We start from the raw sequence: 44,618 nt of genomic DNA on the forward strand, positions 1-44,618 counted from the left end.
GCCGTGAAGCAGGTGGCCAACCAGCCGTGGGACCCGAGTGTCCAGTCGTTGGTCGCCTTCCCCGCCGTATTGGCCACGCTTGACCAGGACCCGGCCTGGGTACAGCGCGTCGGCGATGCCTTCCTGGCCCAGCCCGACGCCGTGATGGACTCCATCCAGCGCCTGCGCCGCCAGGCCCAGGCCGCCGGCAACCTGACGTCGAACGAGCAGCAGACCGTCACCGTCCAACCGGCAGCGCCGCAAGCTCCGGCGCAGGCGGCCTCCGACGGCGGCACCGTGGTGGTGCAGCAACCGGCGCCCTCCCAGACGATCGTCATCGAGCCCACCAACCCGCAGGTCGTCTACGTCCCCAGCTACAACCCCAACCAGGTCTACGGCACCTGGGCCTACCCATCCAGTCCGCCGACCTACTACCCCCCACCCCCCGAATACCCTGTCGCTACCGCGCTGGCCACCGGCCTGGCATTCGGCGCGGGGGTCGCCATCGTGAACTCGCTCTGGGGCGACTGCGACTGGGACGACCATGACCTCGACGTCGATGTGAACCGCTACAACAACATCAACGTCAACCGACAGATCAACGCCAACCGGAATACCTGGCGGCATGATCCCCTCTATCGCAACGGCGTGCCCTACCGCGACTCCGTCAGCCGCGAGCAGTACAGCCGGCGGCTGGCCGGCGGCGAACAGCGCGAGGCCCTGCGCGGCTTCGACTCCGCCCGCGCCCAGGAGCGCTCGCGCGCGCGCGAAAGCCTTGCCCAGCGCGGCATTACGCCGCCGGCGGTGAACAATGCCCAGGCTCGCGAACGCGCCCAGGCCGCCACCCGGGAGCTGCGCGACAATCCGCAAGCCCTTCAGCGCGCCCAGCAGGCCAACCGCGAGTTGCGTGACAACCCGCAGGCCCGCGAGCGTGCGCAGGCCGCCACGCGCGAATTGCGCGACAACCCCGACGCCCGCCAGCGCGCCCAGAGCGTGGCACAGAACCGCAGCGTACAGCCCCGACAACGACCACGGGCGCAGAACAACGCGCAGATTCGCGAACAGGCACGCCAGCAGCACGCCAGGCTCCAGGCCCCGCGCAACAACGCCTTCGCCGGGGCCAGCAACCCGACGCAATCCCGAGCGCTCACCCACCGCGGGCAAGCCAGCCGCGCCGTTGCCAGCCGGCCCCAGGCCGTGCGCACTGGTCACACCGTGCAACGCCCTGCTCGCGCCCCGTCCGGCGGCGGCCTGCGGCGGCACAGATAGGAGCCTGGTCATGCATGTCGTATCGCGCATACTCGCGCTTGCCCTCCTGGGTGCGCTGCCCTGCAGCCTGCTGGCGCAGGAAACCTTCCCCACGCCGGAAGCCGCCGCCGACGCCTTCATCGCCGCGCTCGGCACGCAAAAGGCAGACCCTGACCGCCTGGCCGCCCTGCTCGGCAAGGACTGGCACAACTACATCCCGACCAAAGGCATCGATCGGCAGGAGGTGAACGCCTTCCTCGCGCACTATCGGGACAAGCACCAGATCGAGAAGGACACCCCCGAGCGCGCCCACCTGGTGGTCGGCAACGATCCCTGGACACTGCCCCTGCCGATCCTGCACGAAAAGAACGGATGGGCATTCAACGCCAAGGCTGGCGGCGAGGAAATCCGCATCCGGCGCATCGGCCGCAACGAAGAGGCGGCGGTGAGCGCGGTGCAGGCCTACCACGACGCGCAGATGGATTTCGCCGAGGAGGACCGCAACGGCGACGGCATTCTGGAATACGCACAGAAGTTCGTCAGCAGCGACGGCCACCACGACGGCCTGTACTGGCCGGAAGAGGACGGCGGCGAGGAAAGCCCCCTCGGCCCCTTGTTCGGCGACGATCTCCCGGGGGATGGCTGGCACGGCTATCACTACCGGATCCTCACGGCCCAGGGCCCCTCGGCTCCCGGTGGCGCCTACGACTACCTGATCGGCGGCAAGATGACTCGCGGTTTCGCCCTGGTCGCCTGGCCGGTCCGTTATGGCGACAGCGGTGTGATGAGCTTCATGATCAGCCATGACGGCGAAATCTTCTCCAAGAACCTGGGGCCCGACGGCGGGAAAGTCGCGATGAAAATGAGCCGCTTCGACCCCGATAGCAGCTGGAGCGAAGTCAGCGTACCGGAAACGCCCTGAACCCTCGCGCAATCCGGCTGCCGGGCGGCGACCGTGGAAGGAAAAGCCTCTGCGGCCGGCTCGCGCAAGGCACGCTTGGAACAAATACCCTGCCAAGGCGCCAACCGACTGTCGCCACGCAAAAGCCACATGATAGAATTTGGCGCGTTATTGCCTGGCGTCCCTGGGCCCGCCGAGTGGTAACCCGGCCACGGCCGAATGGGGGTGACGACCGGGACACTTACTTTTCCAAGGCTTTGCGGCCACCCACTCATCAAGACCTATGAGACTCAAGCCCACTGCCCTGCTGCTTCTCCTGAGCGCCGTCCTGCTTTCCGGCACCACTGCCGCCGCCGGCAAGACGGTCTACGGCCTGAACGAATACGCCCGCATCGACGACCTGAGCCTGGAGCTGGCCGCCAAACTCGACACCGGCGCCAAGACCGCCTCGCTCAGCGCCCGCGACATCAAGCGCTTCAAGCGCGACGGCGAAACCTGGGTGCGTTTCTACCTCGCCACCGACACCGCCGACAGCCAGCCGATCGAGAAACCGCTGGCGCGCATCAGCAAGATCAAGCGCCGCCACGGCGACTACGACCCCGATGGAGGCAAGGCCTATACCGCGCGCCCGGTGATCGAACTGGACGTCTGCATGGGCAAGATCAGACGCACCATCGAAGTGAACCTTACCGACCGTAGCGCCTTCCAATACCCGCTTCTGATCGGCTCCGACGCGCTCAAGCGCTTCGGCGCCCTGGTCGACCCGAGCCTGAAATACGCCGCCGGCAAGCCCGGCTGCCAACCCGTAGCGAAACCTGCCGAGTAATCCCATGCGCTCTCTTACCCTGCATCTGAAGGTCCTGATCGCCATCCTGCTGACGTTGGGCGTCGCGATCACCGCCTACCAGATCTTCATCCTCGGTATCCCGATGACCGAGGCCGAGACCGACGACTTGTGGAACATCGACGCCAAGGTCGAGTTCATCGCCACGCCGAAGACACCGGTGAAGGTACAGATGTTCGTGCCGCCGCTGAGCCAGGATTACGTCAGCCTCAACGAGAGCTTCGTCTCCAACAACTATGGCGTGGGCATCAACCGCGCCGACGGCAACCGCAAGGTGACCTGGTCCTCGCGCCGCGCCAACGGCCAGCAGACCCTCTACTACCGCCTGGTGCTGACCAAGCGCTACGCTGGCGCCGGCGAAAAGGCCAAGGAAAAGGGCCCGATCTTCCGCGACAGCCTGCCCCTGGAAGGCCCGGAGAAGATTGCCGCCGAAGCCTTGATCGCGCCCATCCGCCAGCATTCGGCGGACGTCGAGACCTTCGTCAGCGAAGCCATCAAGCGCGCCAACAACCTCAGCGACGACAACGTCAAGCTGCTGCTGGCCGGCGATACCAGCCTGGACAAGCGCTCCCACGTGGTCGAGACCCTGCTGGCCGTGGCCCACGTACCGCTGGAGCGCGTGCACACCATTCGCCTGGTCGCCAACCAGCCGCAACAGCCGGAACTTTGGCTGCGCAGCTTCAACGGCAAGGAATGGCTGTACTTCAACCCGGAGAACGGCGAACGCGGCCTGCCCGCCGACCGCCTGATCTGGTGGCTGGGTGACGAGAGCCTGCTGTCCATCGAGGGTGGCAAGAAGGCCCAGGTTAGCTTCAGCCTCAACAGCAGCGAGATGAACGCTATCCGCCTGGCCAAGCTGTCGGACGAGAACACCGACGCGGCCTTCCTCGAGTACTCGCTGTACGGCCTGCCGCTGTCCACCCAGCAGACCTTCCAGATCATGATCATGATCCCGTTCGGCGTGCTGGTGATCCTGGTGCTGCGCAACCTGATCGGCATCCAGACCCTGGGTACCTTCACCCCGGTGCTGATCGCCCTCGCCTTCCGCGAAACCGGCCTGCAGTGGGGTATCGGCCTGTTCACCGTGATCACCGCGCTGGGCCTGTCGCTACGCTCCTACCTGGAACACCTGAAGTTGCAGATGCTGCCGCGCCTGTCGGTGGTGCTGACCTTCGTGGTGGTGATGATCGCCGCCATCAGCCTGCTCAGCCACAAGCTCGGCTTCGAGAGCGGTCTGTCGGTGGCGCTGTTCCCGATGGTGATCCTGACCATGAGCATCGAGCGCCTGTCGATCACCTGGGAAGAGCGCGGCGCGGCCCACGCCATGAAGGCCGCCATCGGCACTCTGTTCGCCGCCGCCCTGGCGCACATCCTGATGCGCGTACCGGAACTGGTGTACTTCGTGTTCACCTTCCCGGCCGTATTGCTGATCCTGGTGTCGTTCATGCTGGCGATGGGTCGCTACCGCGGTTACCGCCTGACCGAACTGTTCCGCTTCAAAGCCTTCCTCAAGGACTAAGCCATGTTCGGCCTGATCAAGCGATGGAAAGCCCTGAGCGCCCTCGGCATCATGGGCATCAACCGGCGCAACGCGGACTACGTGCTCAAGTACAACCAGCGGCACCTGTACCCGATCGTCGATGACAAGATCATCACCAAGCAGCGCGCCATCGAGGCGGGGATCCACGTACCGGAAATGTACGGGATCATCTCCACCGAGAAGGAGATCGAACGCCTGCCGGAGATCATCGGCGAGCGTAGCGACTTCGTGATCAAGCCGGCGCAGGGCGCCGGCGGCGACGGCATCCTGGTGATCGCCGACCGCTTCGAGGGGCGCTACAAGACGGTGTCCGGGCGGATCATCAGCCACGGGGAAATCGAGCACCAGTTGTCGAGCATCCTCACCGGCCTGTATTCCCTGGGCGGCCACCGCGACCGCGCACTGATCGAGTACCGGGTGACCCCGGACCAGATCTTCAAGAGCATCAGCTACGAAGGCGTGCCGGACATCCGCATCATCGTGCTGATGGGCTACCCGGTGATGGCGATGCTGCGCCTGCCGACCCGCCAGTCCAACGGCAAGGCCAACCTGCACCAGGGCGCCATCGGCGTGGGTGTGGACCTGGCCACCGGCCTGACCCTGCGCGGCACCTGGCTGAACAACAAGATCAGCAAGCACCCGGACACCACCAATGCGGTGGACGGCGTGCAGTTGCCCAACTGGGACGGCTTCATGAAGCTCGCCGCCGGCTGCTACGAGCTGTGCGGTCTGGGCTATATCGGCGTGGACATGGTGCTGGACCAGGACAAGGGCCCGCTGATCCTCGAACTCAACGCCCGTCCCGGCCTGAACATCCAGATCGCCAACGACTGCGGCCTGACCCTGCGCACCCATGCGGTCGAGGCGCATCTCGCCGAGTTGGAAGCCAAGGGCGTGAAGGAAACCGTGGAAGAGCGCGTGCGCTTCTCCCAGGAACTGTTCGGGCACGTGCATCCGAAGGAAGTCTGAGGCGCCCTGGCCCATGAAAAAGCCCGGCACTCGCCGTTTTTTTCATGGGGACTTTCTGTAGGAGCGAGCTTGCTCGCGAACGGATTTACCGGCCACACAGGTGTCGGACGATTTCGCGAGCAAGCTCGCTCCTACAAAAAACCGGCGCGACGGGATCAGCGCACCACTGCCAGTTCGAACCCGCCCTGGTCACTGTGCTCGCGTACCTTCATCCCCGCCTCGTTCACCGCCAGGCTTTCCAGCGGCCGCTTGTAGGGCTTGTTGTCGAGGGTTTGCAGACTGCGGTCTTCATCCGTGGTCAGCAGCAGCACGTAGCGCTCGCCCTGGTTGGCGCGCACCGGCACCGTGCCCTCGATGAAGGCATAGCGGTACCAGGTTTCCGGGTTGAGCTTGTACACCGCGTCGCTCACCAGACGGGTCGGGCGCTTGCGCTCGTCAAGGAACAGCAACGACGGATACACCACCTGGTGGTTGGCGAAACTGCGTACGCGCAGGCCGTAGACCCGCTGCGAACTGGGCAACTTCATCGCCACGAAATAACTCTTGCCCATCGGGAAATCGAAGCTCGGGGAGAACTTGTTCAGTTCTTCGTAGCGCGGTTCTTCCGCACTCAGCTCGGTGAAGTCGCCGTCGGCCATCTGCTCGCAGCAGCGGCGCTGCAGGTCCTGGTAGAGATCGTCGAGGGTCTTGCCGCTGCCCTTGAGCAAGGCCTTCATGGCATCGGTCTGCTCGCCGCTGCCATCCAGGCCGGGCAACGCCGCCGGGCGCGACTTGAATTCGATCTGCCGACCCTCGGTGTAGGCGATCCGGCTGCCACCCTGCTCGCCCCGGCGGAACGCCTCGGCGCGCTGCTCGGCGCTGATCGGCGAGTTGTGCATGCGGCCCTGCTCGTCGACCCAGGTGTAGTACGGGTTGCCGTTTTCGCTGCGGACGAAGCCCTTGTCCTCGTAGGCTTCGGCGTCGATGTACTCGGCGGAGTGATCGCCGTTGGGCAGCACGTAGTCGGTACGGCCCGGCGGCACCTGGCCGGCGGCGTAGAAGCTGTTCTGCAGGTTGCCCTGGGCATCGACCCAGGTGAAGTAGCGGCGCTTGCTCTCCCCGCCCGGCTGGGTGCCCGGCCATTGGGTCGCGGAGGCATCGAGCAGGCGCGCCCGGTCACTCTGGTCGATGCGTTTGTCAGCCTGGCGCTGCTGCTGGCTGAAGCTGGCGTCGACGAAGGTGTTGTGCACCTGGCCGTTGTCGTCCACCCAGGACAGGTATCGCCCACTGGCGGCCTGCGCCGCCGGGACGGCAATCCCGCCGGCGATCAGGCAGCTCATCAGGAGGGTCAGCTTGCGCATGTCCGGTGCCCTCAGAAAGTCGTCCGGTAGGTCATGGCGAAGATATAGGCCTTCACCGTGGTATCGACGTCAAGCCCCGCATAGGGGTTGTAGACCAGGTTGTCGATGCCGGTGCAGTTCAGGTTGCAGCTGGTGCCGGCCTTGATGTGCTGCTTGGAGACGAAGTAGTTGAAGCCCAGGTCGATCACCGTGTCCTTGTCCCACTGGTAGCCCAGGCCGAGGCCGTAGAGGTCGGCATCGCCGATCGGCACCAGGGCATCGGCCTTATCCTTGGGGATCGCCGATGGACGGTACTCGTAGCCGGCGCGCAGTTGCAGGCGGTCGTTGACGTCGTACTGCATACCCATCGCGTAGCTCCAGGTGTCCTGGTAGCCGCGGTCGAGGATGATGCTGTGGTCGGTGGCGCCGTTGGGCGCGAAGTTCTTGGCGATGCGCAGCAGGTCGAGCTCCTTGTCGAACTCGATCTCCAGCTTGTTCCAGTCGCTGTAGTCGGTCCACTTCAGGTCGAAGTTGAACTGCCACTTGTCGAATGGGCGCAGCTTGATGCCGGTGGAGAAGCTGTCCGGGTTGACCATGTTCAGCGTCGCCACGCCGTGTTCCTCGTCGGTGTTGCCGTAGGGGAACAGCGGGCTCAGGAAGGCGCCGAAGATCGAGCCTTGCAGGCCCGACCAGAAGCCCTGCCAGTCCTCGGTGTAGTCGACCCGGTACTTGCCCTTCAGATGCATGCGCGACTCGCTCTGGTAGGTCGCGCCCCAGGCGAACCAGTCGCGGGGTTCCCAGAGGATGCCGAGGTTGAAGCTCGGCGAGAGACTCTGCTGCATGTCCAGCTTGAGGTTGGCCAGCGAGTCGTAGGGGCCGATGCGGCCGCCGCAGACGTTGAACACCAGTTCGACGATTTCCTGCGCGCCCGGCACGCAGGTGGTGTCGTGCAGGGTCTGCAGCAGGCCGGTGAGCAGGCCGGGGTTGCGGAAGTCGGTGTCCAGCGCCATCGCCTGGTGCGAGAAACCCACGGACAATCCCACCGAAAGATCGTCGTTGACCTGGTAGCCCAGCGAAGGCGAGAAGTAGGTGATGCGCTGCAGCGATACGCGGCGCCCTTCGAAGCGCGCCGGGTCGCTGTCGGAATCGCGCGAGTAGCCCAGCGCCTGCGGTGCGTAGACGTTGGTGGCGAAGGTGAACTTCGATCCCGGCGGGTTGATCGACAGCCCGGCCAGCGGCGCCACCAGCAGCGGCATGTCGGTCATCCCGCCCAGGCCCGGCAGGTACATGGTCGGCGTCAGGGTACGGCTGCCGCTGTTGGCGACCGGATCGTCATCGATACCGAACGCGGAGTCGCCATAGTTGGGCGGCGCGTTGAAATCAGCGCGGATGTCCATCACCCCGGTGACCAGCTTGATCGCGGTCTGCCGCCCCTTGAGCTTGGTCAGGGCCGCGGGGTTGTAGTGCACCGCGTCGATGCCGGTGGAGTCGGCGGTGACGGCGTTGGCCATCGCCATAGCCTTGGGGTTGCCGATGGTCAGGTCGTTGGCCAGTTGGGCGCCCGCCAGTGACGACCAGCCAAGGCTCACCCCTGCCATCGCCAACGCGAGTGGCGAAATGCGCATAGTCATGTGGAGTTCGCTCGTCGGTTACTGGGCTTTGAGGCCTTGGATATCCAGGGGAAGGGAGAGCCCCAGCAGTACATCCGGCGAGTCTTCGGTCAGACCGAAACCGGCGTTCACGTTGACGATGTAATCGGGTGACGTTCGAAGGCCCAGCGAGAAGTTCATGATCGCGCTGGTCTGCTCCGGCGCCTCCACCGTCCGGTCGTTGAAGTAGTACTTGTTCTTCAGCGAGTAGGCCATCTGGTAGGAGGTGGCGAGCGAAACGTCGTAGGACAGCGCGTAGGCCATGCCCATCGCGAAGTTGATGGTATCGCCCGGCACCACCTTCTCCAGCTCTTCGCCGTACTGGGTCTGGTGGATGTTGTCGACCTGCATGTTGTAGGTGTAACCGAGCGAGCCGTAGAGCACGACCGGATCGATCACGTAGGACGAGTTGGCACCCACGCCCAGGCTGTAGTAGCCATTGCCGGTGGAGACGTCCTTCTCCACGTTCATGTCGTAGGGGCTGTCGCCGGTGGGCAGGCCGAGGGTGGCGTAGAGGGTGGTGACCGGGCGCCCGCGGCGCGACGGCCAGGGCTGCCAGCGCAGGGTCGCGGAGATGTCGCCCAGGCTGTAGGCATGGATATCGCGCTCGGTGTCGTACTTGGCCACGAACGGCAGGCGCATGCTGAAGGTGAGGTTGTCCCAGATGCCGTAGTCGAAGGTGAACGAGTTGGTGAACGTGTGCTGCGCCTCGCTCTGCGCCAGCACGCTGTAGACGTTCTCACCGCTGCGCACCGCCTGCAGGCGGGTGTCGCGCATCATCGAATAGTCGAAACCGTAGGTGAGCTGGCGCTCGCCCTTCTTGAGCAGGGTGTAGCTCTTCTCGGCGGCCTGGAACACCTCTTCGAGCGCCTTGGCGCTGTCGGCATCGCTGTCCTTCTTGGCCAGCGCATCGCGTGCATCTTCGGATGACGTCTCGTCCGCCGCAACGGCGGTACTGACCAGCAAGGCCAGAGCGGCAACGCACGCAAACCCCTTCAAATTCATGTTGCTATCCCCTGGTCTTGTTCTTATTCGTACGGGCCGATCAGGCAATCATTTGCGGCGGATGTACTGGACATCCCCACCGGAGGCGGCCTCCCCGATCTGGTTCTGGGTGAACTTGCTCATTTCCGGGAACTCCCGGAAGGCCAGCAGGCTGACGGTACGGTCGTCCACCAGGCGCAGGTCGGCTTCCCTCAGCTCCAGGGCGTTCCTGGGCTCCTGGCCGCTGGGGTAGATGACGAACAGTACGTTCTGGTCCCAGATATCCTCGAAACGGGCGCGGGTGAAACTGATGTTGCCCAAGGCAGGATCGGCAACGAAGACGTGGTCGTTGTAGACATCGCGGACCACGACGAAATGCTTGAAGCCGGCATAGTGGATCGGCACCAGCGCCGGGTGTTCGAGCGAGTCCAGGTCGGAGAACTCGGCACGGAAGCCGCCACTCTTGTAGCCGAGCGCGGCGGCGTAGCGCTTCATGTCCAGAAGCGAAAATCCACGGCGCTGGACGATCTTGTCGGCCTCGCCGTACTTGATCAGGCCTTCCATGACCTGACGTTCTTCCAGGTTGCGCCCCAGGTAATAGTCCAGCAGCGTGGTGAGCGCCGCCGAGCCGCAGCTGTAGTCGTAGGCCTGGCGAATCACATTGCGGAACTGTACCTGGCTCATCGGTTCGAGCTGCACCGATTCGCGGAACGGTCCATTGGGCGTGAGCGGTTGCGAGATGTTCACTGTGCCCTGCTGTTGCGGCTTGGTATCCACGGCCTGGGTAAAACCGAACAGCCCCAGCAGGCTTCCCAGCAGTATCTCGAACATCCACCCCTCCTCGATCGGGAAAAGCCTTGCCGGCTGAACGCCGGCAAGGCCCGTTTGCTGCTACGCGGAACCGATCAGTGACCCCAGATGCGAACCTGGGAACCGGCCAGGTTCAGGTTGGAAACGGTCAGAGAGCCGATGCTGGCGCCAGTGTCGCCCACCTTGACGGCATCGACGGTGACGTTGCCGGTGATGCTGGGCAGGCCCAGTTGCAGTTGCTGGGTCGCAACAGCGGTGCCGCCGCCGCTCGGAGTGATGCTGGTGGTCACCACGTCGACGGTCAGCGGGGCGTTGTCGGCGATGGTCACGCTCGGCAGGTGGATGCCTTCGAGCACCAGGGAGCCGCCGTCGGTATCGGTGTCCTGGTAAGTCACCGCACCGATCTGAGCATTGAAGGTACCGGCGATGCTGATGCCATCCTGGCCGGTCACACCGGACAGTGCCGCGTCATCCATGGATTGCATGTCGGCATGTGCCAGGAACGGAGTAGCCAGAACTGCACTTGCAAGAATCAGTTGCTTGATTTTTTTCATTGTTATTTCTCTCCAGTGTTCAGGTGGGTTGCCCCAGGCACTGCAAGGGGCGTCCTAGCCCGCTGCAGGTCGACCGGCTATGCCGGTCCTCCAGACCCGCGACTGCTTCCCTAGGCGCCGCGGGCATGGATTCGTGAAGCACCAGGCTTCGCGTCCTGATCTCCAAGCTACTGACCCGACTTCCACCTGCCAGCCCATCCAAGGGATGGCGCAAAACCCACCCTCCGACTCAGGCTTCGCTGAGCAATCCCAGGCTCTTGCCCTTGAGTACCGCCTGGGTCCGACTGCGCACACCCAGCTTGGCAAACAGGTTGTGCAAGTGCCACTTGATGGTGGCCTCCGACAGATGCACCGCCTGGGCGATGTCGCGGTTCGACAAGCCCGCCGCCACGAGCCGCAGGATCTCCCGCTCTCGATGGCTAACATCTTGATTTTCATCGAAACTTTCTGGATCGACAGAGAGCCTGCGGCACTGTTCGCGGAGCATTTCCGCCACGCCCTGCCAGGCGGCGGCGCGCTTGGGCTCGGCGCCCTTCCAGGCTTCCCACAGCGGCAGCAGCCACAGCGCGTCGTCCTGGAACAGCCGGCGGTAACCCAGGTTCCAGGCCTCTTCCAGCGTCGGCGCAAACAAAGCGAAGGCTTTTTCGCTGTTACCTTTCTGCCAAAACGCCACAGAAAGTAACAACGACAGGCGCAACCGCCGGTCGCGTTGATAGGGCGAGGTATAGCCCGCCAGGCAAGCCTCCAGGCGCTGCTGCGCGCGCTCGGCATGGCGCTCCGACAGTGCCAGCCGTGCCTCGGCCATTACCAGCGCAGCCTGGGCGTCGGCATAGCGCTCGGCGGAGAGCCCGGAGAGATGCCGCGCCAGTTGCAGGCACACCCGCTCCGCCTCGTTCGGCCGGCGCATCCACAACAGCAGTTGCACCTTGCAGCTCATGGCCAACGCATGGACCCGCTCATAGCCCGGCGTCTGCAGGCCAACCAGCCATTCGTCGAGCTGAGCCAGTCCCTGTTCCGCCTCGCCGGCGAAGAAACGCGCCTTGGCCATCACCAACTGGCCACGACTGAGCAGCTCCACCGGCGTGGCAACATCGCGCCAGGTGGTCGCCAGGGGCAGTTCGGCGAGGATCGCGGCATGCCGATCCTGCTCGTAGAGAATGTCCGCATACGCCAGCGACAGCGGGCCGCCGACCCGGCTGCGGCGGCCGAACACCCGATCCACCCGGCTGCGCGCGCTCTCGGCGATGGTGCGGCCGCGCTCCAGCTCGCCGCGCTCCTTGCAGATCAGCGCCTCGATCATGCTCACCACGACCTGCAGGTATTCGCTGTCGGCTATGCGCAGGCACTCCTGAGCGATGCCAATGGCCCTGGCCGCTTCGGCGTAATCCCCCAGCAACGCGTAGGCCGCCGCCTGGATGCAGGACAGGCTGGCGCGGAACACCGGCTGGTTGGCCGGCACCAGGGCCAGCCACTGGCGGGCCACCTTCAGGCAGCCCTCCAGCTTGTCCTGGTAGAGCAGCACCAGTGCCTTGAGCACCTGGGCCACCGCCAGCAACTCGGCCAGGCCGAAGTTGCGCACCGTGCCCTGCCCCTGCAACAAGCGGACGCTGAGCTCCTCGATCAGCGCCTCGGCCTCGGCGAATTTCTGCTCGAAGGCCAACTGCCAGGCGTAGAAAATCTGGAACACCGGATGCTCGCGAATCACCTCGGCGGGAATGCTGCCGAGCATGCCGAGGATCCCGTAGACGCGATTGCCGGCGATCAGCTTGGCGCCCTGGCGCTCCAGCAGGTCGGCGGCGAAAGCATAGTCGCGCGCGCGCAGCGCGTACTTGATCGCCCGGTCGGCCATGTCCCGGCTCTCGCACCAGCGTGCCGCGGCGTGCAGCAATGGCGTCGGGTCCGTGTGCCGGGCCAGGCGGCCCTGGAGAAACTCGGCGAACAGGTGGTGGTAACGGAACCACTCGCGCTGATCGTCCAACGGGATGATGAACAACTGCTCGTTCTGCAGCCGCATCAGCATGTCCAGGCCGTCGCGGCGACCGGTCAGGGCATTGCACAGCTCCGCGCAGAACTCATCCAGCACCGAGGTCTGGTCGAGGAACTGCTGCAACGATTCGGGCAGGCTGCGCAGCACGTCCTCGGCCAGGTAATCGGCAAGGTCGCGCTCGGAGCCGGACAGCCCCTTGAGGAACGCCGTGCGATCCGGATGCCGCGCCAGCGCCAGCGCCGCCAGGTGCAGCGCGGTGATCCAGCCCTCGGTGCGCTTGTGCAGCAGATTGAGCTCGGCATCGCTGAGCGACAGCCCCTTGAGCTCGATGAGGTAGGTGTCGGTCTCTTCACGGGTGAGGCGCAGGTCATCGCCGCTCAGGCAGAAGGTCAGCGGCGCGAGTGCCGGTTCGTCGACCAGGAAGCGCGGGCGATACCGCGTGCTGGTGACCAGCCGCACATTGTCCGGCAGGTGCTCGATCAGGTAGCGCGCGCCGTGGGCCAGCGCCGGATGGCGAATCTGGTGGAAGTCATCGAGGAACAGGTACAGCGGGCCGTCCAGCCGTCGCAGGTCGGAGAGGAAGGCATCGATGATGCCCTCCAGCGGCAGGGTCATGTCCGACTGCAGCAGGTTCGAGGTGTTGGCGCCGAAGCCCTCCTCGACGCTGCTGATACTCGCCACCAGGTACTGCACCAGGCGCTGCGGTTCGCTGTCGCCCTCGTCGCAGGACAGCCAGGCCACCCGCGCCCCGCTCTGTTGCAGGCGCTGGCGGAACAGGCTGAGCGCGGTGCTCTTGCCGAACCCCGCCGGCGCACTGAGCACCAGCACCCGCTGCTGGCGGGCGGCGAACAGGCGGTCGATCAGCGCGCGGCGCGGCAGCAGCACGGTGCTGTCGGTGCGCGGCGGGAACAGTTTGGTGCGCAGTAGCGGCATCGGCGGCTGCGCCAGGGAGGTCACGGTCGTCATTCAGAGCAGACTCAGCTCGCGGGCACGGCGGATCGCCTGGGTACGATTGCGCACCTTGAGCTTCTCGTAGATGTTGTGCAGGTGCCATTTGACGGTGCCAAGCGCCAGCGACAGTTGTCGGCCGATCTCCTCGTTGGAGAGGCCCTGCGCGGCCAGACACACCACCTCGCGCTCGCGGTCGGTCAGACCTTCCTCGAGCGCCTCGGGCGACCTGCGTGCTTCCTGCCCCGGCCAGACGGTCAGCATTCCTCGAATGAACGCCTGCAAGGCCGGTTGTCGCTCAGTGGATTCGAGCTGCTGCAGCAACTGGCGAATCCCCTCGCCTTCTTCGATGAAAATGCTCCTCACCCCTTCCCGCTCGGCGCCAACCAGGCATTGCCCGAGCAGGCTGTGGGAGCGCTCCTGATACCCCAGGCGCTGGTAGCTCAGCGCCGCCAGCAGGTCCAGGCGCAGGCGTTGCAGGCCATGCCAGCCGGGTTGCAGCATGCCGCGCAGCTGGGTGATCTCGTGCAGCGCCTCGCTGAAATGCCCGCGCGCCTGCAACAGGCGTACGCGACTGATGCCCTGTACCCAGAGCACCGGGTTGAATGGCATCTGCTTGTAATGGCTGGCGAGCTTCTGCCAGTCGATGGCCTTCAGGCGCTGCTCGGCGCGCTTGCAGCGGTCGGCGGCCGGCTCCTGGAGGATCAGATTGATTTCCTCACCCACCGCCAGGGCGAAGAAGCGCCAGGAGTGGTTGCGCGAGGCCAGGGTCTGCATCAGGCCGAGCGTGCTCAACGCTTCCTTGCCGCGCCCCTGCAGGCGCTGGACACGCGCCAGGCACTGCATGCCCTGGGCATAGAGGTCGATCGGGTTGACCACGTCGACCCGTCCCAGCGCCCAGCGCAGGCGCTCTTCGAGGCCGTCGATGTCGGTGCGGTAATAGGCGGTCAGCGCTTCGGCGATGGTCGGCAGCGCCAGGGCCTGGGAGCGTTTGTCGAACAGCGGCATCGCCTGCTGGCGGAGACGTTCGATGAGCAGTTGCGCCTGCTTGACCTGGCCCTGCTCCAGCGCCAGCACCACCTCGATGGTGGAGAGCTGCATGTGCAGGTAGCGGCCATCGAGGAAATGATTGCGCTGCTGCGCCAATCCCATCAGCCGTCGGGCCTGATCGGCCTGGCCGCGGACGACCTGGGCGAACGCGGCGATCAGCAGGACCGCCCCCTCGAGGAAGGCGGAGTTCTGCCCCAGTTGGCTTTCCACCCGGCGTGCCAGGGTGATGCACTGCTCCAGATCGTCCTTCTGCAACGCCAGCACGGCTTTCACCGCCAGCGCGGAAAGGTACTGGTCGCCCATCGGGCCGCTGCCCTTGTGGTCGCCCCAGCGCGCCAGCAGCTCGTCGATCATGCGGTTGGCTTCGGGCAGGCTGAGTTCCGAGGCGCGGGTCCAGACATCGCTGAGCACCAAGATCGGATAGCGCCCGGCAATCTCGTTCGGCACATGGCGACGCCAGCGCGAGATCAGGTACAGCTGGCCACGGTTGATCAGCTCCAGGCCGCAGCCATCCACCAGCGCGGCGAGCATCTCCGGGTCCTCGGCCAGGCAGGCGTGCTCGATGGCCAGGGTCGGCATGTGGTGGTTGGTGAACCACAGGCTTGCGTTGAAGTGCAGTTGCTTGAAGCGCTCCGGATCGCACTCGTGCAGGCGCGCCCGGAGGAAATCGGCGAACAGTTGGTGGAAACGGTACCACTGGCGGTCGCGGTCCAGCGGCAGGAGGAACAGCTGCATGCTGTCCAGATGCTCCAGCAACGCCTGGCCATCCTGGCGACCGGTCAGGGTATTGGCCAGGTCGCCGCTCAGCCGATTGGCAATGCTCAGCGCCAGCAGCGCATCCTGGATATCGCCCGGCAGGCGCTCGAACACGGCCCGCAGCAGGTAATCCCCCACGGCAGCCTTGTCGCTGCTGAGCGAAGTGAGATCTTCCGGCACCCCCGGTTGCTGGCGTAGCCACAGGCTGACCAGGTGTACGCCGGCCACCCAGCCTTCGGTCTGGCTGTGCAGGTTGTGCAGGCAGGCGTCTTCCAACTGCACGCCGTCACGGGCGAGGTATTCGCGGGTTTCGTCCTCGCTCAGGCGCAGCTCGTCCTGGCCGATCTCCAGCAACAGGCCCTTGGCACGCCAGGTGGCGAGGTTCAGCGGGGGTTGCGACCGGCTGCCGATAGCCAGGGTGAGCCCGGGCGGTGCGTACTGCACCAGGCGGTTGAGGCCGGCAAACACGTCGGCATGACTGATCGCATGGAGATCGTCCAGCACCAGCAGGACCTTGCGCTCATCGCGCGACAGGTCGATCAGCAGGCTTTCCATCACCGCCACCACCGGCACGCGCATGGTGTTCTGCAAGTAACCCAAGGCATCTTCGCCGGAGCCCGGCAAGGCACCGGCCAGCGCCTGGATCAGCTTCAGGCAGAAGCGGCCAGGGTCGTCGTCCTGCTCTTCGAGCGAAATCCAGGCGACGGCATTGCCGTCCAGTTCACGGGCTCTGGCCAGCGCAGCAAGGGCGGTAGTCTTGCCAAAACCGACCGGAGCGGCGAAGGACAAGACCGAGGCGTAAGGATGACGATCCAGAGCATTCTGGATCCTGGGACGAATCAAATAGTCAGCAGGCACCTGGGGGGGTGTTAATCTGGAGCGCAGAAGGCTGCCGGCTGCGGGTTCGAGTACTACATCCACGGCCTGTATCCCTGTGTCATTATCGTTGTGGTACGGAGCATAGTCTCCGCGGGATAATCCAATTCTTAACAGAATGCGTTTCCTACGTAAACTGAAGAAATGGCTCTAGGATCAATGATTCAGACGAGTTAGAAACCTCTCATTCGCCTTGCACGCTTTCACTCATGTCTCACTGCTTCATACACCCTCTTCCCTATCGGGAAGATCCTGGTGACCGCTTCGCCCTGATCCATCGTGCACCCGGCGCCGTCCTGCTGGATGCCGGCCGACCTTTTGCCACCCGTGGACGCTATGACCTTCTGAGCGCCTGGCCATTGGCAGAACTGGCACCGACCGCCGACGAATCGGCCAAAGGCTTTTTCGCCAGGGTACGAAGCGCGTTGCAGAGCCTCGGCGAAGTCCAGACGCCGGACAATCGGAACCTGCCATTCGTCGGCGGAATGATCGGCTACCTGAGCTACGACTTCGGCCGCCGCATCGAACGCCTGGCCGCGCCCGCACGCGACGACCTCGACCTGCCCGATGCCCGCCTCGGGCTCTATGCCTGGGCGCAGGTGACCGATCACCAGGAACGCACCAGCCAACTGGTGTTCCACCCGGCCCTGCCGCCGAACGAGCGCGAGCGGCTGGTGGCGCTGTTCGAGGGCGCTGCGCAGACCGGGCCGCTGCCGCCCTTCCGCCTCGGCGCCCCGTTCCGCCCGGATCTCGAGCGCGGGCAGTACCGCGACGCCCTGGAGCGGGTGCACCGCTACATCCTCGACGGCGACTGCTACCAGGTGAACTACACCCAGCGCTTCCGCGCACCGTACAGCGGCTCGCCGTGGCTGGCCTACCAGGCGCTGCGCGAAGCCTGTCCGACGCCCTTCGCCGGCTACCTGGAATTGCCGGACGGCGCGGTGCTGAGCCTGTCGCCGGAGCGTTTCATCCAGCTCCACGGCCGCCAGGTGGAAACCCGCCCGATCAAGGGCACCCGTCCGCGCGGCGCAACGCCCGAGGCGGACCAGGCCAACGCCGAGGCGCTGCTGGCCAGCGAGAAGGACCGCGCCGAGAACCTGATGATCGTCGACCTGCTGCGCAACGACCTGGGCCGCAGTTGCCGCCCCGGCAGCGTGCGGGTACCAGAACTGTTCGCACTGGAGACCTACCCCAACGTCCACCACCTGGTCAGCAGCGTCACCGGAGAGCTGGCGGACGGCAAGGATGCCCTGGACCTGCTCGAAGGCAGCTTCCCCGGCGGCTCCATCACCGGCGCGCCGAAGGTCCGCGCCATGCAGATCATCGACGAACTGGAGCCGACCCGGCGCAGCATCTACTGCGGCAGCCTGCTCTACCTCGACGTACGCGGCGAGATGGACAGTTCCATCGCCATCCGCACCGTGCTGCTGAAGGATGGCCAGGCCAGTTGCTGGGGGGGCGGCGGCATCGTCGCCGACTCGGACTGGCAGGAAGAGTACGAGGAGTCGCTGACCAAGGTCGACGTTCTCCTGCGCACCCTGGAAAGCCTCTGAGCCGGGGTGTTCCCTGTAGGAGCGAGCTTGCTCGCGAACAGATTCCCGGCCACATCGGAGTTGGGCGGTTCGCGAGCAAGCTCGCTCCTACAAAAAGCCGGAAAGAAAAAGCCCCGCATTCGCGGGGCTTTTTCGTCACAGCCAGTGTTACAGGCTGAGCGGGCGGTTGGACGCCTTGAGGAATTCCTTCTTCAGGTCCTCATAGGTGTGCACCGCCGGGAACTGCGGGAACTCGCGGATCACGTTGTCCGGCGCGTGGAACAGGATGCCGGCGTGGGCTTCGGAGAGCATGGTGGTGTCGTTGTAGGAATCGCCTGCGGCGATCACACGGTAGTACAGGCTCTTGAAGGCGATGACCGACTGACGCTTCGGATCCTTCTGGCGCAGCTGGTAACCCACCACGCGATCGGTCTCGTCGGTGATCAGCTTGTGGCACAGCAGGGTCGGGAAACCGAGCTGGCGCATCAGCGGCTGGGAGAACTCATAGAAGGTGTCGGAAAGGATCACCACCTGGAAGCGCTCGCGCAGCCAGTCGACGAACTCCACCGCGCCCTCCAGGGGCTTCAGGGTGGCGATCACCTCCTGGATGTCGGACAGCTTCAGGCCGTGCTCGTCGAGGATGCGCAGACGCTGCTTCATCAGCACGTCGTAGTCCGGAATATCGCGAGTCGTCGCCTTGAGCGCTTCGATACCGGTTTTTTCAGCGAAGGCGATCCAGATTTCCGGAACCAGAACCCCTTCCAGGTCGAGACAGGCGATTTCCACGAACGATTTCCCCGCAGGTTTGACTTGAGAGGCGGCACTCTAGCCGCTCGCTGGAAGCGGTGCAACGCGGCACTTATACCCAAACACCACAGTGCACCTTTCCGAAGGTTATTTAGGGGCATATTCGCCTCTTTGCTACCATCCCGGCAAAGAGCGCCCCGCGCCACCAAAACTAGGAATACCGCCTGATGAGCCATCCGTTCGACATCGCGGAAATCGCCGCGAGCTATGCCAGCAAATCCCCCCAGGACGTCCTGAAGTTCGCCTTCGAGCACTTCGGCGACGACCTGTGGATCTCCTTCAGCGGCGCCGAGGACGTGGTGCTGGTGGACATGGCCTGGAAGCTCAACAAGAACGTCAAGGTGTTCAGCCTGGATACCGGCCGCCTGCACCCCGAGACCTACCGCTTCATCGAGCAGGTGCGCGAGCACTACGGCATCGCCATCGAAGTGATGTCGCCCGATCCGCGCCTGCTGGAAGCCTTCGTCAAGGAAAAGGGCCTGTTCAGCTTCTACAAGGACGGCCACGGCGAGTGCTGCGGCATCCGCAAGATCGAGCCGCTCAAGCGCAAGCTGTCCACCGTCACCGCCTGGGCCACCGGTCAGCGCAAGGATCAGAGCCCCGGCACCCGCAGCCAGGTCGCGGTGGTGGAACTCGACAGCGCCTTCTCCACCCCGGACAAGCCGCTGTACAAGTTCAATCCGCTGGCCAACATGAGCAGCGAGGACGTGTGGGCCTACATCCGCATGCTGGAAATCCCCTACAACAGCCTGCACGAGCGCGGCTTCATCAGCATCGGCTGCGAGCCCTGCACCCGCCCCGTGCTGCCCAACCAGCACGAACGCGAAGGCCGCTGGTGGTGGGAAGAAGCCACGCAGAAAGAGTGTGGCCTGCACGCTGGCAATTTGATCAGCAAGGCCTGAGGCCTTACCCTCGGCTGACGGAAATTTCCTTGTCAGCCCGCAGCCCAGGATCGGACGCCTGCATGCCTGCGGCGGAGCCGATCCCATGCGCATCACCCTGGTGAAGAAGGTCCTGGCCGATGGCCAGGACTGCCGCAAGTGCCGCGAAGTCCATGAACGCCTGGTCAAGGGCGGCTATCTGGAGCGCATCGACCGCACCCTGGTCGCCGACGAGCGCAACCCGTCCAGCGCCGGCTGGATGGTCGCCGCGCAGTACGGGGTGGACACCGCGCCCTTCTTCGTCGTCCGCCACGATGATGGCCGCGAGGTCGTCTACACCGTGTTCATGAGCTTCCTCCATGAAGTGCTGGAGGGCCGTGGCGAGTTGCCGCTGGATTCCCGCGAGGCGCTGGCGGAGCTGGCCAGCCGCGACGATCTCGACCGCCTCTGAAGGGGCCGGCTTGACGCTTTCTTGATCCCCCGTCGCCGATACTGACCGCCCCCGCATCACACAAGGACGTCGGCCATGCCCGATGGCTCGGAACGCTCCCGCCCCCGTATCCCCGGCACCGTCTGGGCGCTGGGTTTCGTCAGCCTGTTCATGGACGTCTCGTCCGAACTGCTGCACAGCCTGCTGCCGCTGTTCCTGGTCGGCAGCCTGGGGCTGAGCATGCTCGCGGTCGGCCTGATCGAGGGCATCGCCGAAGCCAGCGCGCTGATCGTCAAGGTGTTCTCCGGCGCCATCAGCGACTTCCTCGGCCGGCGCAAGGGTTTGTTGCTGCTCGGCTACGGGCTGGCGGCGCTGTCCAAGCCGTTGTTCCCGCTGGCCACTTCCGGGGAAACCATCTTCGCCGCGCGCCTGCTCGATCGCATCGGCAAGGGCATTCGCGGCGCGCCGCGCGACGCCCTGATCGCCGATGTGGCGCCAGCCGCGATCCGCGGCGCGTGCTTCGGACTGCGCCAGTCGATGGATACCGTCGGCGCCTTCGCAGGCCCCTTGCTGGCGATTGCCCTGATGCTCTGGCTGGGCAACGACCTGCCGCTGGTGTTCTGGTTCGCCTGCATCCCGGCAGGCCTCGCGGTACTGGCGATCGTCTTCTTCGTCAAGGAACCGGAACACGCCGCCGGCCCCCACCGCTTCCGCTCGCCGATCCACCGCGACGCGCTGCGCAGCTTCCCGGCGCGCTACTGGTGGGTGGTCGGGATCGGCGCGGTGTTCACCCTCGCGCGCTTCAGCGAAGCCTTCCTGGTGCTGCGCGCCCAGGGCCTGGGCCTGCCGATGGCCTGGACACCGGTGGTGATGGTGGTGATGGCGCTGCTGTTCATGCTCTCGGCCTACCCGGTGGGCTGGTGGTCGGACCGCACCGACCGCATCGGCCTGCTGGGCATCGGCATGCTCCTGCTGGTGACCGCGGACCTGCTGCTGGCCTGGGCCGATTCCACGCCCTTGATGCTGGTCGGCGTGGCGCTCTGGGGTTTGCACATGGGCTTCACCCAGGGCCTGCTGGCCACCCTGATCGCCGACACCACGCCGCCCGACCTCAAGGGCACCGCCTTCGGCGTGTTCAACCTCGCCAGCGGCCTCGCCATGCTGCTGGCCAGTGTGTTGGCCGGGTGGTTGTGGCAGAGCTTCGGCGCCAGCGCCACCTTCCTCGCCGGCGCGGGGTTGGCCTTTGTCGCGTTGCTGCTGTTGCGTTGGCGTATTCGCTGAAGCCCAGCATTTTTTTGCAGGAGCGAGCAGTCGTACCGAATCAACAAGCAAACAAAAACGCCGCGCCCCTGTCGGGATCGCGGCGTTCTTCCGTGGGCCCGCGCCGAAGAATCAGGCGCGGAATGCGATCAGTAGACCGGCAGCTCGATGCCTTCGAACAACTCGTCCAGCTCGGTCTTGTTGTGGCACTGCACAGCCTTGGCCAGCAGGTCGCGAGTCAGGTGCGGGGCGAACTTCTCGATGAAGTCGCACATGAAGCCACGCAGGAAGGTACCGCGACGGAAACCGATCTTGGTCACGCTGGATTCGAACAGGTGGCTGGCGTCGAGCATCACCAGGTCGCTGTCGAGCTTCGGATCGACCGCCATGTGGGCGACGATACCCACCCCCAGCCCCAGGCGCACATAGGTCTTGATCACGTCGGCGTCGGCGGCGGTGAACACCACCTTCGGTACCAGGCCACGCTGGTTGAAGGCTTCGTCGAGCTTGGAGCGGCCGGTGAAACCGAACACGTAGGTGACGATGGGTTGCTCGGCCAGCAGTTCCAGGGTCAGCTTCGGCACCTTGGTCAGCGGGTGGCCCTGGGGGACGATCACGCAACGGTTCCAGCGGTAGCACGGCATCATGATCAGGTCGCCGAACAGCTCCAGCGCTTCGGTGGCGATGGCGAAATCGACGGTGCCGTCGGCGGCCATTTCGGCGATCTGCATCGGCGTGCCCTGATGCATGTGCAGGGAAACGTCCGGGTACTGCTTGATGAAGCCGCTGATCACGCCCGGCAGCGCGTAGCGCGCCTGGGTGTGGGTGGTGGCGATGGACAGCGTGCCCTTCTTCTCGTTGGAGAACTCCTGGGCGATCTGCTTGATGCTCTCGACCTTGCGCAGGATCTCGCCGGCGGTATTGATGATGCGCTCGCCGGCCGGGGTGACGCGGGTCAGGTGCTTGCCGCTGCGGGCGAAGACTTCGACGCCCAGCTCGTCCTCGAGCAGGCGGATCTGCTTGCTGATGCCGGGCTGGGACGTATACAGGCTTTGCGCGGTGGCCGAAACGTTCAGATCGTGGTGCGCGACTTCCCAGATATAGCGCAATTGCTGGAGCTTCATGGAATTCCCTCGGAAAGAATGTCGCGACCCGCGATCAGGGGCTTATGTTTTATAACCATATTAATGGTTTAAGGAATAAAACTAGACGTTTTTTTTCGATCTGCATGCCATTCGTCTAAAGCCATACGGAAATTCAGGCTTTGCCCGACGCACTGTCACAATGGCTCAGCGATGCTGGAGCATCGGCACCAGGTACAGCGGAACCTCCGCCAGTTGCACCAGACGCCCCGCGGTGCGCCCCAGCGGCGTGTTCAGCCCTTCCCCGTGGCTGTGGCTGCCGGCCACGATCAGATCCACCCCGAGACGTCGCGCCTCATCGAGAATCACCATCGGCGGGTCCCCCTGAATGACCCGCACGGAATGAATCAGCTCCGCGTCCTGGCGCGGCTCCCCCAGTTCGTCGCGAAAACCTTCCATCACGCGCTGCTCGATGCTGCCCATGACGTTGTCCAGGCCGTTGGCGCGCATTTCCTTGAGCGTGTTTTCGTCCAGATAGGTCTGCAGCACCGACTCGGCGAACAGGCCCAGCGGCTCCACGGCATGCACCACATACAACTGGACCCCATAGGCGCGGGCCAGCGAGAGGGCATGCTGGAGGACATACGGCGCATAGAGGCCAAGGTCGGTGGCGTAAAGAATCGATCGGATCATGCGGCCTCCTACTGCCTACGCGGCGGGCCTATCAGCAGCGTAGCAGCAGAACGCCCGACGCTCCGCAGGGACCCTACGTCGCGCCCGGACGGCTATCCGGCAGCCTGTTTCTCGTTGCTGACGCCATGCGGCACATGCCCGGTGGCGACCACTTCGCAGGCCTTTTCGCAGTGCCCCGCCTGGTCGTCGAAGAACACGTCGGCGGCGAAGGCTTCGAGGAACGCGGCCTTGTCCAGGCCACCGAGGAACAGCGACTCGTCGAGGCGGATGTCCCATTCGCGCAGCGTACGGATCACCCGCTCGTGGGCCGGCGCCGAACGGGCGGTGACCAGCGCCGTGCGGATCGGGCAGGACTCCTGCGGGAATGCCTGCTGCACCCGGTTGAGCGCCGCGAGGAAGGGTTTGAACGGACCACCACCCAGCGGCTGGCGGGCGGACTCGCGCTCATGGGTCTGGAACGCTTCCAGCCCGCCCTGCTGGTAGACGCGCTCGGAGTCGTCGGAGAACAGCACCGCATCGCCGTCGAAGGCGAAGCGCAGCTCTCCATTGTTCTCCCGCCGGGTGCCTCCGGAAAGAATGGTGGCAGCGGCGAAACCGGCGTCCAACGCACTGCGAACATCGTCGATGTGGGTGGAGAGGAACAGGTGGCAGTTGAATGCCTTCAGGTAGGGATAGGGGCTGCGGCCACCGACGAAGGCGGCGCGGGAAATGCCCAGATCGTAGTGCTGGATCGAGTTGAACACCCGCAGGCCGGTATCGGCGCTGTTGCGCGAGACCAGAATGACCTCCACCGGCGCGCTGTCCGAGTCGCCGTTGAGCGCCAGCAGCTTCTGCACCAGCGCAAAGGCATCGCCGGGCGGTAGTACTTCGTCCTCTCGAGCGATCTGGTACTGGCGATAGGCTTCGACACCCTCGCGCTCATACACCTGATGGCTCTCGCGCAGGTCGAACAGCGCCCGCGAGGAGATCGCCACCACCAGTTTGTCGCCCAGCCCCTTCGCCATATCGCCCTCCGGTGTCGCGGCTCAACGAGCCTGGTTGCGCGCATCGATGAAGCGCAGGGCGCGGTACAGCGCCTCGATCCTCGGCAGCTCGCGCCCTGCCTTGCGCGCGGCCTCCAGCGGCGCGGCGTAGATCGCGCCCAGTTCCAGCGGACGGCACTGCGCGAAATCGTGGTACATGCTCGGCAGGTAGTCCGGCATGGCGTCGGTCGAGGCCAGCATCGCGCCGACGATGTTCGACGGCAGCGCATGACCACAGGCCGCTGCGCCCGCCACGACCTCCTCCATCAGCTCGGCGACCAGCGCACGGCTGTCGGGGTTGTCCATGATCGCCCGGGTACCGCTGTCGAGCAGCACCGAGAGACCGTTGTAGGGAATGTTCCAGACCAGCTTCTGCCAGCGTGCGAGCTCCAGACTGGGCATGGCATTGGAATCCAGTTCGGCGTTGCGGAACAGCCCGACGCCTTCTTCGACGATCGCCTGGCGCGCCGGCTCATCCGCCGCCTGGCCGGAGTGATACCCGATGTTCACCGCGCCGAAGGCCTGGTGCTCGACGACACCCGGCGCGGCGCGGTGCACGCAGATGAAGCAGAGGCCGCCCAGCAGATGCAGGTGATCCGGCAGCAGCGCGCGCAACTCGTCCTCGACGGCCAGGCCGTTCTGCAGCAGCAGGACCTTGGCCCCCTGGGCGGCCGCCTGGGCGATCAGGGGCGCCAGGCTGGCATTGCTGGTGGTCTTGGCGCCAACCAGCAGCCAGTCGCAAGGGGGCATCCGGGACACATCCTCGTAGGCATTCACCGGCGCCAGGCTCAGTTCGCCGTGCACCAGGCTGTTCAGGCGCAGTCCATTCTCCATCACGGCCGGGTACTCGCTGCGCAGCAGGAAATGCACGTCATAGCCGGCACGGGCCAGCATCAGGCCATAGAAACCGCCGATGGCGCCGGTTCCAATGATGCCGATTCGCAGATTCATCAAGGCAACTCCTCAGCCGGGCGCGACAGGCCGGCGCACAAGGCTTCGATCAGGGATTCGGGACGCAGGGCCGCGTGGACCGGGCCGAGAAAATGGCCGTCACGCACCAGGAACAAGGCCGGCAGGTGAAACACGCCGTAGCGCGCCACCATCCCGCCACTGTGGCCGGCATCGATCCAGCACAGACGATCCACCGGGAGCCCGAACGTCGGCAGCGTCGCCCGCGCCCAGCGACAGGACGAACAGCCCTCGCTGGTGAACACCAGCAGCGACACGCCAGTCAGGGAAAGCAGCCGGCGGTCGGCGTCCAGGTCGGTCAGCTCCAGGGCCGGCACTATACTCAAATGGCCAAGACTAGAAAGATTGCAGTCGGAGCATTCCGTCATGCGTCAGTTCCTGCGTCACCCTTGTGACCTTCCGGTTGAGCTGGTCATCCGCAAGCAGACCTTCCTGCCGCGCCAGCGCCTGCACAATATCAGCCTCGGCGGCGTGGCGTGCAACTCGCCGCGGGGCTTTCGCCGCGGCACGTCCATCGAGTTGCGCATCCCCCTGCTGGGCGATGCCGCCCGCTATCCGGGCGTCGTGGCCTGGAGCCGCAAGCAGAACAGCGAGTACGTCGTGGGCATCGCCTTCATCGACGAAGACACCCTGTTCCGTGCCCGCATGGTCGAGCAGGTGTGCCAGATAGAACGCTACCGGCGGCGGCGCGAGCAGGAGTCGGGCGTCGCCCAACCCATCGAAGAGCTCGCCCTGGAATGGATCGCGCACAACGCCCAGGACTTCCCATTGTTTTGCGCGGTCTGATCGCCACCCCGCAGAAAGTCGCGCAAATGCCCGTGTTGCGGGCATTTTCCTGCATCGGGCCATTGTCGAGGCTACGCCTGAACGGTTAAGGTTCGGGTTCCCCTTAGCGACACATTTGCCTGCGCCCCATCGCACGGGGATTCCTGGCGGCCGGCACCCGTGACCTGATTGAGTACCACGATGGCTGATTTACAGATCGACGACCTTAACGTTGCCTCCAACGAGACACTGATCACGCCGGAGCAGCTCAAGCGCGAAATCCCCCTGACCGACGCCGCCCTGCGCACTGTCGCCAACGGCCGCCAGGTCGTCCGCGACATCCTCGACGGCAAGGACCATCGCCTGTTCGTGGTGATCGGCCCCTGCTCGATCCACGACATCAAGGCCGCCCACGAATATGCCGAGCGCCTGAAGGTGCTGGCCGCGGAAGTCTCCGACACGCTGTTCCTGGTGATGCGCGTGTACTTCGAGAAGCCGCGCACCACCGTCGGCTGGAAGGGCCTGATCAACGACCCCTACCTGGACGACTCCTTCAAGATCCAGGACGGCCTGCACATCGGCCGCCAACTGCTGCGCGACCTCGCCGAGATGGGCCTGCCCACCGCCACCGAGGCGCTCGACCCGATCTCCCCGCAGTACCTGCAGGACCTGATCAGCTGGTCGGCCATCGGCGCGCGCACCACCGAATCCCAGACCCACCGCGAGATGGCTTCCGGCCTGTCCTCGGCGGTCGGCTTCAAGAACGGCACCGACGGCAGCCTGACCGTGGCGATCAACGCCCTGCAGTCGGTTTCCAGCCCGCACCGTTTCCTCGGTATCAACCAGGAAGGCGGCGTGTCCATCGTCACCACCAAGGGCAACGCTTACGGCCACGTGGTGTTGCGCGGTGGCAACGGCAAGCCGAACTATGACTCGGTCAGCGTCGCCCTGTGCGAACAGGAACTGACCAAGGCGAAGATTCCGCTGAACGTGATGGTCGACTGCAGCCACGCCAACTCCAACAAGGATCCGGCCCTGCAGCCGCTGGTGATGGACAACGTCGCCAACCAGATCGCCGAGGGCAACAACTCCATCGTTGGCCTGATGGTGGAAAGCCACCTGGGCTGGGGCAGCCAGCCAATCCCCAAGGACCTGTGCCAGCTACAGTACGGCGTGTCGATCACCGATGCCTGCATCGACTGGGACGCCACCGAAAAGGCCGTGCGCAGTATGCACGCCAAGCTCAAGGACGTCCTGCCCAAGCGTCAGCGCGGTTGAGGCTAGGCTCAAGGCACGAACGAAAAGCCGGGCGATTGCCCGGCTTTTTCATGCGCCCACCATTGCCGAGGATCCTACAAAAAGACCAATAAAAAACCGGGCATGAGCCCGGCTTTTTTGCCAGTGATCCGAGGATCAGAGCGCGGTATCGGTATGGCGCTGGCGGCGCTCCAGGTAGCGCTCCACGTAGGAGCACGACGGGATCACGCTGTAGCCCTTGCGCTCGGCGTACTGCAGGGCGTGCTCGGTAAGGGCGGCGGCGATGCCGCGGCCGCGCAGGCTGTCCGGGACGAAGGTGCGGTAGATGTCGAGCGTCTGCTTGCCCAGATCCATGTAGGCCAGGTAGGCACGATGGCCGTCCACCGTCGTGACGAACTGGTGGCTGGTTTCATCATGATGGATGGACAACGAGTCACTCACTTGCTCTCTCCTTCTGGGGTCTCACAACATGACCCGCACCTGATTGATCTTGTTCAGGCGGAGGAACATTTCTGCAGAGCCCGTCCCAAGCAGGACGGTGATATAGGCTCGGCCGTTCTCCACCTTGTGCAGCACACCCTGGTAATAGGCACCATCAAACGTGATGAACTGCAGGCGCTTGCCGGTGTACTGGGCAAGGCTGTCAACGCTAACGAACTCATATTGCTGCGTTCTAGCCTTCGACTCAACCGTTTCTTCAGCCGAAACCCTCTGAAGGTCGTTTTCCGGAGTGATTTTGCGCTTCAGCGGATCAACCCAGGCGAAACCCAATTGGGACACCGCTTCCTGATTGACCAGGATGCTGGGGCGCAACATGGCGATCACATCCTTGGGCTCGAAGAACTGTAGACCATCCCACGTCATCCCCTCGGTCGGGGTCAGCTCGATACGCAGCGAACGAGGGTCGCCCAGGTAGCGGCCATAGGCATCGAGCAGCGGCTTGTCCAGGGCGATACGCTGCTGACGCAGGGCCTTGTCGAATTTCTCCAGCGCCAGTGCCAGGTAGGCCGGCTGGTCGAGACCGAGCTTGCCACGACAGAACTCGGTGACCCGCCGCTGGTACTGGTTGTCGTCCATCTCCACGGTGACCTGCGAGATCCGTGGCGGGTTCAGGCGCATGTCGCCCGGACGCTCGGACACATTGGCCAGCGACATGCTCACGCGCGCATCGAGCATGTCGCGAGCATCGCTGCGCAAATTGAAAGTGAGCTTCTGCGCACCCGGCTCGAAGCGGTAGGAGAACTCGATATCCGACTGCAGGGTGCGATAGCCCATCTGCAACAGCTCATCCACGCCGATATTGCGGACATTGCCGCAGGCCACTTCGCTCATCGCGGTGAAGGCGCTCTTCTCGGCCGGCACGCTATACAGCTGCTGCACGAACGGGCCATGCACCTGCAACTCCACGCCTTGCAGCTCCAGCGCCAGCTGTTCCGGCAACTTCCGCTCGGCCAGACGCTCCTTGAAGCTCAGCAGCTCCTTCAGGCTATCGAACTTCAACTGGGCGTGGGCCACCTTGAGACTGTCGTGGGCCAGGGGCACGTTGATCACGACATTCTTGAGCCCGACCCGACCGTCGAAGGATGAGGAGATGCCGCCATAGCGGATCTCCATCATCGGCGACAACGCCGCAACCGCGTCATTGACGATGCTGCGCACGGACAGCCACAACGATGCCTTGATGATCAAGGCAATGGCGACCACAGCGATGAATATCCATTTGACGAGTTTCGACATGAAGCGGCGGTCCTTGCGAGAGCTGGGTGTCACAACAGGAGTAGTGGCAGCTTAACAGCACCCTCGAACTCCCTCCACGACAGCTTCCAGGAAATGCGTACGACTCCCCACACGGCCCGGATCATGGGTGACTCACCGGTCAGCCAAAGTGCTTTACGCCCGCCCCCCTCGCCAGTATGTTCTGGCCCACTTCCAACCAAGGACTAGCGCCATGAGTGAGCTGATCACCTACCAACTCGAAGACGGCATCGCCACCCTGACCCTGAGCAACGGCAAGGTGAACGCGATCTCCCCCGCCGTCATCGAGGCCTTCAACCAGGCACTGGATCGGGCGGAACAGGATCGGGCCGTGGTCATCGTGACCGGCCAACCCGGCATCCTCTCCGGTGGCTACGACCTGAAAGTGATGACCTCCGGGCCGGAAAACGCCGTCAACCTGGTGGCTGCCGGCTCCAGCCTGGCGCGCCGCATGCTCGCCCATCCCTACCCGATCATCATGGCCTGCACCGGCCATGCGGTGGCCAAGGGTGCCTTCCTGCTGCTCTCGGCGGACTACCGCATCGGCATTGAGGGCCCGTTCCAGATAGGCCTCAACGAAGTCGCCATCGGCATGACCATGCACCACGTCGGTATCGAACTGGCCCGCGACCGCCTGCGCCGCTCGGCCTTCACCCGCTCGGTGATCAACGCCGAGATGTTCAACCCGCGCGATGCCGTGGACGCGGGCTTCCTCGACAAGGTGGTGCCGGCCGAGCAACTGCAGGAAGCCGCCCTGGAAGCCGCGCGCCATCTGAAAAAGCTCAACATGACCGCCCACCGCAACACCAAGCTGAAAGTGCGCAAGCAGTTGCTGGAAACCCTCGACCGCTCCATCGAGCTGGACAAGAAACACCTCGGCTGACGCAGGCCGCAAGCGAAGCCCGGCCCCGTGCCGGGCTTTTTTCCGCCCATACGCCGGATAACGAACATTTACTATTGCTCTTTTAGCAACACTGATTAATCCGAATCGCTATTTTTCAAAAATTATTGCGGATTAACCTATAGATGAACCCAGAGAAAACCCCATCGGAGGTGTTCATCATGAAACTCAACGTTATCGCCGCAACCATCCTTGCCGCTGCCACCACGTTCGCCGCCCAGGCCAGCTTCGCCGAAGAATCCCCGCTGATGCAGGACCGCATGGTCAAGCTGACCCACAGCGTGCAGCAACAGCCGACCGAGCAGGCCGCCAGCCATCCGGTGAACGTGGAAGCCGCCGCCAAACAGGGGTAACGCCGGTCTCACCCACAGCAGGTGACATCATGCCATCGAACCCGATACGAAAAGCCCGGCTTGCGGCCGGGCCTTTCAAGGGTATCGAGGCGCCGTCACTCAGCGGCGGCCACGCCCTTGCGGTAGACCTCGTAGACCACCACGGTGGTGTCCTGGCCGGCCAGGTAACGCTCCACCAGAGGCTTCACATCCTTCCAGTCGAGCCCGCCGACACCGGTTGCCAGGCAGGGCAGCGCCACGCTGGCGACCCTTTCGCTCTGCAGATACCGGGCGAGCTCCTTCAGGCAATGCCCGACGTTCTCCAGTGTCGCCTTCGCCGGCCGCGCGGCACGCCCCGCGCCCTGCATGTCCTGAGTCAGCAGATTGACAATGCAGCGGGTGCCACCTTCGGCATCGACACCCGACCAGACCCAGATCGAGCCGGACTGCGGCGCATCCGAATGGGCGGCGTGACGGTAGTCGCGCACCATCGACGGCCAGCGCTCGCGCAGGGCCAGGGCCAGGCCGGAATCGAAATGGTCCTGCGGTGCGATGCCGTGCGCGATGACCTGGGCCTTGCTGAGCAGAATGTCGCCTTCAACGTATCGGATCATGGGAAGTTCCTTGCGTTCGGAATGTCCGAGGCAGCGTCGCGCTACCCCCTGACTTTCACGTTACGCCCGGCAACCAGCCCATGTTTGATGCGGGTCAAACGCCCATGAACCCTGTCCAGCTCTCGGAAACTTCCGAGCACTCCAGCCGCGCCCTGCGACGCCCAAGGCTCCGGGCGACCATCAATTCCCCTGATATTCGAAAGCAACCGGCTTCGTTATTCACCGCGCGGGGCGACAGCGACACTGAGCCATCGCAACCCATCGCCCGAGTCGCCACCATGAATCGCCAGGCCCATCGCTACGCTCGCAACGGCGCCCTCGCCGTCCTGGGGCTCTATACCATCGTGATCCTGGTGGTCATGGCACTGGCTGCCGGCTACGACAGCGTCCGCCGCGCGCCCGTGGACAACATCGACAGAACCGGGCTCTTCACCCGTATCAACCAGGCGTTGCCGGTCGCCCTGCAAGGCCTGCAGGACGCCCTGCGCCCACGCTCCTGATGCCTTCCGGCTGGCGCGGCCGGCCACCATGTCCAACACTGTCCGCGTGAGAGTCCGCGTCGTGGGCCGAGCGATCCCGCGCACCAGCCGCCGTTGGGGGAGTCATCATGGGCCGAGTCATCGCATCCGCCGTGTACAGCAAGGGCCACAAGGTCGCCGACATTCCCCTGGAAGCCGGCTATCGCTGGGCCTGCCAGCCCGACCACTTCGTCTGGACCGGCCTGCAGGAGCCGACACCGGAGGAAATGTACGACCTGCAGCGACAGTTCAACCTGCACGAACTGGCCGTCTCCGATGCCCTGGAGAAGCACAGCAGGCCCAAGCTGGAGACATTCGGCGATGCGCTGTTCATCGTCATTTACTCGCCGATCCGTGCCGATAACAGGCTGATGTTCGTGGAAACCCACCTGTTCGCCGGCATCGGCTATATCATCAGCGCACGTCACGGTTTCTCCCAGTCCTACTCGCAGGTCCGCCAGCGCTGCGAAGCGCGGCCACTGCTGCTGGCCCACGGCACCGACTTCGTGCTCTACGCCCTGCTCGACTTCGTGGTGGGCAACTACGAGCCGGTGGTGGAGGCCATTCGCGAGGAAATAGAAGAACTGGAGCAGCAGGTACTACGCAAGCCGCTGACCCAGGAGCAGATCGAGAAGATCTACGGCCTGCGCCGCGAAGTGCTCAAGCTCAAGCACTATGCCGCGCCGATGGTGGAGATCTGCCAGGAACTGCAGCGGCTCGACTTCCCCTTCATCGACAAGCAGATGCGCCCCTATTTCCGCGACGTGGCGATCCACGTCAACCGCCTGCTGGAAGACCTCACCACCCTGCGCGACGTAGCCAGCCAGACCATCGAGGTCGGCCTGCTGCTGGAGTCCTCGCGGCAGAGCGTGGTGCAGCGCAAGTTCGCCGCCTGGGCGGCGATCCTCGCCTTTCCCACGGCGGTGGCCGGCATCTACGGGATGAACTTCGAATACATCCCGGAGCTGCGCTGGCACTATGGCTACTTCCTGATCATGGGATTGCTGGCGCTGGGCTGCGTAGGGCTGTACATCAGTTTCAAGCAGGCGGATTGGCTGTGATTGTGTAAACCGAAAAGCAATCGCGGACAAAGTCCTCCTACGCCCGCCGGAACCTTCCGTAGGAGCGGACTCCGTCCGCGATCGACCCGGATTCGCACCAATCTCACCCGTAACACCACCCCAAGGCACAAACAAAAACGCCGCTCGAATGAGCGGCGTTTTCAGTCAGCGCGGCAGGCGTCAGGCTACGCTCTTCTTCTCGTCACGACCTTGCTGGACAAAGCGCATCATCCATTCGCCGACGGTCGTGCCCTGGTGCGGACGCGAGAGGCTGTCGATGCCGGACTGGAACACCGGCTCGCTGAAGACGTGCTTGCGCAGCTCGAGGATGGCCTGGGAGTAGTCGCTCTGGAACTCAGGATGGCCCTGGAAGCACAGCACCTGATCACCGATGGCGTAGGCCGCGTTCGGGCAGAAGTCGCTGGAGGCGATGCGACGCGCGCCGTGGGGCAGCTCGGTGACCTGGTCCTGGTGGCTGACCAGCAGGGTCAGGCCATCGCCCGACGCCGGGCTCATCCACTCCGGCTGCTCCTCGATGCGATAGTCGTGGATGCCCACGCCCCAGCCCTGGCTAGCACGCTCGGTCTTGCCGCCGAGCACCAGCGCCAGCAACTGGTGGCCGAAGCACACGCCCAGCAGCTTGTCACCGCGCTCGTAGAGCTTGAGCACGTAGTCCTTGAGGGTCTGGATCCAGGGATCAGTGCCGAAGGAGTCCGCCTTGCTGCCGGTCACCAGGTACGCATCGAACTTCTCATCGTCGGGCGGGTAATGCCCTTCCACCACGTTGTAGACCTTGAACTCGGCCGGAACGGGTTGCTTGGCGAACAGTTGCTGGAACATCCAGCCATAGCCCTTGTACTGGTCGATCAGTTCGGGACGGAGGATGTCGGTTTCCAGAATGCAGATATGCAACGACATGCAGAGGTGATTCCTGGGGGGTTAGCGGCTGATAACGGTGGTTTTCCTGACACTATGAAACGCGCGTGAAAATTACGCCCTATTTTTTCACCACACAAGATGGCAGCGCCGATTCTTGTGCAGGAATTTCAGGGGAAATACCGGAAAAGCCGCCGCCCTTCAATTGCATGGACGCACAGGGGTGACGGCCGGTCGGCAAGGATTCAGCCCAAGGACAGCGTTCGCAGGATCGAGTTCGTCTCCAGTACCTGTGCATATGCGCCTTGCAGGTTGCCCAGGGACATGGCGTGGACCTCTTCCGCGCGGCGCAGCACACCGTTGAAATCACGCTTGTCGAAGGCGAAGCGGGCGTCCGCCACTACCTGCGTGGCAAAGCCCAAGTTGCCCGCCGTACGCGCCGTGGCCTCCACCGAATTAATGGGAAGGCGTCGTCCTACGGTTTGCGCAGGCAAGAAAAAACCGGTCACGGGACCGGTTGCTTCTTTAAATAGCGACTAACTGCACGCCGAAAACCCTATGCGAGTCCCCAGACCTTGCAGGTGCGGGCCTGCTCGCGAACAGCCCCGCTGCGAGGCTGGGTTCGCGAGCAAGCTCGCTCCTACAGGTACGTTCAGAAATTCTCGCCGCGGGCGGCCTTCTCCAGCAGCAGCGCCGGCGGCAGGAAGCGCTCGCCGTACTGCTCGGCCAGGTACTGGGCGCGGGCGATGAAGTCCTTCAGACCGTACTGGTTGATGAACTGCAACGCACCACCGCTCCAGGCCGCGAAGCCGATGCCGAAGATCGAGCCGATGTTGGCGTCGGCGGTGGAGGTCAGCACGCCCTCCTCCACGCAGCGCACCGTCTCGATGGCCTGCACGAAGAGAATGCGGTCGCGTACGTCCTCGGCGGATATCTGCGCGTCGGCCTTCTCGAAGCGCTGCTTCAGTTCCGGCCACAGGCGCTTCCTGCCATTGGCGGGGTAGTCGTAGAAACCGGCGCCAGCGGCTTTGCCCGGGCGCTTGTATTCGTTGACCATCAGGTCCACCACGGCGAAGGCCGGGTGCTGCGGCATCACCTTGCCTTCGGCCTCCAGATCCTTGCGGGTCTGCTCGCGGATGTGGCTCATCAGGCTCATGGACACTTCGTCGCTGATCGCCAGCGGGCCCACCGGCATGCCGGCCTGGCGCGCCTGGTTCTCGATCATCGCCGCCGACACGCCCTCGCCGAGCATGGCCACGCCTTCGTTGGTGAAGGTGCCGAACACGCGGGAAGTGAAGAAGCCGCGGCTGTCGTGGACGACGATCGGAGTCTTCTTGATCTGCAGGACGTAGTCGAAGGCGCGGGCCAGGGTGGCGTCGTCGGTCTTCTCGCCACGGATGATCTCCACTAGCGGCATCTTGTCCACCGGGCTGAAGAAGTGCAGGCCGATGAATTTCTGCGGCCGCGCCACGGCTTCGGCCAGGCCGGTGATCGGCAGGGTCGAGGTGTTGGAGGCGATCACCGCGTCCGGCAGCGCGGAGGACTCGGCAGCAGCGCTGACCCTGGCCTTCAGGCCACGGTCTTCGAACACGGCTTCGATGATCAGGTCGCAGCCTTCGAAGTCGGCGTCGCTGGCGGTCGGCTTGATCCGCGCGAGGAAGGCGTCGCGTTTCTCGGCGCTCATCTGGCCCTTGCCGACCTTCTTGTCCAGCAGGCCGGCGGAGTAGGCCTTACCCTTCTCAGCCGATTCGATGGAGACGTCCTTGAGCACCACCTCGATGCCGGCGGCGGCCGAGACGTAGGCGATGCCCGCGCCCATCATGCCGGCGCCGATCACCCCGACCTTCTTCGTCTGCTGCGGCGCGATGCCCTGCGGGCGCGACTTGCCGGCGTTGATCTCGTTGAGCTGGAACCAGAAGGTGCCGATCATGTTCTTCGCCACCTGGCCGGTGGTCAGCTCGGTGAAGTAGCGCGCCTCGATCAGTTGCGCGGTGTCGAAGTCCACCTGCGCACCTTCCACGGCGGCGCACATGATCTTCTCCGGCGCCGGGAAGCAGCCCTTGGTCTTGTCGCGCAGCACGGACGGGGCGATGGCCAGCATCTGCGCCACAGCCGGGCTTGCCGGCGTGCCTCCGGGGATCTTGTAGCCGGCGCTGTCCCACGGCTGCTTGGCGGCCGGGTTGGCGGCGATCCACTCGCGGGCCTTGGCCAGCATGTCTTCGCGGCTGGACGCCAGTTGGTGAATGAGGCCGGCCTTGAGCGCCTGGTCCGGACGTACCTTCTTGCCCTCGGCCAGGTACGGCAGGGCTTTCTCCAGGCCGAGCAGGCGCACCATGCGCACCACGCCGCCGCCACCGGGCAGCAGGCCCAGGGTGACTTCCGGCAGGCCGAGCTGGACGTGGCTTTCGTCCAGGGCGATACGGTGGTGGCAGGCCAGGCAGATTTCCCAGCCGCCGCCCAGGGCCGCGCCATTGATGGCGGCGACCACGGGCTTGCCGAGGGTTTCCAGGCGGCGCAGCTGGCCCTTGATGACCAGGATGCCTTCGTAGAAGGCTTGCGCTTCTGCCCGGGTGACCTTGATCAGTTCATTGAGGTCGCCGCCGGCGAAGAAGGTCTTCTTCGCCGAGGTGAGCACCACGCCGGCGATCGAATCCTTCTCGGCTTCCAGGCGCGCGACGATGCCGGTCATGGCCTCGCGGTACGCACCGTTCATGATGTTGGCGCTCTGGCCGGGCATGTCCATAGTCAGGACGACGATGTTGTCCTGGCCTTTCTCGTAACGGATGGCGTCGGTCATTTTTGTTCTCTTCCCGTGGTGGGGACCTGTAGGAGCGAGGGGGGCGCCCAGTCCTTGCTCGCGAAGCTCTGGGCGGTTCGCGAGCAAGTCCGCTCCTACCAAAAGTCAGATTCGTTCGATGATGGTGGCGATACCCATGCCGCCGCCCACGCAGAGGGTGGCCAGGCCGTAGCGCAGGTTGCGCCGCTCCAGCTCGTCCAGCAGGGTGCCGAGGATCATGCAGCCGGTGGCGCCCAGCGGGTGGCCCATCGCGATGGACCCGCCGTTGACGTTGACCTTGCTCTCCGGCACGCCCATGTCCTTCATGAACTTCATCACCACCGAGGCGAAGGCTTCGTTCACCTCGTAGAGGTCGATGTCCTCGGCCTTGAGACCCGCCTTGGCCAGTGCCTTGCGGGTGGCCGGCGCGGGGCCGGTGAGCATGATGGTCGGGTCGCTGCTGGTCACCGCGGTGGCGACGATGCGCCCGCGCGCCTTCAGGCCCAGCTCGCGGCCCTTGGCTTCGGAGCCGATGAGCATGGCGGCGGCGCCGTCGACGATGCCGGAGCTGTTGCCCGGCGTGTGCACGTGCTCGATGCGCTCCACATGGCTGTACTTGCGCAGCGCGGTGGCGTCGAAGCCCATCTGCCCCATCATCTCGAAGCTGGGCTTGAGCGCGCCGAGGCCTTCGAGGGTGGAATCGGCGCGGATGAACTCGTCATGGTCGAGCAGGACGATGCCGTTCTGGTCGGTCACCGGCACCAGGGATTTGCCGAACAGCCCTTCGGCGCGGGCCTTGGCGGCCTTCTGCTGGGAACGCAGGGCGAAAGCGTCGACGTCGGTGCGGCTGAAGCCTTCCAGGGTGGCGATCAGGTCGGCGCCAATGCCCTGGGGGACGAAGCTGGTGTGCAGGTTGGTTTCCGGGTCCATCGCCCAGGCGCCGCCGTCGGAGCCCATCGGCACGCGGGACATCGACTCTACGCCGCCGACCACCACCAGGTCCTCGAAGCCCGAACGTACCTTCATGGCGCCCAGGTTGACCGCCTCCAGGCCCGAGGCGCAGAAGCGGTTGATCTGCATGCCGGCAACCGTTTCGTCCCAGTCGGCCACCAGCGCGGCGGTCTTGGCGATGTCTGCGCCCTGGTCGCCCACCGGAGTCACGCAGCCCAGCACGAGGTCATCGACCTGGGTGGTGTCCAGCCGGTTGCGCTGCTGCAGCGCGCGCAGGACGCCGGCCATCAGGTTGACCGGCTTGACGCTGTGCAGCGCGCCGTCCTTCTTGCCTTTGCCGCGGGGAGTGCGCACCGCGTCGTAAATGAATGCTTCGGTCATGGCGTTCTCTCTTAGAGTTGTCGTCACGCAGGCGTGGCGTGTCGGCCTACCTTAGCGGCGTGACGGCCATCGACAATGACCGCAGCGCTCAGGCGCATTGACCGCCACGCTCAACCTCCGACCGGCGGGCAGAAGGCCGGAGGCTCTATGCAAGGCCTGCGACGGAAGCCGGACAAACGGTCGCTACGCGGGCCAGAGCTGTCACGCCATCGTCATATAGATGGAATATGCCTGAACCTGCAGGACTTGCTGCCAGATGGTCTAAGCCCGCGTCGCTCCAGGCTTAGACTCCATCTTGCAACTTCAATTCGTAGAAAATGCCAAGAGTGCCGCCGCCGGGTTTTGCCGGGGTGGCAACGGAACCAGAAGCCAAGGCGCTGGCTCCACTGCCGACAGGCCGTGAGTGCGGATCGGAACCAGGCCAACAACAAGAAAGGCGGAAGGCCATGATGGATCGACAATCAAGAAAATGGCGTCAGGCTAGCCTGATCGTCTTTGCCACCACAGTGGTGCTGATCATCCCCAACCTGAGTCGTCTGGTCAGCTAGGGACAATACACCGGCGACCCCGTTGCTGCGTACCACGTGCCGCCATCCGCGAGCCACGGTCAACGCAGCGCGGGCGTCACCTCCGCAGCTCCCCGCCTTCTGCTATGGTTCGGCCGCCCTCCCCGCTCACGGAACCGACCATGCGCCCACTGCTGCTGTCCTTGCTGCTGCTTTGCCCAACGGCGTTCGCCGCCACCCTGACCCTCGACCTGCCCGACGGCCAGCATCGCCTGACCACCGAACAGCTGCTGGCCAATCCGCAGGCGCGCGACGTCGAAATCGCCAATGACGTGTCCTACAACCGCACCATGCATTACCGCGCCGTACCCCTGGCCGCGCTGCTGGGCGGCGTGAAGTCCGGCGACCACCTGCAAGCCGTGGCGCTGGATGGTTTCGCCGCCGAACTGCCGGCCGCGCCGCTGCTGGCCAGCCAAGGCTCGCGCGCCTGGCTGGCCATCGAAGAACCGAACCAGCCCTGGCCGGCGCTGGGTGCCGGCAAGCCCTCGGCCGGCCCGTTCTACCTGGTCTGGACCGATCCCAAGGTCGCCGGCATCGGCTCGGAACAATGGCCCTTCCAGGTCGCCAGCATCCGCTACCTTGCGCCGCTGGCCGAGCGTTTCCCCGCCCTGCTACCGGCCAAGGACGCGCCGAAGGCCGTCCAGGCAGGCTTCGCCCAGTTCCAGAAGAACTGCCTGGCCTGCCACCGCCTCAATGGCGCCGGCGACTCCCAGTTCGGCCCGGACCTGAACCTGCCGCACAACCCGACCGAGTACTTCGCCGCCGGTTATCTCAAGCAGTACATCCGCGATCCGCAGAGCCTGCGGCACTGGCCGGAAGCACGGATGAAAGGCTTCGCCCCGGACGCGATCAGCGACGCGGAGCTGGATCAGTTGCTGGCCTACCTGCAGCACATGGCGGGGCGCAAGGCGAAGAACGCCATCCACTGACACCCAGCGCGGGGCTGGCGACCACATTCTTGTCAGCCCCAGGGCCCAGAACTACGCTGCAAGAGCGTGCCCTCCCGCGATGGGTACGTTGCCGTCAACGCAGGTGCCAACTTTCGGCGCAGTTCGGCCGCAGAGGCTCCCAGAACCAAGAACAACAGGAGTCGACTCATGTCATCAGTGCAATTGTCTTCAGGGAAAGTCGCGGCGCTGGCCTTCGCCGGCGTCAGCCTGCTCGGCAGCGCCTCCCTCCAGGCCGCCGATGCGCTCAAGCAACTGGGCCAGCCCGAAGGCGCCCTCGACATCATTGCCTGGCCCGGCTACATCGAGCGCGGCGAGAGCGACAAGAACTACGACTGGGTCACTCAGTTCGAAAAGGACACCGGCTGCAAGGTCAACGTGAAGACCGCCGCCACCTCCGACGAAATGGTCAGCCTGATGGCCAAGGGCGGCTACGACCTGGTCACCGCCTCCGGCGATGCCTCTCTGCGGCTGGTCTATGGCAAGCGCGTGCAGCCGATCAACATCGACCTGATCCCCAATTGGAAGAATGTCGACCCGCGCCTGCAGAACGCGCCGTGGCACACGGTGGACGGCAAGCACTACGGCACGCCCTACCAGTGGGGCCCGAACGTGCTGATGTACAACACCAAGGTCTTCCCCAAGGCGCCGCTGAGCTGGAGCGTGGTGTTCAGCGAGCAGAAGCTGCCCGACGGCAAGAGCAACAAGGGCCGCGTGCAGGCCTACGACGGACCGATCTACATTGCCGACGCCGCCCTGTACCTGAAGACCACCAACCCCGCGCTGGGCATCCAGGACCCCTACGAACTCAACGAGGAGCAGTACGCCGCCACCCTCAAGCTGCTGCGCGAGCAGCAGAAGCTGATCCACCGCTACTGGCATGACGCAACGGTACAGATGAGCGACTTCAAGAACGAGGGGGTCGCCGCCTCCGGTTCCTGGCCGTACCAGGTCAACGCACTGGTGGGCGAGAAGCAGCCGATCGAATCGACCATTCCGGTCGAAGGGGTGACCGGCTGGGCCGACACCACCATGCTGCACGTCGACGCCAAGCACCCGACCTGCGCCTACAAGTGGCTGAACTGGTCGCTTGAGCCCAAGGTGCAGGGCGACGTGGCCGCCTGGTTCGGCTCGGTCCCCGCGTCCCCCGCCGGCTGCACCGGCAGCCAGTTGCTCGGACCTCAGGGCTGCGCCACCAACGGCTAGGACCAGTTCGACCGCATCGCCTTCTGGAAGACCCCGCAAGCCACGTGCGGCCAGGGGCAATGCGTGCCGTACAGCCGCTGGACGCAGGACTACATCGCGATCATGGGCGGGAGGTGACGCGGCCCCGCTTCACTGCTGACCTGCAGGAGCGAGGGGGACGCCAAGCTCCTGCTCGCGAATGGTCCCGCTGCGGGGCTGGTTCGCGAGCAGGCTCGCTCCTACGAAGAGCCGCCCTCCCGGACGCCCTCGCCCCCATGCGCTACCTTTTCTGAAGCAGCCCCGCCACTCAGGTAGCCAGCAGCATGACCACAGCCGTCCAGTTCACCGAGGTGAGCCGTCATTACGGCGATGTGCGCGCCGTCGACCGGGTGTCCATCGAGATTCGTGACGGCGAGTTCTTCTCCATGCTCGGCCCGTCCGGCTCGGGCAAGACCACCTGCCTGCGGCTGATCGCCGGCTTCGAGCAGCCCACCTCGGGCTCCATCCGCATCCACGGCCAGGAAGCCGCCGGGCTGCCGCCCTATGAGCGCGACGTCAACACCGTCTTCCAGGACTACGCGCTGTTCCCGCACATGAGCGTGCTGGAGAACGTCGCCTACGGCCTGAAGGTGAAGGGCGTGGCCAAGGCCGAGCGCTTGAAGCGCGCCGAAGAGGCCCTCGGCATGGTCGCCCTGGCTGGCTACGGCGGCCGCAAGCCGGCGCAACTCTCCGGTGGCCAGCGCCAGCGCGTGGCGCTCGCCCGCGCCCTGGTGAATCGCCCGCGCGTGCTGCTGCTGGACGAACCTCTGGGCGCGCTGGACCTCAAGCTGCGCGAACAGATGCAGGTGGAACTGAAGAAACTGCAGCGCCAGTTGGGCATCACCTTCATCTTCGTCACCCACGACCAGGGCGAGGCGCTGTCCATGTCCGACCGCGTGGCGGTGTTCAACAAGGGCCGCATCGAACAGGTCGATACCCCGCGCAACCTCTACATGAAACCGGCCACGCGCTTCGTCGCCGAGTTCGTCGGCACCGCCAACGTGCTGCGCGGGGAGCTGGCGCAGCGCCTGCTCGGCGAACCCCGTCCGCACTCGCTGCGCCCCGAGCACGTGCGCTTCGGCCGGGCTGGCGATGGCGAGCTGGAAGTCAGCGGCACCCTGTTCGACGTGCAGTACATGGGCGCCAGCAGCCGCTACGAGATCGAACTGGACAACGGTGCGCGCCTGATCGCCGCCCTGCCCAACGGCGAGCGCGAGGAGCGCCGGCCGCAGCCCGGCGAGCCGGTCACCGCCTGCTGGGCACGCAGCGCGCTGGTGCCGCTGCTGGAGGAACCGGCGCCATGAACCCCATGCGCGGCCTCTCCAGCTTCCTCTACCGGCGCAGCACGCTGTACCTGCTGATGCTGCTGATTCCGCCGCTGCTGTGGTTCGGGGTGATCTACATCGGCTCGCTGTTCGCCCTGCTCTGGCAGAGCTTCTACACCTTCGACGACTTCACCATGACGGTGACGCCGGAGCTGACCCTGGCCAACTACAAGACGCTGGCCAACCCGGCCAACTACGACATCGTGCTGCGCACCCTGGGCATGGCCATCAGCGTCTCCATCGCCAGCGCCATCCTCGCCTTCCCCATCGCCTACTACATGGCGCGCTACGCCGGGCCCAAGGAAAAGGCCTTCTTCTACATCGCGGTGATGCTGCCGATGTGGGCCAGCTACATCGTCAAGGCCTATGCCTGGACGGTGATCCTGGCCAAGGGCGGCATCCTCTACTGGGTGATCGAGCACCTGCACCTGCTGGGCCTGCTCGACCTGCTGCTGAACGTGCCGGGCGTGGGCGGCAACACCCTGTCCACCTCGCACATCGGGCGCTTCTGGGTGTTCACCTACATCTGGCTGCCGTTCATGATCCTGCCGATCCAGGCCTCGCTGGAGCGCCTGCCGCCGTCGCTGCTGCAAGCCTCGGCGGACCTCGGCGCGCGCCCGCCGCAGACCTTCTTCCAGGTCGTCCTGCCCCTGGCCTTCCCCGGCGTGGTGGCCGGCTCGATCTTCACCTTCAGCCTGACCCTGGGCGACTTCATCATCCCCCAACTGGTCGGCCCCAGCGGACTGTTCATCGGTACGATGGTCTACGTGCAGCAGGGCGCGATCGGCAACATGCCGCTGGCGGCGGCCTTCACCCTGGTGCCCATCGTGCTGATCGCCGTCTACCTCTCCATCGCCAAGCGGCTGGGGGCCTTCGATGCGCTCTGACGACAACCGCCCCTCCTGGTTCCTGCGCCTGGCCGCCTGGGGCGGCCTGGTGTTCCTGCATTTTCCCATCCTGATGATCCTGCTCTACGCCTTCAACACCGAGGAGTCGGCCTACAGCTTCCCGCTGCAGGGCTTCACCCTGAAGTGGTTCAGCATCGCCTTCGCCCGTGGCGATGTGCTCGACGCCATCTGGCTGTCGGTGAAGATCGCCTGCGTGGCCACGCTGATCGCCATGCTCCTCGGCACCCTGGCCGCCGGCGCGCTGTACCGCCGCGACTTCTTCGGCAAGGAAAGCATCTCGCTGATGCTGATCCTGCCCATCGCCCTGCCCGGCATCATCACCGGTATCGCCCTGCTCTCGGCGTTCAAGACCCTCGGCATCGACCCCGGCTTCCTGACCATCGTCATCGGCCACGCAACCTTCTGCGTGGTGATCGTCTACAACAACGTGATCGCCCGCTTCCGTCGCACCTCGTTCAGCCTGATCGAAGCGAGCATGGACCTGGGCGCCGACGGCTGGCAGACCTTCCGCTACATCATCCTGCCGAACATCGCCACGGCGCTGCTGGCCGGCGGCATGCTGGCCTTTGCCCTGTCGTTCGACGAGATCATCGTCACCACCTTCACCGCCGGCCACGAACGCACCCTGCCGCTGTGGCTGCTCAACCAGCTGAGCCGACCGCGCGACGTGCCCATCACCAACGTCGTCGCCATGCTGGTGATGCTCGCCACCATGCTGCCGATCCTCGGCGCCTATTACCTGACGCGGGGCACCAGCGACGTGGCAGGCAGCGGCAAGTAACCCGCAAATCCATCAACCGCACCTGCACGGAGGACGCGATGCAAACCAAACTCCTGATCAACGGTCAGTTCATCGCCGGCGAAGGCGAGAAGCTGGACATCCTCAACCCCGCCACGGGCGAAGTGCTTGGCCAGGTCGCCGAGGCCAGCGAAGCCCAGGTGGACATCGCCGTACGCGCCGCCGACCACGCCTTCCACGGCTGGTCGCAGACCACGCCGAAAGACCGCGCCATGCTCCTGCTGCGTCTCGCCGAGCGCATCGAGGAGCACGCCGAGGAGCTGGCACGTCTGGAGTCCGACAACTGCGGCAAGCCCTACGCCGCCGCCCTGAACGACGAGATCCCGGCCATCGCCGACGTGTTCCGCTTCTTCGCCGGCGCCTGCCGAGTGCTGCCTGGCTCCGCCGCCGGCGAGTACCTGCCCGGCTTCACCTCGATGATCCGCCGCGACCCGGTGGGCGTGGTCGCCTCTATCGCGCCGTGGAACTACCCGCTGATGATGGCGGCGTGGAAGCTCGGCCCGGCGCTGGCCGCCGGCAACTGCGTGGTGCTCAAGCCCTCGGAGCAGACCCCGCTGACCGCGCTGCGCCTCGCCGAATTCATCGCCGAGCTGTTCCCCGCCGGAGTGGTGAACCTGGTGTTCGGCCGTGGCCCGACGGTGGGCGCGCCGCTGGTGAGCCACGACCTGGTGCGCATGGTCTCGCTGACCGGCTCGGTGGGCACCGGCAAGGCCATCATCAAGAGCGCCGCCGATAGCGTGAAACGCCTGCACATGGAACTGGGCGGCAAGGCGCCGGTGATCGTCTTCGACGACGCCGACCTGGAAGACGTGGTGGCCGGCATCCGCACCTTCGGCTTCTACAACGCCGGGCAGGACTGCACCGCCGCCTGCCGCATCTACGCCGGCAAGAAGATCTACGACAACTTCGTCGCCGACCTCGCCAGCGCGGTAGCGAGCCTGAAGACCGGCCTGCAGAACGACCCGAACACCGAGCTCGGTCCGCTGATCACCGCGGCGCAGCGCAGCCGCGTGTCCGGCTTCGTCGAGCGGGCCAAGGCCAGCCCGCACATCCGCATCGCCACGGGCGGCAATGTGGTGAGCGGCAAAGGCTTCTTCTACGAACCGACGGTGGTGGCCAACGCCCAGCAGGACGACGAGATCGTCCGCCGCGAAGTGTTCGGCCCGGTGGTCTCGGTGACGCCCTTCGGCGATGCGGAAGAAGCGATCCGCTGGGCCAACGACTCCGACTACGGCCTCGCGTCCTCGGTCTGGACCCGCGACGTCGGCCGCGCCTCGCGGGTGGCGGCGCGCCTGCAGTACGGCTGCACCTGGGTGAACACCCATTTCATGCTCTGCAGCGAAATGCCCCACGGCGGCTTCAAGCAATCGGGCTACGGCAAGGACCTGTCGATGTACGGCCTGGAGGACTACAGCGTGGCACGGCACATCATGATCAAGCACTGAATCGCGCGCGGATGCCTTACCTGTAGGAGCGAGGGGGACGCCATCGCCATTGCTCGCGAACAAACCCCGCTGCAAGGCTGGGGTTCGCGAGCGAGCTCGCTTGTATGGCGTAGGGTAGGAGCCTGTC

Annotated in this window: 39 protein-coding genes and 2 pseudogenes (1 of these 41 only partly in view); 21 read left to right on the top strand and 20 right to left on the bottom strand. The window is 65.0% G+C overall.

Going from position 1 to position 44,618, the window contains the following annotated elements; genetic code table 11:
• The 5 genes from ACYCAX_RS21175 to ACYCAX_RS21195 form a co-directional block, all read left to right on the top strand.
• Nucleotides 1-1,248, top strand: the 3' portion of a protein-coding gene (locus ACYCAX_RS21175) for a DUF3300 domain-containing protein (protein WP_294975556.1). It extends 342 nt beyond the left edge of the window; only the last 1,248 of its 1,590 coding nucleotides appear in the window; its start codon lies beyond the left edge, outside the window; the stop codon is at nucleotides 1,246-1,248.
• A 10-nt stretch (nucleotides 1,249-1,258) separates the two neighbouring features.
• Nucleotides 1,259-2,149: a DUF2950 domain-containing protein gene (locus tag ACYCAX_RS21180; RefSeq protein ID WP_294975552.1), complete on the top strand. Its 891-nt coding sequence runs from the start codon at nucleotides 1,259-1,261 to the stop codon at nucleotides 2,147-2,149.
• A gap of 262 nt (nucleotides 2,150-2,411) precedes the next feature.
• Nucleotides 2,412-2,954, top strand: coding sequence for a retropepsin-like aspartic peptidase RloA (gene rloA / locus ACYCAX_RS21185; RefSeq protein WP_015476853.1), 543 nt, complete (start codon nucleotides 2,412-2,414; stop codon nucleotides 2,952-2,954).
• A gap of 4 nt (nucleotides 2,955-2,958) precedes the next feature.
• Nucleotides 2,959-4,491, top strand: a complete 1,533-nt coding sequence (rloB, locus tag ACYCAX_RS21190) for an osmotic stress tolerance membrane protein RloB (protein WP_015476852.1) — start codon at nucleotides 2,959-2,961, stop codon at nucleotides 4,489-4,491.
• Nucleotides 4,492-4,494: 3 nt separating this feature from the next.
• Nucleotides 4,495-5,481: an alpha-L-glutamate ligase-like protein gene (locus tag ACYCAX_RS21195; protein WP_460248768.1), complete on the top strand. Its 987-nt coding sequence runs from the start codon at nucleotides 4,495-4,497 to the stop codon at nucleotides 5,479-5,481.
• A 155-nt stretch (nucleotides 5,482-5,636) separates the two neighbouring features.
• On the opposite strand, the gene ACYCAX_RS21200 is transcribed toward ACYCAX_RS21195, so the two are convergent.
• The 7 genes from ACYCAX_RS21200 to ACYCAX_RS21230 form a co-directional block, all read right to left on the bottom strand.
• Nucleotides 5,637-6,800 carry a MalM family protein gene (locus ACYCAX_RS21200; protein WP_460248776.1) on the bottom strand — a complete coding sequence of 388 codons (1,164 nt, stop codon included), beginning with the start codon at nucleotides 6,798-6,800 and terminating at the stop codon, nucleotides 5,637-5,639.
• Nucleotides 6,801-6,832: 32 nt separating this feature from the next.
• Entirely contained in the window at nucleotides 6,833-8,431 is a 1,599-nt protein-coding gene (locus tag ACYCAX_RS21205; RefSeq protein ID WP_086009558.1) for an outer membrane protein transport protein, read from the bottom strand.
• 18 nt (nucleotides 8,432-8,449) lie between these two features.
• Nucleotides 8,450-9,454, bottom strand: a complete 1,005-nt coding sequence (locus tag ACYCAX_RS21210) for a transporter (RefSeq protein WP_015476848.1) — start codon at nucleotides 9,452-9,454, stop codon at nucleotides 8,450-8,452.
• Between the two features lie 48 nt (nucleotides 9,455-9,502).
• A complete protein-coding gene (locus tag ACYCAX_RS21215; protein ID WP_015476847.1) occupies nucleotides 9,503-10,264 on the bottom strand; it encodes a C39 family peptidase in 762 nt (253 codons plus the stop codon).
• Nucleotides 10,265-10,338: 74 nt separating this feature from the next.
• Nucleotides 10,339-10,797, bottom strand: coding sequence for a DUF6160 family protein (locus ACYCAX_RS21220; protein ID WP_015476846.1), 459 nt, complete (start codon nucleotides 10,795-10,797; stop codon nucleotides 10,339-10,341).
• A 229-nt stretch (nucleotides 10,798-11,026) separates the two neighbouring features.
• Nucleotides 11,027-13,750, bottom strand: coding sequence for a helix-turn-helix transcriptional regulator (locus ACYCAX_RS21225; RefSeq protein WP_015476845.1), 2,724 nt, complete (start codon nucleotides 13,748-13,750; stop codon nucleotides 11,027-11,029).
• Complete coding sequence (locus ACYCAX_RS21230; protein WP_080636215.1) at nucleotides 13,751-16,459, bottom strand: LuxR C-terminal-related transcriptional regulator; 2,709 nt, start codon at nucleotides 16,457-16,459, stop codon at nucleotides 13,751-13,753.
• A 164-nt stretch (nucleotides 16,460-16,623) separates the two neighbouring features.
• On the opposite strand from ACYCAX_RS21230, the gene pabB reads away from it, so the two are divergent.
• Nucleotides 16,624-17,967, top strand: coding sequence for an aminodeoxychorismate synthase component I (pabB, locus tag ACYCAX_RS21235; protein ID WP_460248769.1), 1,344 nt, complete (start codon nucleotides 16,624-16,626; stop codon nucleotides 17,965-17,967).
• A gap of 147 nt (nucleotides 17,968-18,114) precedes the next feature.
• Here pabB and thrH read toward each other — a convergent pair whose 3' ends face one another.
• The gene (thrH, locus tag ACYCAX_RS21240; RefSeq protein WP_259754150.1) at nucleotides 18,115-18,732 is read right to left on the bottom strand and encodes a bifunctional phosphoserine phosphatase/homoserine phosphotransferase ThrH; all 618 of its coding nucleotides are present in this window, start codon (nucleotides 18,730-18,732) and stop codon (nucleotides 18,115-18,117) included.
• 188 nt (nucleotides 18,733-18,920) lie between these two features.
• On the opposite strand from thrH, the gene ACYCAX_RS21245 reads away from it, so the two are divergent.
• From ACYCAX_RS21245 to ACYCAX_RS21255, 3 genes are all read left to right on the top strand, one after another.
• On the top strand, nucleotides 18,921-19,655 hold the full coding sequence (locus ACYCAX_RS21245) for a phosphoadenylyl-sulfate reductase (RefSeq protein WP_460248770.1): 735 nt from the start codon (nucleotides 18,921-18,923) through the stop codon (nucleotides 19,653-19,655).
• An 85-nt stretch (nucleotides 19,656-19,740) separates the two neighbouring features.
• Nucleotides 19,741-20,085: a hypothetical protein gene (locus ACYCAX_RS21250; protein WP_015476840.1), complete on the top strand. Its 345-nt coding sequence runs from the start codon at nucleotides 19,741-19,743 to the stop codon at nucleotides 20,083-20,085.
• Nucleotides 20,086-20,160: 75 nt separating this feature from the next.
• A complete protein-coding gene (locus ACYCAX_RS21255) occupies nucleotides 20,161-21,345 on the top strand; it encodes an MFS transporter (protein WP_460248771.1) in 1,185 nt (394 codons plus the stop codon).
• A gap of 128 nt (nucleotides 21,346-21,473) precedes the next feature.
• On the opposite strand, the gene cysB is transcribed toward ACYCAX_RS21255, so the two are convergent.
• From cysB to ACYCAX_RS21280, 5 genes are all read right to left on the bottom strand, one after another.
• Nucleotides 21,474-22,448, bottom strand: a complete 975-nt coding sequence (gene cysB / locus ACYCAX_RS21260) for an HTH-type transcriptional regulator CysB (protein WP_015476838.1) — start codon at nucleotides 22,446-22,448, stop codon at nucleotides 21,474-21,476.
• 165 nt (nucleotides 22,449-22,613) lie between these two features.
• Nucleotides 22,614-23,099 (bottom strand): universal stress protein, encoded by a 486-nt coding sequence (locus ACYCAX_RS21265; protein WP_015476837.1) that lies wholly within the window; start codon nucleotides 23,097-23,099, stop codon nucleotides 22,614-22,616.
• Between the two features lie 92 nt (nucleotides 23,100-23,191).
• Nucleotides 23,192-24,103, bottom strand: a complete 912-nt coding sequence (locus ACYCAX_RS21270) for a 5'-nucleotidase (RefSeq protein WP_294975512.1) — start codon at nucleotides 24,101-24,103, stop codon at nucleotides 23,192-23,194.
• A gap of 21 nt (nucleotides 24,104-24,124) precedes the next feature.
• Nucleotides 24,125-25,072, bottom strand: coding sequence for a putative 2-dehydropantoate 2-reductase (locus ACYCAX_RS21275; protein ID WP_460248772.1), 948 nt, complete (start codon nucleotides 25,070-25,072; stop codon nucleotides 24,125-24,127).
• On the bottom strand, nucleotides 25,072-25,458 hold the full coding sequence (locus ACYCAX_RS21280) for a YbbN family protein (protein ID WP_041711905.1): 387 nt from the start codon (nucleotides 25,456-25,458) through the stop codon (nucleotides 25,072-25,074). The genes ACYCAX_RS21275 and ACYCAX_RS21280 overlap by 1 nt, the downstream gene beginning before the upstream one ends.
• Here ACYCAX_RS21280 and ACYCAX_RS21285 point away from each other — a divergent pair.
• Complete coding sequence (locus ACYCAX_RS21285; RefSeq protein ID WP_015476833.1) at nucleotides 25,457-25,876, top strand: PilZ domain-containing protein; 420 nt, start codon at nucleotides 25,457-25,459, stop codon at nucleotides 25,874-25,876. The two genes, ACYCAX_RS21280 and ACYCAX_RS21285, sit on opposite strands and share 2 nt — an antisense overlap.
• 180 nt (nucleotides 25,877-26,056) lie before the next feature.
• Nucleotides 26,057-27,133, top strand: a complete 1,077-nt coding sequence (locus ACYCAX_RS21290) for a 3-deoxy-7-phosphoheptulonate synthase (protein WP_015476832.1) — start codon at nucleotides 26,057-26,059, stop codon at nucleotides 27,131-27,133.
• Nucleotides 27,134-27,268: 135 nt separating this feature from the next.
• Here ACYCAX_RS21290 and ACYCAX_RS21295 read toward each other — a convergent pair whose 3' ends face one another.
• Together ACYCAX_RS21295 and ACYCAX_RS21300 are read right to left on the bottom strand one after the other, a co-directional pair.
• Nucleotides 27,269-27,553 carry a GNAT family N-acetyltransferase gene (locus ACYCAX_RS21295; protein ID WP_015476831.1) on the bottom strand — a complete coding sequence of 95 codons (285 nt, stop codon included), beginning with the start codon at nucleotides 27,551-27,553 and terminating at the stop codon, nucleotides 27,269-27,271.
• A gap of 21 nt (nucleotides 27,554-27,574) precedes the next feature.
• Nucleotides 27,575-28,849 carry a hypothetical protein gene (locus ACYCAX_RS21300; protein WP_460248773.1) on the bottom strand — a complete coding sequence of 425 codons (1,275 nt, stop codon included), beginning with the start codon at nucleotides 28,847-28,849 and terminating at the stop codon, nucleotides 27,575-27,577.
• Between the two features lie 211 nt (nucleotides 28,850-29,060).
• On the opposite strand from ACYCAX_RS21300, the gene ACYCAX_RS21305 reads away from it, so the two are divergent.
• Both ACYCAX_RS21305 and ACYCAX_RS21310 read left to right on the top strand, forming a co-directional pair.
• On the top strand, nucleotides 29,061-29,750 hold the full coding sequence (locus ACYCAX_RS21305; RefSeq protein WP_015476829.1) for a crotonase/enoyl-CoA hydratase family protein: 690 nt from the start codon (nucleotides 29,061-29,063) through the stop codon (nucleotides 29,748-29,750).
• Nucleotides 29,751-29,929: 179 nt separating this feature from the next.
• Nucleotides 29,930-30,121, top strand: a complete 192-nt coding sequence (locus ACYCAX_RS21310) for a hypothetical protein (RefSeq protein ID WP_294975495.1) — start codon at nucleotides 29,930-29,932, stop codon at nucleotides 30,119-30,121.
• A gap of 95 nt (nucleotides 30,122-30,216) precedes the next feature.
• Here the strand turns inward: ACYCAX_RS21310 and ACYCAX_RS21315 are convergent, their stop codons facing one another.
• Nucleotides 30,217-30,714, bottom strand: coding sequence for a macro domain-containing protein (locus tag ACYCAX_RS21315; RefSeq protein ID WP_294975492.1), 498 nt, complete (start codon nucleotides 30,712-30,714; stop codon nucleotides 30,217-30,219).
• A gap of 278 nt (nucleotides 30,715-30,992) precedes the next feature.
• Between ACYCAX_RS21315 and ACYCAX_RS21320 the strand changes: the two genes are divergently transcribed.
• Together ACYCAX_RS21320 and ACYCAX_RS21325 are read left to right on the top strand one after the other, a co-directional pair.
• A complete protein-coding gene (locus tag ACYCAX_RS21320) occupies nucleotides 30,993-31,214 on the top strand; it encodes a hypothetical protein (RefSeq protein WP_294975490.1) in 222 nt (73 codons plus the stop codon).
• Nucleotides 31,215-31,321: 107 nt separating this feature from the next.
• Nucleotides 31,322-32,293, top strand: a complete 972-nt coding sequence (locus tag ACYCAX_RS21325) for a magnesium and cobalt transport protein CorA (protein WP_015476825.1) — start codon at nucleotides 31,322-31,324, stop codon at nucleotides 32,291-32,293.
• Nucleotides 32,294-32,473: 180 nt separating this feature from the next.
• On the opposite strand, the gene ACYCAX_RS21330 is transcribed toward ACYCAX_RS21325, so the two are convergent.
• The 4 genes and pseudogenes from ACYCAX_RS21330 to ACYCAX_RS21345 all read right to left on the bottom strand — a co-directional run bounded on the left by ACYCAX_RS21330 (nucleotide 32,474) and on the right by ACYCAX_RS21345 (nucleotide 37,277).
• Nucleotides 32,474-33,211 (bottom strand): amidotransferase, encoded by a 738-nt coding sequence (locus tag ACYCAX_RS21330; RefSeq protein ID WP_294975484.1) that lies wholly within the window; start codon nucleotides 33,209-33,211, stop codon nucleotides 32,474-32,476.
• Nucleotides 33,212-33,414: 203 nt separating this feature from the next.
• Nucleotides 33,415-33,627, bottom strand: a pseudogene (locus ACYCAX_RS21335) (cysteine hydrolase); the annotation flags it as partial.
• Nucleotides 33,628-33,821: 194 nt separating this feature from the next.
• Nucleotides 33,822-35,966 carry a 3-hydroxyacyl-CoA dehydrogenase NAD-binding domain-containing protein gene (locus tag ACYCAX_RS21340; RefSeq protein WP_294975481.1) on the bottom strand — a complete coding sequence of 715 codons (2,145 nt, stop codon included), beginning with the start codon at nucleotides 35,964-35,966 and terminating at the stop codon, nucleotides 33,822-33,824.
• Between the two features lie 105 nt (nucleotides 35,967-36,071).
• Nucleotides 36,072-37,277 carry an acetyl-CoA C-acetyltransferase gene (locus tag ACYCAX_RS21345; protein WP_015476819.1) on the bottom strand — a complete coding sequence of 402 codons (1,206 nt, stop codon included), beginning with the start codon at nucleotides 37,275-37,277 and terminating at the stop codon, nucleotides 36,072-36,074.
• Nucleotides 37,278-37,965: 688 nt separating this feature from the next.
• Between ACYCAX_RS21345 and ACYCAX_RS21350 the strand changes: the two genes are divergently transcribed.
• From ACYCAX_RS21350 to ACYCAX_RS21375, 6 genes and pseudogenes are all read left to right on the top strand, one after another.
• Nucleotides 37,966-38,772, top strand: a complete 807-nt coding sequence (locus ACYCAX_RS21350) for a cytochrome c (RefSeq protein ID WP_015476818.1) — start codon at nucleotides 37,966-37,968, stop codon at nucleotides 38,770-38,772.
• A gap of 168 nt (nucleotides 38,773-38,940) precedes the next feature.
• Nucleotides 38,941-40,113 (top strand): annotated as a pseudogene (gene ydcS, locus ACYCAX_RS21355) (putative ABC transporter substrate-binding protein YdcS).
• A 185-nt stretch (nucleotides 40,114-40,298) separates the two neighbouring features.
• A complete protein-coding gene (locus ACYCAX_RS21360; RefSeq protein WP_015476816.1) occupies nucleotides 40,299-41,318 on the top strand; it encodes an ABC transporter ATP-binding protein in 1,020 nt (339 codons plus the stop codon).
• Nucleotides 41,315-42,226 (top strand): ABC transporter permease, encoded by a 912-nt coding sequence (locus ACYCAX_RS21365; RefSeq protein WP_460248774.1) that lies wholly within the window; start codon nucleotides 41,315-41,317, stop codon nucleotides 42,224-42,226. Before ACYCAX_RS21360 ends, ACYCAX_RS21365 begins: the two co-directional genes overlap by 4 nt.
• Nucleotides 42,216-43,028 carry an ABC transporter permease gene (locus tag ACYCAX_RS21370; RefSeq protein ID WP_015476814.1) on the top strand — a complete coding sequence of 271 codons (813 nt, stop codon included), beginning with the start codon at nucleotides 42,216-42,218 and terminating at the stop codon, nucleotides 43,026-43,028. The genes ACYCAX_RS21365 and ACYCAX_RS21370 overlap by 11 nt, the downstream gene beginning before the upstream one ends.
• A 38-nt stretch (nucleotides 43,029-43,066) precedes the next feature.
• Entirely contained in the window at nucleotides 43,067-44,491 is a 1,425-nt protein-coding gene (locus tag ACYCAX_RS21375) for a gamma-aminobutyraldehyde dehydrogenase (RefSeq protein ID WP_460248775.1), read from the top strand.
• The last annotated feature ends 127 nt before the right edge of the window (nucleotides 44,492-44,618 follow it).

Source organism: Pseudomonas sp. MT3, assembly GCF_054720805.1.

Excerpts from the sequence above, each read along its gene's own strand:
- ACYCAX_RS21345 (WP_015476819.1), bottom strand. The coding sequence starts at position 37,277 with ATGACCGAAGCATTCATTTACGACGCGGTGCGCACTCCCCGCGGCAAA.
- ACYCAX_RS21320 (WP_294975490.1), top strand. The coding sequence starts at position 30,993 with ATGAATCGCCAGGCCCATCGCTACGCTCGCAACGGCGCCCTCGCCGTC.
- ACYCAX_RS21375 (WP_460248775.1), top strand. The coding sequence starts at position 43,067 with ATGCAAACCAAACTCCTGATCAACGGTCAGTTCATCGCCGGCGAAGGC.
- ACYCAX_RS21360 (WP_015476816.1), top strand. The coding sequence starts at position 40,299 with ATGACCACAGCCGTCCAGTTCACCGAGGTGAGCCGTCATTACGGCGAT.
- pabB (WP_460248769.1), top strand. The coding sequence starts at position 16,624 with ATGTCTCACTGCTTCATACACCCTCTTCCCTATCGGGAAGATCCTGGT.
- ACYCAX_RS21315 (WP_294975492.1), bottom strand. The coding sequence starts at position 30,714 with ATGATCCGATACGTTGAAGGCGACATTCTGCTCAGCAAGGCCCAGGTC.
- ACYCAX_RS21285 (WP_015476833.1), top strand. The coding sequence starts at position 25,457 with ATGCGTCAGTTCCTGCGTCACCCTTGTGACCTTCCGGTTGAGCTGGTC.
- ACYCAX_RS21350 (WP_015476818.1), top strand. The coding sequence starts at position 37,966 with ATGCGCCCACTGCTGCTGTCCTTGCTGCTGCTTTGCCCAACGGCGTTC.
- rloA (WP_015476853.1), top strand. The coding sequence starts at position 2,412 with ATGAGACTCAAGCCCACTGCCCTGCTGCTTCTCCTGAGCGCCGTCCTG.
- ACYCAX_RS21305 (WP_015476829.1), top strand. The coding sequence starts at position 29,061 with ATGAGTGAGCTGATCACCTACCAACTCGAAGACGGCATCGCCACCCTG.
- ACYCAX_RS21215 (WP_015476847.1), bottom strand. The coding sequence starts at position 10,264 with ATGTTCGAGATACTGCTGGGAAGCCTGCTGGGGCTGTTCGGTTTTACC.
- ACYCAX_RS21340 (WP_294975481.1), bottom strand. The coding sequence starts at position 35,966 with ATGACCGACGCCATCCGTTACGAGAAAGGCCAGGACAACATCGTCGTC.
- ACYCAX_RS21370 (WP_015476814.1), top strand. The coding sequence starts at position 42,216 with ATGCGCTCTGACGACAACCGCCCCTCCTGGTTCCTGCGCCTGGCCGCC.
- rloB (WP_015476852.1), top strand. The coding sequence starts at position 2,959 with ATGCGCTCTCTTACCCTGCATCTGAAGGTCCTGATCGCCATCCTGCTG.
- ACYCAX_RS21365 (WP_460248774.1), top strand. The coding sequence starts at position 41,315 with ATGAACCCCATGCGCGGCCTCTCCAGCTTCCTCTACCGGCGCAGCACG.
- ACYCAX_RS21290 (WP_015476832.1), top strand. The coding sequence starts at position 26,057 with ATGGCTGATTTACAGATCGACGACCTTAACGTTGCCTCCAACGAGACA.
- ACYCAX_RS21330 (WP_294975484.1), bottom strand. The coding sequence starts at position 33,211 with ATGTCGTTGCATATCTGCATTCTGGAAACCGACATCCTCCGTCCCGAA.
- ACYCAX_RS21270 (WP_294975512.1), bottom strand. The coding sequence starts at position 24,103 with ATGGCGAAGGGGCTGGGCGACAAACTGGTGGTGGCGATCTCCTCGCGG.
- ACYCAX_RS21220 (WP_015476846.1), bottom strand. The coding sequence starts at position 10,797 with ATGAAAAAAATCAAGCAACTGATTCTTGCAAGTGCAGTTCTGGCTACT.
- ACYCAX_RS21245 (WP_460248770.1), top strand. The coding sequence starts at position 18,921 with ATGAGCCATCCGTTCGACATCGCGGAAATCGCCGCGAGCTATGCCAGC.
- ACYCAX_RS21225 (WP_015476845.1), bottom strand. The coding sequence starts at position 13,750 with ATGACGACCGTGACCTCCCTGGCGCAGCCGCCGATGCCGCTACTGCGC.
- ACYCAX_RS21195 (WP_460248768.1), top strand. The coding sequence starts at position 4,495 with ATGTTCGGCCTGATCAAGCGATGGAAAGCCCTGAGCGCCCTCGGCATC.
- cysB (WP_015476838.1), bottom strand. The coding sequence starts at position 22,448 with ATGAAGCTCCAGCAATTGCGCTATATCTGGGAAGTCGCGCACCACGAT.
- ACYCAX_RS21280 (WP_041711905.1), bottom strand. The coding sequence starts at position 25,458 with ATGACGGAATGCTCCGACTGCAATCTTTCTAGTCTTGGCCATTTGAGT.
- ACYCAX_RS21255 (WP_460248771.1), top strand. The coding sequence starts at position 20,161 with ATGCCCGATGGCTCGGAACGCTCCCGCCCCCGTATCCCCGGCACCGTC.
- ACYCAX_RS21250 (WP_015476840.1), top strand. The coding sequence starts at position 19,741 with ATGCGCATCACCCTGGTGAAGAAGGTCCTGGCCGATGGCCAGGACTGC.
- ACYCAX_RS21275 (WP_460248772.1), bottom strand. The coding sequence starts at position 25,072 with ATGAATCTGCGAATCGGCATCATTGGAACCGGCGCCATCGGCGGTTTC.
- ACYCAX_RS21180 (WP_294975552.1), top strand. The coding sequence starts at position 1,259 with ATGCATGTCGTATCGCGCATACTCGCGCTTGCCCTCCTGGGTGCGCTG.
- ACYCAX_RS21310 (WP_294975495.1), top strand. The coding sequence starts at position 29,930 with ATGAAACTCAACGTTATCGCCGCAACCATCCTTGCCGCTGCCACCACG.
- ACYCAX_RS21205 (WP_086009558.1), bottom strand. The coding sequence starts at position 8,431 with ATGACTATGCGCATTTCGCCACTCGCGTTGGCGATGGCAGGGGTGAGC.
- ACYCAX_RS21200 (WP_460248776.1), bottom strand. The coding sequence starts at position 6,800 with ATGAGCTGCCTGATCGCCGGCGGGATTGCCGTCCCGGCGGCGCAGGCC.
- ACYCAX_RS21300 (WP_460248773.1), bottom strand. The coding sequence starts at position 28,849 with ATGTCGAAACTCGTCAAATGGATATTCATCGCTGTGGTCGCCATTGCC.
- ACYCAX_RS21325 (WP_015476825.1), top strand. The coding sequence starts at position 31,322 with ATGGGCCGAGTCATCGCATCCGCCGTGTACAGCAAGGGCCACAAGGTC.
- ACYCAX_RS21265 (WP_015476837.1), bottom strand. The coding sequence starts at position 23,099 with ATGATCCGATCGATTCTTTACGCCACCGACCTTGGCCTCTATGCGCCG.
- ACYCAX_RS21210 (WP_015476848.1), bottom strand. The coding sequence starts at position 9,454 with ATGAATTTGAAGGGGTTTGCGTGCGTTGCCGCTCTGGCCTTGCTGGTC.